Annotated in this window: 48 protein-coding genes, 6 tRNA genes, 1 other RNA gene, 1 CRISPR repeat array and 1 riboswitch (1 of these 57 only partly in view); of the genes, 20 read left to right on the top strand and 35 right to left on the bottom strand. The window is 35.5% G+C overall.

The features are described 5' to 3' along the window. Window positions 1-17: 17 nt before the first annotated feature. Window positions 18-818: a YdgH/BhsA/McbA-like domain containing protein gene (locus tag A9G09_RS08190; protein ID WP_065634370.1), complete on the top strand. Its 801-nt coding sequence runs from the start codon at window positions 18-20 to the stop codon at window positions 816-818. 969 nt (window positions 819-1,787) lie between these two features. On the opposite strand, the gene A9G09_RS08185 is transcribed toward A9G09_RS08190, so the two are convergent. The 7 genes from A9G09_RS08185 to A9G09_RS08155 all read right to left on the bottom strand — a co-directional run bounded on the left by A9G09_RS08185 (window position 1,788) and on the right by A9G09_RS08155 (window position 4,173). Beyond that, window positions 1,788-1,862: transfer RNA gene (locus tag A9G09_RS08185), tRNA-Gln, on the bottom strand. A 22-nt stretch (window positions 1,863-1,884) separates the two neighbouring features. Next, window positions 1,885-1,969 (bottom strand) — tRNA-Leu (locus A9G09_RS08180). Between the two features lie 77 nt (window positions 1,970-2,046). After that, window positions 2,047-2,121, bottom strand: a tRNA-Gln gene (locus A9G09_RS08175). A 26-nt stretch (window positions 2,122-2,147) separates the two neighbouring features. Further along, a tRNA-Leu gene (locus A9G09_RS08170) sits at window positions 2,148-2,232 on the bottom strand. Between the two features lie 37 nt (window positions 2,233-2,269). Continuing rightward, a tRNA-Met gene (locus tag A9G09_RS08165) sits at window positions 2,270-2,346 on the bottom strand. 117 nt (window positions 2,347-2,463) lie between these two features. Continuing rightward, on the bottom strand, window positions 2,464-3,561 hold the full coding sequence (locus A9G09_RS08160; RefSeq protein ID WP_065634369.1) for a multifunctional CCA addition/repair protein: 1,098 nt from the start codon (window positions 3,559-3,561) through the stop codon (window positions 2,464-2,466). Further along, window positions 3,562-4,173 carry a TIGR04211 family SH3 domain-containing protein gene (locus A9G09_RS08155; RefSeq protein ID WP_065634368.1) on the bottom strand — a complete coding sequence of 204 codons (612 nt, stop codon included), beginning with the start codon at window positions 4,171-4,173 and terminating at the stop codon, window positions 3,562-3,564. Window positions 4,174-4,402: 229 nt separating this feature from the next. Here A9G09_RS08155 and A9G09_RS08150 point away from each other — a divergent pair, with 229 nt between their 5' ends. Both A9G09_RS08150 and A9G09_RS08145 read left to right on the top strand, forming a co-directional pair. Next, a complete protein-coding gene (locus A9G09_RS08150) occupies window positions 4,403-6,520 on the top strand; it encodes an alpha-galactosidase (RefSeq protein ID WP_065634367.1) in 2,118 nt (705 codons plus the stop codon). A 331-nt stretch (window positions 6,521-6,851) separates the two neighbouring features. Further along, the gene (locus A9G09_RS08145; RefSeq protein WP_065634366.1) at window positions 6,852-7,856 is read left to right on the top strand and encodes a substrate-binding domain-containing protein; all 1,005 of its coding nucleotides are present in this window, start codon (window positions 6,852-6,854) and stop codon (window positions 7,854-7,856) included. A gap of 154 nt (window positions 7,857-8,010) precedes the next feature. Here A9G09_RS08145 and A9G09_RS08140 read toward each other — a convergent pair whose 3' ends face one another. Further along, window positions 8,011-9,750 carry a carbohydrate porin gene (locus tag A9G09_RS08140; protein ID WP_081297520.1) on the bottom strand — a complete coding sequence of 580 codons (1,740 nt, stop codon included), beginning with the start codon at window positions 9,748-9,750 and terminating at the stop codon, window positions 8,011-8,013. 436 nt (window positions 9,751-10,186) lie between these two features. On the opposite strand from A9G09_RS08140, the gene A9G09_RS08135 reads away from it, so the two are divergent. After that, a complete protein-coding gene (locus A9G09_RS08135) occupies window positions 10,187-13,270 on the top strand; it encodes a beta-galactosidase (RefSeq protein ID WP_065634365.1) in 3,084 nt (1,027 codons plus the stop codon). Between the two features lie 148 nt (window positions 13,271-13,418). Here A9G09_RS08135 and recB read toward each other — a convergent pair whose 3' ends face one another. Genes recB through A9G09_RS08120 form a run of 3 tightly spaced genes read right to left on the bottom strand, consistent with a single transcriptional unit; the run spans window position 13,419 to window position 17,632 of the window. Beyond that, window positions 13,419-16,889: an exodeoxyribonuclease V subunit beta gene (recB, locus tag A9G09_RS08130; RefSeq protein WP_065634364.1), complete on the bottom strand. Its 3,471-nt coding sequence runs from the start codon at window positions 16,887-16,889 to the stop codon at window positions 13,419-13,421. After that, window positions 16,868-17,326, bottom strand: a complete 459-nt coding sequence (gene sixA / locus A9G09_RS08125; RefSeq protein WP_065634363.1) for a phosphohistidine phosphatase SixA — start codon at window positions 17,324-17,326, stop codon at window positions 16,868-16,870. Before sixA ends, recB begins: the two co-directional genes overlap by 22 nt. Before the next feature lie 9 nt (window positions 17,327-17,335). Further along, window positions 17,336-17,632, bottom strand: a complete 297-nt coding sequence (locus A9G09_RS08120) for a YfcZ/YiiS family protein (RefSeq protein WP_065634362.1) — start codon at window positions 17,630-17,632, stop codon at window positions 17,336-17,338. 246 nt (window positions 17,633-17,878) lie between these two features. Here A9G09_RS08120 and A9G09_RS08115 point away from each other — a divergent pair, with 246 nt between their 5' ends. Next, entirely contained in the window at window positions 17,879-19,273 is a 1,395-nt protein-coding gene (locus A9G09_RS08115) for an MFS transporter (RefSeq protein ID WP_065634361.1), read from the top strand. A gap of 39 nt (window positions 19,274-19,312) precedes the next feature. Here A9G09_RS08115 and A9G09_RS08110 read toward each other — a convergent pair whose 3' ends face one another. The 14 genes from A9G09_RS08110 to A9G09_RS08050 all read right to left on the bottom strand — a co-directional run bounded on the left by A9G09_RS08110 (window position 19,313) and on the right by A9G09_RS08050 (window position 34,760). Continuing rightward, window positions 19,313-21,082: a DEAD/DEAH family ATP-dependent RNA helicase gene (locus A9G09_RS08110; RefSeq protein ID WP_081297519.1), complete on the bottom strand. Its 1,770-nt coding sequence runs from the start codon at window positions 21,080-21,082 to the stop codon at window positions 19,313-19,315. Window positions 21,083-21,426: 344 nt separating this feature from the next. Beyond that, window positions 21,427-22,284, bottom strand: a complete 858-nt coding sequence (nlpI, locus tag A9G09_RS08105; protein WP_065634360.1) for a lipoprotein NlpI — start codon at window positions 22,282-22,284, stop codon at window positions 21,427-21,429. A 23-nt stretch (window positions 22,285-22,307) separates the two neighbouring features. Beyond that, window positions 22,308-24,422 (bottom strand): polyribonucleotide nucleotidyltransferase, encoded by a 2,115-nt coding sequence (gene pnp / locus A9G09_RS08100; RefSeq protein ID WP_065634376.1) that lies wholly within the window; start codon window positions 24,420-24,422, stop codon window positions 22,308-22,310. A gap of 275 nt (window positions 24,423-24,697) precedes the next feature. Beyond that, window positions 24,698-24,967, bottom strand: coding sequence for a 30S ribosomal protein S15 (gene rpsO, locus A9G09_RS08095; RefSeq protein WP_065634359.1), 270 nt, complete (start codon window positions 24,965-24,967; stop codon window positions 24,698-24,700). 149 nt (window positions 24,968-25,116) lie between these two features. Next, window positions 25,117-26,040, bottom strand: coding sequence for a LysR family transcriptional regulator (locus A9G09_RS08090; RefSeq protein ID WP_065634358.1), 924 nt, complete (start codon window positions 26,038-26,040; stop codon window positions 25,117-25,119). Between the two features lie 322 nt (window positions 26,041-26,362). Beyond that, window positions 26,363-27,100, bottom strand: coding sequence for an MBL fold metallo-hydrolase (locus A9G09_RS08085; protein ID WP_065634357.1), 738 nt, complete (start codon window positions 27,098-27,100; stop codon window positions 26,363-26,365). Window positions 27,101-27,708: 608 nt separating this feature from the next. Continuing rightward, a CRISPR array of direct repeats spans window positions 27,709-27,916; the repeat unit is 28 nt; unit sequence TTTCTAAACTACCTACACGGTATTGAGC. A gap of 614 nt (window positions 27,917-28,530) precedes the next feature. After that, on the bottom strand, window positions 28,531-29,283 hold the full coding sequence (locus A9G09_RS08080) for a TSUP family transporter (RefSeq protein ID WP_065634356.1): 753 nt from the start codon (window positions 29,281-29,283) through the stop codon (window positions 28,531-28,533). Continuing rightward, window positions 29,280-30,353, bottom strand: a complete 1,074-nt coding sequence (gene aroC / locus A9G09_RS08075; protein WP_065634355.1) for a chorismate synthase — start codon at window positions 30,351-30,353, stop codon at window positions 29,280-29,282. The genes A9G09_RS08080 and aroC overlap by 4 nt, the downstream gene beginning before the upstream one ends. A 29-nt stretch (window positions 30,354-30,382) precedes the next feature. Next, window positions 30,383-31,276, bottom strand: coding sequence for a 50S ribosomal protein L3 N(5)-glutamine methyltransferase (gene prmB, locus A9G09_RS08070; RefSeq protein WP_065634354.1), 894 nt, complete (start codon window positions 31,274-31,276; stop codon window positions 30,383-30,385). A 153-nt stretch (window positions 31,277-31,429) separates the two neighbouring features. Continuing rightward, window positions 31,430-31,517: transfer RNA gene (locus A9G09_RS08065), tRNA-Ser, on the bottom strand. A 70-nt stretch (window positions 31,518-31,587) separates the two neighbouring features. Beyond that, entirely contained in the window at window positions 31,588-31,677 is a 90-nt protein-coding gene (locus A9G09_RS13255) for a YnhF family membrane protein (RefSeq protein WP_141671550.1), read from the bottom strand. Window positions 31,678-31,715: 38 nt separating this feature from the next. Continuing rightward, window positions 31,716-33,788 carry a carboxy terminal-processing peptidase gene (gene prc, locus A9G09_RS08060; protein ID WP_065634353.1) on the bottom strand — a complete coding sequence of 691 codons (2,073 nt, stop codon included), beginning with the start codon at window positions 33,786-33,788 and terminating at the stop codon, window positions 31,716-31,718. Between the two features lie 9 nt (window positions 33,789-33,797). Next, on the bottom strand, window positions 33,798-34,334 hold the full coding sequence (gene proQ / locus A9G09_RS08055) for an RNA chaperone ProQ (protein WP_065634352.1): 537 nt from the start codon (window positions 34,332-34,334) through the stop codon (window positions 33,798-33,800). A gap of 69 nt (window positions 34,335-34,403) precedes the next feature. Further along, entirely contained in the window at window positions 34,404-34,760 is a 357-nt protein-coding gene (locus A9G09_RS08050) for a DNA-binding protein (RefSeq protein WP_065634351.1), read from the bottom strand. A 177-nt stretch (window positions 34,761-34,937) separates the two neighbouring features. Here A9G09_RS08050 and A9G09_RS08045 point away from each other — a divergent pair, with 177 nt between their 5' ends. The 3 genes from A9G09_RS08045 to rnpB all read left to right on the top strand — a co-directional run bounded on the left by A9G09_RS08045 (window position 34,938) and on the right by rnpB (window position 36,377). Continuing rightward, window positions 34,938-35,201, top strand: a complete 264-nt coding sequence (locus A9G09_RS08045) for a helix-turn-helix transcriptional regulator (RefSeq protein WP_065634350.1) — start codon at window positions 34,938-34,940, stop codon at window positions 35,199-35,201. A gap of 215 nt (window positions 35,202-35,416) precedes the next feature. Continuing rightward, a complete protein-coding gene (gene bamE / locus A9G09_RS08040; protein WP_065634349.1) occupies window positions 35,417-35,779 on the top strand; it encodes an outer membrane protein assembly factor BamE in 363 nt (120 codons plus the stop codon). Window positions 35,780-35,985: 206 nt separating this feature from the next. Beyond that, window positions 35,986-36,377, top strand: an RNA gene (rnpB, locus tag A9G09_RS08035) — RNase P RNA component class A. A 1-nt stretch (window position 36,378) separates the two neighbouring features. Here the strand turns inward: rnpB and A9G09_RS08030 are convergent. From A9G09_RS08030 to A9G09_RS08005, 6 genes are all read right to left on the bottom strand, one after another. Then, the gene (locus A9G09_RS08030) at window positions 36,379-37,065 is read right to left on the bottom strand and encodes a DedA family protein (protein ID WP_065634348.1); all 687 of its coding nucleotides are present in this window, start codon (window positions 37,063-37,065) and stop codon (window positions 36,379-36,381) included. Between the two features lie 31 nt (window positions 37,066-37,096). Further along, window positions 37,097-38,551 (bottom strand): metalloprotease TldD, encoded by a 1,455-nt coding sequence (gene tldD, locus A9G09_RS08025; protein WP_065634347.1) that lies wholly within the window; start codon window positions 38,549-38,551, stop codon window positions 37,097-37,099. Between the two features lie 148 nt (window positions 38,552-38,699). Beyond that, a complete protein-coding gene (gene rng / locus A9G09_RS08020; RefSeq protein ID WP_065634346.1) occupies window positions 38,700-40,175 on the bottom strand; it encodes a ribonuclease G in 1,476 nt (491 codons plus the stop codon). Window positions 40,176-40,189: 14 nt separating this feature from the next. Next, window positions 40,190-40,675, bottom strand: a complete 486-nt coding sequence (gene mreD / locus A9G09_RS08015) for a rod shape-determining protein MreD (protein ID WP_065634345.1) — start codon at window positions 40,673-40,675, stop codon at window positions 40,190-40,192. After that, window positions 40,662-41,504, bottom strand: coding sequence for a rod shape-determining protein MreC (gene mreC / locus A9G09_RS08010; RefSeq protein WP_065634344.1), 843 nt, complete (start codon window positions 41,502-41,504; stop codon window positions 40,662-40,664). Before mreC ends, mreD begins: the two co-directional genes overlap by 14 nt. 138 nt (window positions 41,505-41,642) lie before the next feature. Continuing rightward, window positions 41,643-42,689, bottom strand: coding sequence for a rod shape-determining protein (locus A9G09_RS08005; protein WP_065634343.1), 1,047 nt, complete (start codon window positions 42,687-42,689; stop codon window positions 41,643-41,645). A gap of 368 nt (window positions 42,690-43,057) precedes the next feature. On the opposite strand from A9G09_RS08005, the gene accB reads away from it, so the two are divergent. From accB to A9G09_RS07990, 3 genes are all read left to right on the top strand, one after another. After that, the gene (gene accB / locus A9G09_RS08000; RefSeq protein ID WP_065634342.1) at window positions 43,058-43,519 is read left to right on the top strand and encodes an acetyl-CoA carboxylase biotin carboxyl carrier protein; all 462 of its coding nucleotides are present in this window, start codon (window positions 43,058-43,060) and stop codon (window positions 43,517-43,519) included. 29 nt (window positions 43,520-43,548) lie between these two features. Continuing rightward, window positions 43,549-44,895, top strand: coding sequence for an acetyl-CoA carboxylase biotin carboxylase subunit (gene accC, locus A9G09_RS07995; RefSeq protein ID WP_065634341.1), 1,347 nt, complete (start codon window positions 43,549-43,551; stop codon window positions 44,893-44,895). 69 nt (window positions 44,896-44,964) lie between these two features. Then, entirely contained in the window at window positions 44,965-45,603 is a 639-nt protein-coding gene (locus tag A9G09_RS07990; protein WP_065634340.1) for a bifunctional 4-hydroxy-2-oxoglutarate aldolase/2-dehydro-3-deoxy-phosphogluconate aldolase, read from the top strand. A 50-nt stretch (window positions 45,604-45,653) separates the two neighbouring features. Here A9G09_RS07990 and A9G09_RS07985 read toward each other — a convergent pair whose 3' ends face one another. Together A9G09_RS07985 and A9G09_RS07980 are read right to left on the bottom strand one after the other, a co-directional pair. Next, window positions 45,654-46,424 (bottom strand): ABC transporter permease, encoded by a 771-nt coding sequence (locus A9G09_RS07985; RefSeq protein ID WP_065634339.1) that lies wholly within the window; start codon window positions 46,422-46,424, stop codon window positions 45,654-45,656. 11 nt (window positions 46,425-46,435) lie between these two features. After that, complete coding sequence (locus tag A9G09_RS07980) at window positions 46,436-47,362, bottom strand: ABC transporter ATP-binding protein (RefSeq protein ID WP_065634338.1); 927 nt, start codon at window positions 47,360-47,362, stop codon at window positions 46,436-46,438. A gap of 206 nt (window positions 47,363-47,568) precedes the next feature. Here A9G09_RS07980 and mog point away from each other — a divergent pair, with 206 nt between their 5' ends. The 4 genes from mog to A9G09_RS07960 all read left to right on the top strand — a co-directional run bounded on the left by mog (window position 47,569) and on the right by A9G09_RS07960 (window position 51,135). Beyond that, window positions 47,569-48,147, top strand: coding sequence for a molybdopterin adenylyltransferase (mog, locus tag A9G09_RS07975; protein ID WP_065634337.1), 579 nt, complete (start codon window positions 47,569-47,571; stop codon window positions 48,145-48,147). A 202-nt stretch (window positions 48,148-48,349) separates the two neighbouring features. Then, window positions 48,350-48,808, top strand: coding sequence for a transcriptional regulator ArgR (argR, locus tag A9G09_RS07970; RefSeq protein ID WP_065634336.1), 459 nt, complete (start codon window positions 48,350-48,352; stop codon window positions 48,806-48,808). A gap of 103 nt (window positions 48,809-48,911) precedes the next feature. Next, window positions 48,912-49,086, top strand: a riboswitch (Lysine riboswitch). A gap of 81 nt (window positions 49,087-49,167) precedes the next feature. Then, window positions 49,168-50,529, top strand: a complete 1,362-nt coding sequence (lysC, locus tag A9G09_RS07965; RefSeq protein ID WP_065634335.1) for a lysine-sensitive aspartokinase 3 — start codon at window positions 49,168-49,170, stop codon at window positions 50,527-50,529. A 363-nt stretch (window positions 50,530-50,892) separates the two neighbouring features. Further along, the gene (locus A9G09_RS07960; protein ID WP_065634334.1) at window positions 50,893-51,135 is read left to right on the top strand and encodes a GlsB/YeaQ/YmgE family stress response membrane protein; all 243 of its coding nucleotides are present in this window, start codon (window positions 50,893-50,895) and stop codon (window positions 51,133-51,135) included. Between the two features lie 79 nt (window positions 51,136-51,214). On the opposite strand, the gene A9G09_RS07955 is transcribed toward A9G09_RS07960, so the two are convergent. Then, window positions 51,215-51,562, bottom strand: coding sequence for a hypothetical protein (locus A9G09_RS07955; RefSeq protein WP_065634333.1), 348 nt, complete (start codon window positions 51,560-51,562; stop codon window positions 51,215-51,217). A 111-nt stretch (window positions 51,563-51,673) separates the two neighbouring features. On the opposite strand from A9G09_RS07955, the gene cysS reads away from it, so the two are divergent. After that, a complete protein-coding gene (gene cysS / locus A9G09_RS07950; RefSeq protein ID WP_065634332.1) occupies window positions 51,674-53,068 on the top strand; it encodes a cysteine--tRNA ligase in 1,395 nt (464 codons plus the stop codon). Window positions 53,069-53,123: 55 nt separating this feature from the next. On the opposite strand, the gene trmJ is transcribed toward cysS, so the two are convergent. Beyond that, complete coding sequence (gene trmJ, locus A9G09_RS07945) at window positions 53,124-53,852, bottom strand: tRNA (cytosine(32)/uridine(32)-2'-O)-methyltransferase TrmJ (RefSeq protein ID WP_065634375.1); 729 nt, start codon at window positions 53,850-53,852, stop codon at window positions 53,124-53,126. A gap of 256 nt (window positions 53,853-54,108) precedes the next feature. On the opposite strand from trmJ, the gene raiA reads away from it, so the two are divergent. The 4 genes from raiA to A9G09_RS07925 all read left to right on the top strand — a co-directional run. Continuing rightward, window positions 54,109-54,441, top strand: coding sequence for a ribosome-associated translation inhibitor RaiA (gene raiA, locus A9G09_RS07940; protein WP_065634331.1), 333 nt, complete (start codon window positions 54,109-54,111; stop codon window positions 54,439-54,441). 99 nt (window positions 54,442-54,540) lie between these two features. Continuing rightward, the gene (gene pheA, locus A9G09_RS07935; RefSeq protein WP_065634330.1) at window positions 54,541-55,692 is read left to right on the top strand and encodes a bifunctional chorismate mutase/prephenate dehydratase; all 1,152 of its coding nucleotides are present in this window, start codon (window positions 54,541-54,543) and stop codon (window positions 55,690-55,692) included. Window positions 55,693-55,701: 9 nt separating this feature from the next. Further along, the gene (gene mutY, locus A9G09_RS07930; protein WP_065634329.1) at window positions 55,702-56,739 is read left to right on the top strand and encodes an A/G-specific adenine glycosylase; all 1,038 of its coding nucleotides are present in this window, start codon (window positions 55,702-55,704) and stop codon (window positions 56,737-56,739) included. Between the two features lie 69 nt (window positions 56,740-56,808). Beyond that, window positions 56,809-57,671, top strand: partial view of an MFS transporter gene (locus A9G09_RS07925; protein WP_065634328.1) — the 5' portion only. Its footprint extends 313 nt past the window's final position; the window shows 863 of its 1,176 coding nt (coding positions 1-863); its start codon is at window positions 56,809-56,811; its stop codon lies off the right edge, out of view.

Genomic DNA, 57,671 nt, shown 5'->3' with positions numbered 1-57,671 from the left:
AAATGAAGGAAATTATCATGAAACGTTTAAAAAAATCATCTGTTGCATTAGCATTATTGCTATCATTACCAGTTGCAAGCTTGTATGCAGCAGAACCACTAACAGCTAAAGAAAGTAGTAATTTAATTCCACTTAAAGAAATCTCAGTAACAGGTAAATATTTACAAGCAGATAATGCGGCTAGTGATATTTCTCGTGCAGCTGATGAAGCAGGCGCTAAATACTATCATATTAAATCAATTGAAAGTGCTACAACTAGTGATTCAGCTGATCAAGCAATCGTTTATGCTGATATTTATCAATCAAAAGAACCTGTTGCAGTTAAAAAAGAAGAAGTGACTCAAAATGGTGTTGTTGTTTATCCTCGTGCGAAAGCGCTTTACTACTTACCATTTGAAGTGATTAAATTTAAAGGTAATTACAACAACACTTCAGATATTATGAATGCAGCAAGTAAATTAGCAGCAGAAAAAAATGCATATGCTTTCTATGTGTATTCAATTGCACCTGCTGATGTAAAAAATCAAGCACAAGATATTGATGTTGCATTATACAAAAAAGATGCTGTAGCAAGAGATTTCATCGTGACCAAAGCAATTGAAGGTGAAGACGCTTACGAAATCAGCAGCGATGCATTCAAAAAAATGAAACCATATGACACTATTAGTTTCCACGGTTCATTCAACAATACAGCTGAAATCAGTGCTGCAGCTCAAAAACAAGCAATTGCTAATGGTGCACATTTCTATTATGTGAAAGAAGTATCAGCAAATGCAAAAGGCACTTCACAAACTGTATATGTAAACTTATATAAATAATAAGTTATAGTCCATACGTTTTCCACATGCTATATAAATTATGCATGTGGGATACGTCTAACACAAAAAATAACTATCAAAATTTCAATATCTTTATATTCTAACAAATCGAAAACTTATTTTTTATCAACAGATTTTATTCCCACTTTATTGCACAGTCTAAATATTCAATTGATTTAAGCGTATTACACAATCTCTTATTTAGCTTTTTAAATTAAAGATAAGACAATACAGTTAAATTCATAGGTTAATTTATATATTGTTTAATTTCATTTAAACTTTAGATGTTCAAACAAACCATTTATTTAACGAGATACGCCCTACTTTTACCACTCTTGAACCACGCTAATTTAATACAGGACTCAACCATAATAAAAGAAACTTTATTTATTTTGATACACCTTGATAATAAATCAATATTATCAATTATTAAAAATTCAATCGAAAGAATAACTATGTTAATTTTGTTTGAACGTCATCCAACCGTTTATCCTAATAAACAATTGATAATTAAAATTTCACTGCAACTTATCCAAGCTATGCTCCAGCAATTTGCTTAGAAACTCTAATTAGACAGAAAATTGTTGTCGGCAACCATAAGAACTTTAATGGATGACCGATTTACTATTGATTAACCTTACCGAGTAACCAATCAAGCTTGCAACAGTTAGCCAATAAATAACATTCTTAATGATTAAACAAGATAGAAAATAAAATTAAGACATTCAAATATCAAGCTCTATAGCCTAGTATAAACGATACTATAACCAATTTATAAAAATGCACCCCAGACTAACTACAACTTATTAAGTTACACAGTTAACTTTCGGCTTAAACTGACAATTCGCACATACTGCGCAAATTTTTATCTATAACGACAATGTCATTAGATAAAAGATATAGAGATTAATTTACTGGGGATAACAACCGATATTATGTTGATTGTGAACACTTCAAATGATTATTTAGTGGCTGGGGTACAAGGATTCGAACCTTGGAATGGCGGAATCAGAATCCGCTGCCTTACCGCTTGGCTATACCCCACTATAATGTGAAAAATTATATCTGGTACGGGTAGTGAGATTTGAACTCGCACACCTTTCGGAACTAGAACCTGAATCTAGCGCGTCTACCAATTCCGCCATACCCGCATATGAATAATTTAGCAATCGATATGATTAACAATAAAATATAAAAGAGTGAGATATCAAAAATATGCAGATTGGAATGGCTGGGGTACCAGGATTCGAACCTGGGAGTGGCGGGATCAAAACCCGCTGCCTTACCGCTTGGCTATACCCCAATAAAGGATAGATACTAAGATTAAAATGGTGCGGGTGGAGAGACTTGAACTCACACACCTTGCGGCGCCAGAACCTAAATCTGGTGCGTCTACCAATTTCGCCACACCCGCACTGTATACTTCCGGTAAAAGTACAACTTAATCTTAATGGTGGCTACGACGGGATTCGAACCTGTGACCCCATCATTATGAGTGATGTGCTCTAACCAACTGAGCTACGTAGCCATCTCATTCGCAACGTCATAACCAACACTGCGAGGCGCATTATGCTTGTCTTAAGCCAAATCGTCAACCCTTTTTTTTAGATATTTTGAAAAAAAATGACGATTGATTAAGATGCAATCAAAAGCAGTCTAATAACGCTTCAATTCGCCTTTTTTGTAATTCATTATTAATAGCTTTACCGGTAAAACCATCTGCAATAATATTTTGCACATTAACACTATTGGCAACGTTATAAGCTTCATTTAAGTATTGAGCTTGCAAAAATGGCTCTTTTGAACAATATGCATGGCTTGCAATAATTAATTGTTCAAGATGTTGTGGATTACGCCATACGTCAATACTGTTTAGTAAATGAATAATCTGCTCTGCCGTCAACTGCTTTATATCTTCAACAACTTTACCATATTGCTGAACCATAACAGCTATCTTCAAAAAACTTGTGGGGGATTTTATTTTTTGACATAACAACTCAACACTTTGCTTCGTTGGCATCTGAGCACATAATATTGCAAAGCGAACCGTTAATAGCTCAGTTAATTCAACAGATCTAGCTAATGCATCAATAACATTTTGTGACAATATTAATTGCGGAAATAATACAGCAAGCGCACCACATTGGTTGAGTACTTGAAAATAGACTTGTGGATGCTGTGTCGATAATGCTTTTTCTGTCTCTTTCCAAATGCGTTCAGGCGTTAAATATGACACCTCACCAGCAGCCACCATTTCTTTCATCAAAATTAACGTTTCGGGTGCTATTTTAAATCCTAAATGGTGATAGCGAGCAGCAAAGCGAGCAATGCGTAATATCCTTAATGGATCTTCCCTAAAAGCCAAAGACACATGACGTAGTATTTTATTATGAAGATCACTCACACCATTATAGGGATCGACAATATGTCCTTGCTCATCCATTGCTATCGCATTGATTGTCAAGTCGCGACGAATAAGATCTTGCTCTAAGGTGATATTTGCCCCAAAATCACAAATAAAACCAGTATAACCGTTACCTGACTTACGTTCAGTACGCGCTAGTGCATATTCTTCTTTAGTTGTGGGATGTAAAAATACAGGAAAATCTTTACCAACTTGTTGGTAACCTAAAGCAAGGAGCTGATCGGGTGTTGCACCAACAACAACCCAATCATGGTCGACTACAGGTAATCCTAATAATCTATCCCGAACACTGCCGCCAACAAGATAGATCTTAGACATTTAACGCATCCAACGGTCTTTTCTACGGCGTGGCATAATTAACGGTAAAATTAAACCTAAAATTAAACCACCACCAGCCACAAGACCGCCATAGGTGAACCAAGTAATAATCAGATCACGGCGTTTGTCATCCACTTGATTGAGCATTGACTCAAGTTGACTATTTTGCTGTTTAAGTTTGTTTTCAAGCTCAGTATTTTTATTTTGTAAAGACTCAATTAATGTATTTGCATCTTGCAATTTTTGCACATATTGATTAGCCACATCTTGTTGGGACTGATCGGCATTATCAGCTTTACTTTTGTACTGAGCAAGTTCAGATTCTAGAGATGGCAGTCGCTCTTTGCAACTCGGTTGATCATTAAGTTTACTTGTTTCAATCCATGCAACACTACCATTGCTGACTTGAATCTTGGTATATTTACCATCACTATTTTTTTCAAGTTCAATGACTTTTTCGCCCGCTTTTGCTGAATTTGAATAAGCATATTGCGCTCCCGGTCCTCGACGTAAGTAAACATCAACATCATCAGTGACATATTTGTCTACACCATAAGCGTTGAAAATACAACTTAAGAAAGAAACTACAGCAATAATATTATGTTTTTTCATGATATTTAATCTATTCACCCACAATTAGTTCATAATAGCATAAAAAATGAATTTTTCGCATAATCATTTCATAATATATCTTACTTACGCGGAGTCAATAATTTTCAAAAAATGAAAACGATTACATTTTATGAGATCTTAATCACAAAATAAAAAATTAATGATATCCTTCTAGTTAAATTATCATTACTGTATAAGAATTATTTTAGTAATTAATATTGGAGAACACATGAATTACCATCTTGGCAACAGCAAATTAGATATAATTTTACGCACGCAACCTTATGCTGAAATCTGTTATTTTGGAAAACGATTACAAACTTTAAATATCGACTCTATCGATATGCTTAACCCTGCTGTGCCTAATTCACGTCTAGATATTAATGTACCATTCACACTTTGTCCTGAAGAGGGTTTAGGCAACTTCAGCACGCCGGGCCTTGAAGGTCATCGAAATGGCAAAGATTGGTCTCCAGTATTTATCACTAAAGAAGTCAAAAAAGACACTAACAATATCACTATTATTAGTGAAGATGAGATTGCCAAGCTCCGTTTAACTAGCCAACTCATATTAGATGAAAGTGGTGTTTTGCAATGTCAAAATAGCCTGACCAATTTAGCAGAGCAACCTTATCAAGTTAATCGTTTGTCAGTAACCTTACCTATACCTGAACGCGCGCAAGAGTTAATGGCATTTAATGGTCGTTGGATTAAAGAATTTTTTCCACATCGAACTAAAATTGAACATTGCGGATACTTACAAGAAAATCGCCGAGGAAGAACTTCACATGAATATTTTCCTGGAATGATTGTAGGTACAAGCGGTTTTAAGGAACAAACAGGAGAAGTATGGGGAATCCATTTAGGTTGGAGCGGAAACCACCGCATACAAGTAGCCGTCAAAAGTAATGGAAAACGTTTTATTCAAGCCGAAGCACTTTACCTTGCGGGTGAAATATCTTTAGCTAAAGGAGAAACAGTAAGTACACCATGGTTATATGCAACCTATAGTGATCAAGGTTTAAATAAAATGAGTCAGCACTTTCATCAGTTTTTAAGGACTACTATTATTAAGTTCCCTGCTCATAAACCACGCCCTGTTCATCTTAATACTTGGGAAGGCATCTTTTTTGATCATAATCCCGATTATATTATGAAAATGGCGACACAAGCTGCTCAAATTGGTGTTGAACGATTTATTATTGATGATGGCTGGTTTGGCCATCGCGATGATGACTATCAAGGCTTAGGGGATTGGTATCTTGATGAGCGCAAATATCCAAATGGTTTAGAACCAATAATTAAACATGTTAAAGGCCTTGGTATGGAATTTGGTATCTGGGTTGAACCTGAAATGATTAACAAAAACTCTAATCTATATCGTGCCCATCCTGACTGGCTATTAGAACTACAAGGTTATCAACAACCTGAAGGTCGTCATCAATATGTACTAGACTTACAAAATCCAAATGTTTTTGACTATTTGCTCGAAAGATTAACCTGGTTACTTGTAAGTTACGATATAGACTATATAAAATGGGATATGAATAGAGAAATCGTACAAGCTGGTCATAATGGTCATCCAGCTATAGTTGGCCAAACTAAAGCTGTTTATCGATTACTCGATATTTTGCAAAAAAAATTCCCGAATGTCGAAATTGAATCTTGCTCATCTGGCGGTGGTCGCATTGATTATGAAATCTTAAAACGTACACAACGTTTTTGGGCATCGGATTCCAACGATGCTTTAGATAGACAAATCATTCAACGCGGCATGAGTTATTTTTTCCCACCTGAAGTAATGGGAGCCCATATTGGTGGAGCACTATGCCATACCACATATAGGCAAATTAATATGAATTTACGTGGTTTAACTGCACTATTTGGTCATATGGGGGTAGAACTCGATCCGGTAAAAGAATCACAACAAGAAAAACTATCATTTGCTAATTACATAAAATTACATAAACAATTACGTCCATTGCTCCATTCAGGCAATTTTATTCGTTTAGATGTTGATGATAGTCAAGCCATGCAGAGTTATGGTGTTGTTAGCCAAGACCAAACTGAGGCCGCTTTTATAGTCGCACAACTTATTTTACCGACTTATGCTTTGAGTGGTAATTTACGTTTAGAGGGTTTATTACCAGATAAGGATTATCAGATTGAAATTCTCGACATGCCCAATAATATTGATCCTAAAGTGAATGGACATGTCATGAAAGCCCTACCTAATTGGATGGTAAAAAGCACAACGTTATCGGGTGATTGGTTAATGAATATTGGGTTACCCCTACCAGTACTAGATCCCGCAACTGCAATGCTGATCAAGATCACATCGGTATAAATTGTTTAGCAAAGAGACTGAATTTTTTAGCGACTCAGGAGGGATTTCAACAGCATAAATCCCTCTTAGTTAATATATTTAAACTGAATCGATTCGACAAACCAGAGAGCAATTGGCAAAAGCAAAATTTTCTCGTATTATAATGCGTTGGCTCATATATTCAGAGTATTACATACTGAATTCACTTAAAGATTTTAAGTACAGGATTCCTCCCAAACTGCGAGCCCTTTTGCTTGAATCATTGGTAATCTTACAAAACTCTATATGGACAAACATAAAGTATCAAATATGGATATAAATAATTAGTAGTAATCAATTAAAAGGTAGTTTTATGGCGACAATAAAAGATGTTGCACGATTAGCCAAAGTTTCAGTGGCAACAGTATCTCGTGTTATTAATAATGCAAACAATGTTAGCGAAAATACACGTGAAATTGTAAAAAAAGCTATGGAAAAATTAAATTACTATCCTGATGCCAATGCTCGCGCGTTATCCCAACAAAATTCAAATACCATAGGCATTGTTGTTGCCGATGTTTCCGACCCTTTTTTTGGTGAGATGGTAAGTACCGTTGACAAAGTAGCTCATCGAACAGGCAATTTTTTATTAATCGGAAATGGCTATCATCAACATGATCAAGAATATAATGCAATAACCCAACTCATCGAACATCGCTGCTCATCATTAGTTGTTCATGCTAAGGTTTTGCCCGACAGTATATTAAAAAAATTAATGCAACAAGTACCAGGAATGGTATTAATCAATCGCGTAGTTAGCGGCTTTGAAAAACGGTGTATTGCACTCGACGATCGTTATGGCTCCTACTTAGCGGTGAAACATTTAATTCAACATGGACATCTTAAAATTGGTTATTTATGTTCAAACCATGATATCTCAGATGCATCTGACCGTTTGCAAGGCTATAAAGATGCTTTAGCTGAATATAATATAGAGCTTGATGAAAAACTTATAGCTTTTGCCTCACCTAACGAAATCGGCGGCGAACAAGCAATGATGACATTACTCGAACGCAATCGTCAAATTACCGCAATAGCTTGTTATAATGACTCTATGGCGGCTGGTGCAATGTCAGTGTTATATGATAATGATATAAAAATTCCAACCGACATTTCTATTATAGGTTTTGATGATTTACTTCTTGCTCGGTACTTACACCCTAAATTAACAACTATACGTTATCCATTACAAACTATGGCAGAACAAGCTGCTGAACTAGCATTAAAACTAGCTAAAGGTGAAGCGCCACCCGCTAATTTAGTTAATATATTTATACCTACGCTAACTAAACGTTATTCTGTCAATTTAATCAAATAACATGATTATTAACAACCAATAACATCTTTGTTTATTAAAACTATCAAAAATAGAGGATAATCACTACTTATCTGAGCTTAATTAATGATTTTTAATGCATAATATTAGCTCAGATAATCGTATTGTATTATCCCTCTAGATTAAAAGATATTAGCTAAAACCACACCTCTGTTTGTACCCCAAAACTAATTTGGTGATTCTTACCATTAAAATCAAACTTACTAATATCATTTTGCAATGATTCAATATATGAAACATAGAAACGAATATCAGGTCTAGAAGATAAAATACTTTGTCCGACTTTGAAAGAATGATAAAGCGTTGTTTTATAACCTTCCTCAACATAAGTTTTACTATTGGTTTTATTTTTCTGTCTAAAATAGCCTAGCTCAACACCACTCTGATTATAGGTATCCCATATATATGCAGGTCTTACCGCTGATTTAAAACTAGAAAAATCAGTATGAGCACGATGGAGATCATAAGAATAAACATCATTACCCGTAGTTAGCGCCAATGCATGGGCAACAATAACATTATCAGCTAAATAAGCTTCACCTTCAGAAACCAAGCGATAAGCTTTACCACCAGTATGTTCACCAATATAATCATTATCAGCATTAGCTGCAAACTCTGGATTATTAGTATTAATGTTGGCTAATTGTGAAGCAACTGAATTTGTCGCTGCTTGTAGTGTAAACTGATTAAATCCACCAAAAAATTCATTCTGACGTAAGACAAAACTACCAAGCCATGCATTTTTGACTTCTACATTGTCTTGAATTTTGGATTTATTCGGTGCTGAATAACGTGCATTTATGCCAAACAGAGCATCTTTCCACAATGGAATGTTATGATAACGTAATTCGATTTCATTAAGATCAACGTCCTCTTTTTTATGTCGGGTAATCTGATTACCATTTTCATCAACACCAACCACATCAGCTTTTTTACTTTTTACATTCACATCAGCTCGAACTAAAGCTAAATCAAGCACACCAACACCAACGGCAAGATTTTCAATCCCTACCCCACCACCAGCAGGTGTTTTTTGCGTTTTCCAGTCAAGCATCTGAATTTCGTTGTAAGGTAATGAGTGCTTACCAATCCATAATGTTGCATCAGGGAAACGAGGTACAAATCCTTTAGTAGCTAAATAAATATCAGAGAATTGCATAATATTATCATCTTGGATATTAAATAAACCCGCAGCCTTATTGGTTGCCACATTCCCATCAATCATGACAATAGCATCGACTCTACGCCCATCTTGATCATAAACTTTTTGTTTAAAAATAAGATCATACCAACCGCCATATTCATTACCGAATCGACCTAACGCACCTTCAGCATAATTTTTAGGTTTACCATTATTTGATGTTGACCATCCACCACGGAAATAACCGTTATAAGAAAACCCAATTTCATCTTTAATATAATCTTTAAATTCAGATAGGGTAAAAGATTTTTTTGCAGAACTACCTTCGTCTGATGAGGAAGAAGTTTTAGCATCATTAACTAACACGATTTGATTATCACTTACGTTATTATTTGTATTAATTTGTGGTGAACTAGCCGATTTTTTAGAATTGGTGAGTGAGGCTGTCTGATTTTTTAATTGTCTTTGTTGATTGTTAATAACGACTTGTTGTTTTTGAATATTATTATTTAATTGAGCAATTTGCTTGTTTGACTCAACAACTTGCTTTTTTAAATCCGCTGAGTCTTTACTGATCTCCAGTAACTTCTGCTCTAAAATTGTTATCCTTGCTTCTAACTCTTCTGACGTTGCGGCCATAACATTTGGCAAATAACATAAACTTAACATCGCAATTAACGCAATTCGTTTTAGTTTGGATATGACTTTTACAACCTTATTTGTTAAATATTTCATTTTTACCTACTCATTATTTTATAAAACATAATGAAGCCTCGTAAATTCGAGGCAAAAAAAAACCTAAAGAATAGCTTTTTATGGCTATTCTTTAGGTTTTGCCCGTTATACAGCGGTAACAATCCTTTGAAGAATAATTATCGTTTTTTAATATAACAAATAAAAATAATGATAAATAAATTAAATGTCTAAGCTGTGACCTATATCACAGTAATATTCATCTATTTATATGCAAAAGGGGATGTAATCGAAAATCACAAACAAAAAATACACACAAATCTATCCATTTAAAAAAAAGATGTATTCGGTTACATGAATGTTACCTAGATCACTGTTTTAAATCACCTGTTACTTATAATCTATAACAATTAATGCTCATGCCATTAACTACGATCAATAAAAAATAGTGGTTAACAGAACAGTAAATGGAGAATATATGACCCCTTCTTTCAATGAAATAATTAACCGCCATGATTGGAATAACTTATCTGTGTTAAGTATGAATAGACTCGATACGCATGCTAAATTTCACAGTTGGCGAGATAAACAGAGCGCTAAAAACAATCTGAAATCAGACACCATTATGTCACTAAATGGCGATTGGTTTTTTAGCTATTACAATAGCCCAGATCAAGTACCAGAATCATGGTTAAAAAATGAGTTAGCCAAAACAACTATTGCTGTTCCATCTAATTGGCAATTGCAGGGTTATGATAAACCGGTTTATACCAATATACGCTATCCCTTTCCTTATAATCCACCTTTTGTACCTGAGCAAAATCCCACAGGCTGTTATTCTCGCTATGTCAATATTACTCAACAATGGCTGGCGCAAGGAAATACCAGAATTATATTCGATGGTGTCAGCTCAGCGTTTCATCTTTGGTGTAATGGTCAATGGGTTGGTTACTCTCAAGATAGTCGTATTGCGGCAGAATTTGATTTAACCCCTTTTTTAAAGGCCGGTGAAAATCGCATTGCTGTATTAGTATTAAAGTGGTGCGATGGTAGTTATCTTGAAGATCAAGATATGTGGCGATTGAGCGGTATCTTTCGCCAAGTCTGGTTATTAAATAAACCGAAATCACATTTACGTGACATAAAAATTCAAACCCAACTCGATGCACTTTATCAAAATGCCACGCTTTCACTACAGATTGATGTCAATCTTGATGGTGACACAGATTTATTCAATGTTGATATTGAATTATGGCAACAAAATAAATTAATGACTAAGCATTCTCAAAGCATTGGTACTGATGCTGTTGACGAAAAAGGCGGATATCACGATCGCTTAGACTGCCATATACCAGTCACCAGCCCCAAATTATGGAGCGCGGAAACGCCGAATCTTTATCGTGTGGTTATCAGTTTATATCATAAACAAACAGGGTTGATAGAATCAGAAGCCTACAATGTCGGTTTTCGGACAGTCGAAATCAAACATGGTCAGCTTTGCTTAAATGGTAAAGCTCTACTCATAAAAGGGACGAACCGGCATGAATTTTATCCTGATATGGGGTATGCCGTAACAGAACAAGCGATGTTGCATGATATAAAACTCATCAAACAACACAATTTTAATGCAGTTAGATGTAGTCATTATCCTAATGATCCAAGATGGTATGAACTTTGTGACCAATATGGGCTGTATTTAGTGGATGAAGCCAATATTGAGTCACATGGTATGTTTCCTATGTCCCGTTTATCGGATGATCCTCGTTGGTTTGCAGCGTATAGCGAACGCGTCACGCGCATGGTACAACGTGATCGAAATCATCCCTCAATTATAATCTGGTCATTAGGAAATGAATCCGGTCATGGTGCTAATCATGATGCACTTTATGCTTGGATTAAAAGCAATGATCCAACGCGACCTGTACAATACGAAGGTGGTGGTGCTAATACAGCTGCTACCGATATCATTTGCCCTATGTATGCACGTGTTGAACAAGATCAACCGCATCCAACAGTCCCTAAATGGGCAATAACAAAATGGATTTCAATGCCTGATGAACACAGGCCACTGATTTTATGTGAATATGCTCATGCCATGGGTAATAGTTTAGGTGCGTTTTATAAGTATTGGCAAGCATTTAGGCAATACCCTCGTTTGCAAGGTGGATTTATTTGGGAATGGGCAGATCATGGTATTCGCTGTCAAACTCAAACGGGTGAAAGTTATTGGGCCTATGGTGGAGATTTTGGTGAAGCATATCATGATAGACAATTTTGCTTAGATGGATTAGTGTTTCCCGACCGCAAACCTCATCCTAGTTTAATCGAAGCTAAAAAATTACAGCAACCCTATCAATTTAAATTAATCAGTCAAAAACCATTAGTGATTGAGATAACCAGCGAGTATTTATTTCATCATACCAATCATGAGGTTTTACAATGGGAGTTATTAGTCGAGGGTAAAAAAAGGAAATACAGCAAAACCAAACTGGACATTAAAGCCAATAGCACAATAAAAATGGTTTTGTGTGATGATGTCGGTAATGATTTTAACTGTGAAGATTTGCATTTATTAGTCAAAATTATTCAAAGCAAAGCTACGCCATGGTCCGCTGCCGGACATCTTGTCGCATGGGAACAGTGGAAGTTAACCAACGCTTTTATTCCATCACTGACTTTTAATCAAGATAAAAGTTCGCTTAAATTAACCGAAAATCAGAATAATTATCTCATAAATTATAAAAATCAACGTTGGCAATTAACTAAAGCAACGGGTCGATTAGAACAATGGTTTAAAGGCAATAAGCCATTATTAGAATCGGCTTTTGCTGATCAATTTATTCGTGCACCAATTGATAATGATATTGGTATTAGTAGTGGTCTTGACAATAACCCTTATGCTTGGGTAGAAAAATGGAGGTCAGCTGGTTACTACGATTTAACGCATCAATGCTTAGGCATTGAGGTGAGCCAATCAATTAATAAAATTATCATCGAAGTTTTACATGGTTATTTTGTCAACAACCAAAAAGTGATTCAAAGTAAATGGTTATACCAATTTGATCAGCAAGGACAACTAACATTATCTGTACAAATTGATATTGCGAATAATATGCCACCGCCTGCACGTATAGGGTTAACATTTCAATTAAAACAGATACCAAAAAAGGTAAAATGGTTGGGTTTAGGCCCACACGAAAATTATCCAGATCGTAAAACGTCGGCAATCTTTAGTGACTGGTGTTTACCTTTCTCCCAACTTTACACGCCATATATTTTTCCTTGTGAAAATGGTTTACGTTGCGATGTAAAAAAATTACAACTCAATCAATTAACCGTTACTGGTCATGAATTTAAATTTAATATTAATCAATATGGTACAAAACAGTTAATGGAAAAATCACATCGGCATTTATTGCAACCAGAAAACAGCGCTTATGTCAGCATTGATGCATTTCATATGGGAATTGGTGGTGATGATTCTTGGACCCCAAATGTCCATAAAGAATTTTTACTGACCAAAAAGCATTACAGTTATCAATTGGTTTTTAAATGTTTATAAAATTTAACTGTTACCAACCAATAAGTCATACAGAAGGTATTATTCGATACTTTCTGTATTTCGTTTAGATATCCACATGTCAACATAAAAATCTGTCAAATTCTAAGGGAAAAAATAGTTTAAACCATCAAGTGCTAAGATTAACAGATTAAATTTTGAGATTATTATCACCGTCAAATAACTCATCAAGTTGCTCTATGAACTGCTTTGCTGGTTGGCAATAAAAAATCCCGTGTTCGGGCATACCCCGTAAGAAAAGATAATAAACACCACCAAAATGGTCTTGATATTGATAATTGGCTAAACGACTTTTTAAAAATCGATGTAATGCTAAACAATAGAGTTGATATTGTAATTCATAACGATGTTCACACATTACCTGCTCTAATGCAGGCTTTTGATAATAAGCGGCAGAATCACCTAACCAATTCGATTTATAATCAACAATATAATATTTACCTTCAAATTCAAACACTAAATCAATAAAACCTTTCAACATACCTTGTACTGTTTCAAAATCTAATTCTGGGCATTGTTTAGATAAAGGGTCATATTGTTTACATAAAGAGTCCAATTGCAAGCTAGACACCGCTTGACGAATAGGTAAATAAAATTGAAGCTCGTGAATACATTTTCCACTTAATAGTTGCGCTAATGTAAGCCCTTGCTGATTAAGTTTTGTGCTAAGCACGTGTTGCATCCAATTACTTACAACATCGGTCCAGACTGCCTCTAAATTGAGTTTTTTTATCATCTCATCACATAATTGAGCAATATTATTCGCTGCAACATTTTCCATCATTTTATGCATAAGCGTACCCACATAAGCACCTTTTGGAAAATGATGAATATCATATAATTGCTCTAACTGTTGCTCTTGATTATTTGATTGAGATTCATCCCAATCATCGAAGATATCATAATTAAATATTGAACTACCATTATGCTTTTGAAGTTCAGTATAACTTGTAACACGCCAACAATTCGAAAGCTTACGCTTAAATACATTCGCAGACAACGTGCTGTTTGCTGTTTTTGGTGAAATATACTGTTCACCGACGATAGGTAATTCAACCTCAATTAAGTTTGAAAATTTGGCTATCGACCTTAAATCATCATTTAAAAGATAATTAATCGCTGATTGATTTTTTTTCAAAGAAGCTAAACCAATACTACAGTGATAAACGGAGCGAGTCATTGCCACATACAGCAAACGTAAATCTTCTGCCAGATGTTCATCTTCAATTTGTTGCTTGATTTCATCGGTTAATAACCACGCATAGCTTGGCTGATAATCATTATTTTTATCGTGATAAAATTGGCTATTAGCAAGGCGATATTTAGCCGCAAATGGCAACCAAACTATTGGAAACTCTAACCCTTTAGATTTATGTATTGTGATAATTTTGACTAAATTTTCATCGCTTTCTAAACGTTGTTCATGATTTTCTAAATTTAAATCAGGATTGACTATTTGCTTAGTCAACCAACGAACTAAAGCTGGTAAACTATCTAACTCATCAGCAGCGGCTTGTAATAATTCCCCTAAATGCATGAAGTTAGTTAATATTCGTTCTCCATTCTGGCAAGCTAAAAGATTTTCAGCTAAGTGTCGCCGTTTCATCAAACGACGTAACATCACTAATACCCCATAGTGTTGCCAAATAATCTGATATTGTTTAAATTCCTCTACTAAATTTTCCCACTGATCTTGATCATCAATCAATTGCTCAAGTTCTGTCATGGTTTGACCTAATAACCTAGTCATTAACGCTAAACGTAATGCGGCCTCATTTTCTGGCATGAGTACAGCTTGCAATAGAGAAAGTACATCCTGTGCTTCGTTTGACGAAAATACGCTATTTCGATTGGATAAATAAACGCTTTTAACCCCATAAATCGCCAGTTTTTGTTGAATTATTTCAGCCTCTTGTCCAGTGCGCACTAAAATTGCAATATCGCTAGTAGTCACAGGGCGTTTGCCATCTTTATCACAGATGAATATTGAACTATCCGTTAACCATGAAACAATTTCTTTGGCACAACAATTCGCCATATGTTCTTGATAATCTGTAATTGTTGTTATAGTTTCAGGTAATAAATAAGTCGTTAAAGCATTTGCCTCTTGATCATTGATTATCAACGTTTTTTGATTATTTCTTGTTGCACTTTCCATAGGTAAAAAGGGAATGCGATCAAAAATAAAAGGATGTTGACGATTAGCGAATAACTGATTTACAGCCTTTACCATTTCAGAAGAAGATCGATGATTAACATACATGGTAAAATTGTTTTCGCCTGCGGATTGTTTTGCTTTTAAATAAGTAAATATATCAGCGCCACGAAAGCTATAAATTGCTTGTTTGGGATCACCAATAAACAATAAACCTGTATCTACTCGCTGTTTATTATAAATACGATCAAAAATTTGATATTGTGCTGGATCGGTGTCTTGAAATTCATCGATTAAAGCAACACAATATTTTTTTGCAATACTTTGTGCTAATCGATGACCATTTTTAGCTTGCAAGGCCCGATTAAGTTGCCAGATAAGATCATTAAAACTCATCTCGGCACGTTTAATCTTTTGATAATAAATTCCTTTTTGTATAATTTTAACAATGTGCATCAAAATTTCATTGCGTAAATCCAGTTGGCTTGTATAAAGTTCTGCTATTTGCTCAAAAACTAAATGTCGAGGGGCCGTTTTATCGGCTTTTGTTTTTTCAATCAATACAACTTGACTAAACTTTTCAAGTTCAGCTGGTAACTTAAACGTCGTTGTTGGTGTTTGGCACCAAGCAGAAACTTTGGCAATCCAATTAGGTAAATAACGATTACTATAAGATTGTTTACTGACGCCTGACTGAATAATAATATCGGTTAATTCATTTACTGATTCTAACCAAGCCTTTTTTAACATTTCGATGTTGTGAAAATTTTGCTGATAAAAATCATTAATAATATTCACAAGATCGATATTGTCATCTGTATTTTGGCTAAAATCAAAACCCAAATAAGGTTTAATACTAGCTAATAAGGCGTCTGGATCTTGCCAAGTTGCAAAAACTATCTGAGCAAGCGGTTTATTTAAAGGAATAAAATAATGACGCCAAAAATCTTGAGTAACTTGTAAGTGTAATTGCTGCTCATCAGTAATTAATTTTTGTTCAAAAAGTACACCTGATTCAAACGCATGACTAGTCAAGATCCGTTGACAGAAACTATGAATAGTATAAATAGCAGCATCATCCATTGATTGTTGGGCTTCAGTCAATTTTTGAATCGCAGCCTGAGGATCATCAATTAATTCAATCAATTGTTGATATATCGGATCTGAATGTTTACCTTGCAGTAATCCTATTCTTAATTCTTGTATAGTTGCTCTAATACGTGAACGCAGCTCTTGCGTTGCCGCTTTAGTAAAAGTGACAACTAAAATTTGATTAATACTAAGTGGCTTGGGATAACTGTTTTTTCCTATGCCTAATAACAATCGCAAATAGATAAAGGCAAGTGAATAGGTTTTACCTGTTCCGGCCGAGGCTTCAATTAAGGTACGTCCGGTTAACGGTAAATCAAAAAGATTAAGTTTTTTTACTCCGCTTGATGAAACCATTCAAGATTTCCTGCGTTGCCAATTGAGTAGTTAATACATGCAATTGCAGCTGTTGGAAACATCGGTGGCGAAATATGAGGACAAAGCTCATTGACTAAATAGCCGACTAATGGAAGGTGTGAAACTATAATCACTTGCTTAACATCTTGTGATATGAGTGTCATTAAAAAATCAGCGATAGAAGCAGCACTTCCACCTGGTACCAAAAGCTTTTCTGTTTTTACTTTTAAAATAGGGATATGAGAGGATAGTTGGGCAAAAGTTTGTTCTGCTCGTAAATAAGGACTCACTAAACCTAAGTCAAATTTAAAGTGTTGCTGTTGAAGCCATTGACCTACTTGATTCGCTTGTTCGATGCCATAAGCAGTAAGCGGTCGACTTGCATCAGATGAAGCAGAATACCCTGCTTCACCATGTCTCATAATACAAATTTTCATTAATGACAATTAACGTAATTTTAATTGGAAAATTAAGCACTCAGCGCCACAACAAAAAGTAAATTTGGCAGTTAATTTGAAACCATTTGCAACTTTGTCGATACTGCTATTAATTTCACATGGCTCAGTTGCTGCATCTTTTGCAGCTTGTGTTAATGATACTAATTTAGCTTGAGCTTCTGATTCTGTCGCAAAAACGTGTTCGTATTCTGCTGTGCAATCCTCATTATCGATAATTGTTCCAACATCAACACAACAACATGCTGGCGTTTCATTTGCTTTACATTTATTTAGTGAATCTGTCATCCTGTACCTCTATTAATCATTTAGTTTTGACATAGTATACTCTCAATCAAACTTAAGGGCAAAGTTCTAACATTTTTTTAACAACCTAATAACTAACGTAAAAAAACGTTTTTTATCAATCAAAAATAGAAGTTTATTTAAAATAACCTTTGTAATTAATGGTTATTTATCAGAATAATTATTGTGTTAGCATTTCCTCTTTGTAATATATAATATTTGCAGTATTTATTTTTATTGGTGTTTTTTATGCAGCAAAGTAATAAAGTCCAGAAAATGGCAATTTTAGTCGCCGCGACATTTTTTATGGAAAATTTAGACGCGACAGTTATTACTACCGCTATTCCGAATATCGCAAAATCATTTTCAGTTAATCCTCAAGATATCTCAGTTGGAATTAGTGCCTACATGTTAGCCCTTACTATAGGTTTACCTGCAAGCGGTTGGTTGGCTAATCGTTTTACTGCGCATCGAATTTTTTCAATGTCGATTGTTTTGTTTATGTTAGCATCTTTACTATGTGCACTTTCAACTAATCTAACCATGTTTACTCTGGCAAGATTATGCCAAGGATTGGCAGGATCGTTAATGGTGCCTGTTGGCCGCACGGTAGTACTTAGCCGGACCGAAAAACAAAATTTAGTCAATACTATATCAATACTGGTATGGCCAGGATTAATCGCTCCGGTCATGGGACCTGTGATTGGCGGATTTTTTGCGCAATATCTAACATGGCATTGGATTTTCGTTTTGAATATTCCACTTGGATTTATTGCCCTTTTTTATGCATTCAAACTTTTACCAAAAGAACTACCGCAAATACGTGCATTTGATGGCATTGGTTTTGTTTTGTGTGGATTAGGTTTATTGCTCTTTGTTTATGGACTTGAAATGATTTCACATTCACAAAAGAGTATATGGATAAGCCTTTCAATTGTTTTGCTTGGCTGCGTAATTTTAACAATGGCATGTTATCACTTAACTCACATCACAAATCCTCTTATTAGCTTACAGGCGTTTTCTAAACGTACATTTAGAACCATGTTTTTTGGGGGATCCTTAATCCGAATCGCCTTAAGCAGTGCCCCATTTCTTTTACCTTTGATGTTTCAAGTTGGATTTGGATACTCACCATTAACGGCAGGCGCTTTATTGCTGGCGCTATTTGTTGGTAATATTCTGTTTAAATTGATTAATACACCGTTAATTCAACGATTTGGTTTCCGAAATATACTCATTATTAACGGAATAATTTTATCAGCGAGTTTTATTTTATGTGCATTTTTTACAGAGCAAACCTCGATTATTACTATGATTATCGTTCTTTTCCTATCAGGAGGAGCACGATCAATCCAATTTACTACCTTAAATACGCTAGGTTTTTCTGAAATCGAAAAAAGTGAAGTTCAAAGTGCCAATATTTTATCTACTTTAGCACAGCAACTTAATAATGTTCTTGGAATTGTACTAGGGGCATTATTCTTATTTATTGCATCTTGTTACCATGATCATAATAAAACAGTGTTAAGTGTTGAAGACTTTCAATTTGCTTTATTGATGGTTGCAGGGCTGACAATCATTGCTATGATTGATTTTATTACACTACCTAAAAATGCTGGTGATAATGTGCGAGGAATAAAATAACCAAGAAAAGCCTCTGCCTTAAGGCAGAGGTTGATTTAATTAAAATTTTGGTGCTGACGAACGGCCTCGTTTTTTCGAAAATCCTTTATCATTCGACTCAGATTTACTATTTCTACGTCCACCACGTCTATTATCAGATGAAGCATTACTTACTAAACTCATTTTCATCGGTTGATTAAGCACTCTTACCTTTTCGAAGTGTTTAAGAATGTCTTGAGGCATACCTTTAGGTAATTCAACAGTTGAATAAGTTTCGTAAAGTTTGATATTACCAATATAACGACTACTTATATCAGCTTCATTAGCAATAGCACCAACAATATGTCGAACTTCAACGCCATTCTCTTTACCAATTTCGATTCGATACATATCCATATCGCCAACATCACGGCGTTCTCGACGTTTTGGTGTTTCACGGTTATCGCCACGTAAACGGCGCTCGCCACTGCGATTATCACGATCGCGACTGTCACGAGATGGTTTTATCACTGGATCAGGTGGTAATATTAACGAGCGCTCGCCTTGAGCCATTTTTAAAATCGCAGTAGCAATCGTTTCTAAATCTGTATCACAGCTAGCTTGAATTTGTGATAAAAGTGCTTGATATTGGTTAAGATCTGAACTTTCTAACTGCTTTTGTACTTGCTCAGTAAATTTTGCTAAACGACGTTTTTCAATCAATTCTTTTGAAGGTAATGCGACTTCTGGAATTGGTTTTTTAATCGTTTGTTCAATGTTTTTAAGTAAACGGCGCTCACGGCTATCGACAAATAAAATCGCCCGTCCAGCACGACCTGCTCGACCGGTTCGCCCTATTCGGTGAACATAAGATTCAGAATCTAGCGTAATATCATAGTTAATTACTAAACTAATACGTTCAACATCTAAACCACGTGCTGCAACATCGGTTGCAATAAGAATATCTAAACGACCATTTCTTAAACGATCAAGAGTTTGCTCTCGTAATTGCTGTGTCATATCACCATTTAATGCTGCGCAGCTATAACCATGTTTTTCAAGAACGTCGGCAACATCTAACGTCGCTGTTTTGGTTCTAACAAAAATGATTGCAGCATCAAAATCTTCAGCTTCTAGAAAACGAATGATTGCTTCGTTTTTACGCATACCTCTGACTAACCAATAACTCTGATCAATATCAGGTGCGGTTTGATTAGTACCTTTAATTTGCACTTCTTTAGGATTTTGCATAAAACGTTTAGTAATGCGACGAATAGGTGCTGGCATTGTTGCTGAAAATAGTGCTGTTTGATGATTTTCAGGTATCGTTGCCATAATACTTTCAACATCATCAATAAAGCCCATTCTTAACATTTCGTCAGCTTCATCAAGCACTAAACCTTTAAGGTTAGACAGATCCAACGTTTTACGGTTTAAATGATCAAGTAATCGACCTGGTGTTCCAACTACAATTTGCGGGCCTTGTTTTAAAGCGCGTAATTGTACATCGTAACGTTGTCCACCATATAATGCTAAAACTTTTACGCCTTTCATATATTTTGCATATTCAGCACATGCATCGGCAACTTGAATAGCCAACTCGCGGGTTGGTGCTAAAACCAACAGTTGTGGTGCTTTTAAATTAGCATCAATATTCATTAAAAATGGGATAGAGAACGCTGCGGTTTTACCACTGCCTGTTTGTGCCATTCCTAATACATCGTTACCTGCTAACAATAAAGGAATACATTCAGCTTGAATCGGTGATGGTTTGCTAAAACCAAGATCATTTAATGCATTAAGGATATCCTCGGATAAACCAAGGTCAATAAAAGAAACTTCTTTTGTCATGTAAACTCGCTTATAAATTTTAGTATATCTAAACAGGTTGTTTGCACTGTTAACAATATTAAGCACAACTTAATATCGGCAATGTGCCATGGCTAATTTAATAAAACCAAGAATAGATAAATTTATGCCAGCTCACTAAATTGAAAATTTACAACTCACCCCAATAACTAACTGCCAATATTAATACTATCGATAATTAATCAGCAAAATTTAAAGATGATTAGTGCTTTATCATAAAATAGATAAAGCAAAATAATCAAATCATTAAAATTCAGGAGTATATTATTGGCAAATCAGAACTACGCTATAACAATATTTTCACTTTTAAACTGGCATGACCCTTGTTACTTTTCTTTTTCTTCAAGTAACTTCATTTCATAGAGTGCCTGTTGATGTTCAACAAAGTTATAAATATTATTCGCTAAAGCATATTTAAATAACATTTTGGCACGCTCATTATCACCTTTACTTTGATAATATTTACCTAAGTAAAAGTAGGCTTCACATAGGCGCTCAGCTAATTGCCGATTACTTTCTACACCTTGTTGAAGATTTTGCATTAATTTAGATTCATTAATTTTACCTAAATAAAATGCAACAATATCGCTACTATAAATCGTTTTATCGTTGAGTAGATCATAACGTTTTTGTAGCTCATGCTGTGCAACTTTATTATCGATTTCTTTTTCGATCAAATAAAGCCACAAAATTCGAATTGGTTCATTCACATCATATTGATAAAATTGCAACGCATCACGATCTGCTGATTCATAATGCCCAGTACGGTACAACGTAATTGCACGATTTAAGTAGGCAAAAGCATAAGCTGGATCGAGCTCTAAGGTAGTATTAAACGATGCTAAAGCCGAATCGAAGTCACCATCGCGAAGTGCATAATTACCTAAAAAATTATACAAATCTGGAATTTCAGGATTAAAGCTTAACAAATGTGTAAAATCACTGTATGCAAAAGCTTTAAAACCTAATGAATCGTAGACAATACCTCGCTCAAAAATGAGCTGCATACGCGTAATGGTATCAATATCATTTTGTGATAACTGTTGACTGAGCTGAGCAATTTTCAATTCATCTTCATAAGAAACTTGCTCAGGAACAGCCAGTACAGGTAAAGAGTTAGAACAACCTGATAAAAGAATAACAGCTAGCAAAAAGCAGATAATTCTCAGGTTGTATAGTCTCATTTTAACTCCTAGTGAATGATATTTTATTCAGTAACTGGTGCTACATCAGCAGCAGGCTCAACAGCATCTTTCATGCTTAAACGAATTCTACCCTGACGATCTATTTCTAATACTTTAACATTCACTTCTTGTCCAACTTTCAAGTAATCAGAAACTTTCTCAACGCGATGATCAGCAATTTGAGAAACATGCACAAGACCTTCTTTACCACCGATGATTGATACAAAAGCACCAAAATCAACAATTCGTGTCACTTTGCCAGTATAAATTTTACCCAATTCAACATCAGCAACTAAATTATTGATACGATTCATTGCATCTTTAGCTTTATTACCATCAGAAGCGGCAATTTTTACAGTACCATCATCAGCGATTTCAATTGTAGTACCCGTTTCTTCGGTTAAGGCACGAATTGTTGCTCCACCTTTACCAATGATATCGCGAATTTTATCTGGATTGACATTCATGGTATAAATACGAGGTGCAAATTCAGAAATCTCTTGACGAGGTTTATTAATTGCTTGTTCCATCACACCTAAAATATGTAAACGTGCACCTTTAGCTTGATTGAGTGCAATTTGCATAATTTCTTTAGTAATACCCTCAATTTTGATATCCATTTGCAGCGCACTTACACCTTCACGTGTACCTGCAACTTTAAAATCCATATCGCCAAGATGATCTTCATCACCTAAAATATCCGAAAGAACAACAAAATTATCGCTTTCTTTCACGAGTCCCATCGCGATACCAGCGACTGAGGATTTAATTGGCACACCAGCATCCATTAATGCAAGTGAAGCACCACACACTGAAGCCATTGAAGATGAACCATTAGATTCAGTAATTTCAGACACTACGCGCACAGTATATGGAAACTCTTCTTTACTTGGCATTACAGCTGCAACGCCACGCTTAGCTAAGCGCCCATGACCAATTTCACGACGTTTTGGTGAACCGACCATACCTGTTTCACCAACTGAATATGGCGGGAAGTTATAATGGAGTAAAAAACGTTCTGTATATTCACCTGTTAACTCATCGATAATCTGCGCATCACGCTCTGTTCCTAATGTTGCAGTAACGAGTGCTTGCGTTTCACCACGAGTAAACAATGCACTACCATGGGTTCTTGGTAACACATTAGTACGAATATCTAGCGCACGGATCATATCTTTTTCACGACCATCAATACGCGGTTCACCAGCAATAACACGTTGGCGAACAATTTGACTTTCTAAGTCAACAATAATGTTAATAACTTGGTTTTCATCAAGCTCTTCATTTTGTGCTTTTAAGGTTGCCAACACATCGTCTTTAATTAGATCAATTTGTGCATAACGTGCTTGCTTTTCAGTAATTCGATAAGCTTCACCTAAACGATCTTTAGCCAATTCGACAACAGCATTATATAGAGCTTCGTTCTTAGCTGGCGCAACCCAATCCCATTTTTCACAATTTGCTTTAGCAACAAATTCATTAATATTATCAATGACAACTTGTTGTTGATCATGACCAAATACCACAGCTGCTAGCATCTGATCTTCTGAAAGAAGATCCGCTTCAGACTCAACCATTAATACTGCGCTTTTTGTCCCAGCTACTACTAGGTCTAAACGGCTATGTGCCAATTCTTTAACTGATGGATTAAGAACAAACTCATCATTGATAAAACCAACTCGAGCCGCACCAATAGGACCATGAAATGGCACGCCAGATAAACAAAGTGCAGCTGAAGCACCAATCATGGCAACTAAATCAGGACTCACGTCAGGATTCACAGAAACAACTGTTGCGATAATTTGAATTTCGTTAACAAATCCTTCAGGAAATAGTGGACGAAGTGGTCGGTCAATTAAACGAGCAATGAGTGTTTCACCTTCGCTAGGTCGACCTTCACGTTTAAAAAAACCACCAGGAATACGACCCGCTGCATAACTACGCTCTTGATAATTAACAGTTAAAGGAAAAAAGTCTTGACCTTCTTTCACTTTTTTATCAGCAACAACGGTAACAAAAACAGCCGTATCATCCATATTAACCATTACTGCAGCTGTTGCTTGGCGAGCCATTATACCTGTTTCTAAAGTTACGGTATGACGACCATATTGAAATTTTTGATGTGTCGGATTAAACAAAACAATTTCCTCTTGTATTTTGTGTGTTGAAGTTTGAATTTGAACAAAAAGTAACATAACACGAATTACGCTACTCACTTCAACAGTGTGGGGATATCAAACAAAAGATTATTTCACTGTCACGACTAATGACAAATCTATAAACTATAGAGCTCTCATTAGTCGCGCGAAACATGAGATACAATCTTTTATTTTTCCGAGCTCGATATTATATCAGAGTCCTAATTTTTCACAACGAAAAAGAGGCCTAAGCCTCTTTCCAAGTAGATAAGTTATTAGCGACGTAAGCCTAATTTTTGAATTAATTGGTTGTAACGTTCGATATCTTTACGACGTAAATAATCTAATAATTTACGACGGCTAGAAACCATACGTAATAAACCACGACGGCTGTGGTGATCTTTTTTATGCGCTGAAAAATGACCTTGTAAGTCATTAATACGTGCAGTTAAAAGAGCAACTTGAACTTCAGTTGAACCTGTGTCATTAGTACCACGACCATATTCGGCAACAATTTTCGCTTTCGCTTCTACAGTTAGAGACATAATAAACCTCTTAAAATTAATATTAATGATGGAATGACCGATCTCTAATTCAGACACTCCTCGATATTCATATAATCAATATATGAATTGTGCGCAATTATACTCAAATTTATCAAAATAGCAATTTGAATTATGGTAATAATCCCCTGCTATTTAAGCTTAAAACCATATTCTTCTTGTATCAGTTTTTTTAGTGCTTCTATATAGTTTTGTGCCGACATACTCAATTGCACTTTTTGAGAGGTGATCCAACCAATCAATATTTTTTCATTAACATTAAGGGGAATTGATAAAATATCAGAACCATTCAAATCGGTACTTAAAACCCCTGTGCTAATTGTGTAACCATTTAACCCATGCAATAAATTAAATAGCGTTGCCCTATCACTCACATGAATGCTTTTTTTATGATAGACCGTACTTAAAATCTCTTCAGAAAAATAAAACGAATTATATTCACCTTGCTCAAATGATAAATACGGATAATCTTCCAGATCATGTAAGGTTAAGGATTTCATCGCAGCTAAAGGATGATGGGTACTAATAAACACATGCGGATCAGCTTCAAACAGAGGATTAAACGTTAAACGATGCTCTTTAAGTAACCGCAATATGACTTTTTGATTAAAATCAGTTAAATAGAGTATACCCACTTCACTACGTAAATTAGCCACATCGGTAATAATGTCGTAAGTTCGCGTTTCACGTAAGGTAAATTCATATTCGTCAGTATGATTCTTCTTGATTAAATTAACAAATGCATTCACAGCAAACGCATAGTGTTGGGTCGAAATGCTACATAGTTGCTTTGATGGCGCCTTTTTAGCATAGTGCTGTTCTAATAACTCAGCTTGATCCAATACTTGTTTGGCATACCCCAAGAACTCTACACCATCGGTTGATAAAGATACTCCCTTTGAAGTACGTACAAAAATTTCAATGCCAAATTCGGCCTCTAACTCTTTAACCGCTGTCGACAAGCTAGGTTGGGTAATATATAAATTTTTAGCCGCTTCATTAATAGAGCCTGATCGAGCAATTTCTAAAATATAGCGTAATTGTTGTAATTTCATAACGTGAATTAATTAAGTTTTTTCAGCAAATCATTTGCCCTTATATGATTTAGAATATAACAGATATTAATGATTATAAGATAGACAAACTTAAAAAATTAAATCAGATAATTATTAGTTCATTTTTATCTAAAATGTTCTTTAAACATCATCCTACTAATGAAAAACACGCAATAAATTACCTACCATTAATTTTTTCATCCACATAATGCATAGCAGACTTTGGCAACTCATCATTCACATTTTAATTAAAAAGTACTAGCTAACACCGCGTATTTTATATTTAGAATCTAGGTATCAATATTAAACATTATGCTTGTGTTTATGAATTTTCGATTAACTCATTGTCTAAAATCAGTATATCTTGCCAGTTACCTTTATAACTGCCCCCATGATAACAAATCATCTCATCAATCTCATAATTCATTAGATTTTTTATAGAACTTTGGGCTTGAGCTAAATCATAAGCAAACTCTGGAAAAGGTATAACTAATTTACCATTAGCCAGAACAAGTGCATCACCCGCTATCAGGGTTTTATTTTCCTTTATATATAATGATATGTGACCTTGGGTATGCCCAGGCGTAAAAATAACCTCTACCCCTTTACCAATAGGTAAAACTTGATGGTTGTGCAAAATATCATCTACCTCAACACCTTCTATATTTTCTAATATTTTATGGAAGATCAGTGCTTGTTGCTTATCATTATCCGACAAGAAAGGATATCTTTTTTCTGCTTGCTCTAAACGCAATGGTTTTTTATGCTTTTCTATATAGGCTTTTTCTATACTTGATGACAATATTTGAATATGAGGAAATCTTTTCTTAAATTCTGCTAACGAACCTATATGATCAAAATCATGGTGCGTAATGATAATATAAGATAACTTATTTAAATCAAGATCACTCTTTTTTGCTGCTGCTTCAAATAACTCAAACTGACAAGGATACCCCGCATCAATTAATATCATATGACTATCATCTTGTATAATTACAGGATTAATTATCTGCTCAATACCGTTATATTCAAACTTTATAGCAAGTACAATTATTTTCATTTTATGCTCACCTTATTCGATACTTATATCCGTAAGTTAATTAGCCTGTATTGGTATTATTGAACCACGCTATGTATCACTATAGCTTACTGACAATATAACATATGGTTAATCAATTAACTGTTGATTTTTATCATTCAACTACCTAAGACATTTTAGCAATACTTAACAAACAGACAAAAATTTTACCTTCATTGTTAATAAAGCTTAATCTTTCTTGTTTTTATAAATTGTAAAAATAAGCTGTGGTAAAGGTATTTAATAATCAGTCTAAACAGAATTTTTGAGCAGATATTTTGCTATATTGAACTTAACAAGATTGAGTTGTCTGAATACAAAAAAAGAATATATGCCGCGAATGTTAAGGGCCTATGTATTAATTGTGTGTTGCTTAAAGCACATCAAAATGTCTGTTTATGTGTGGCTATTAGCTGAAACAAGCTAGGTGATAGTTGATATAAAGTTGAAATAAAGGCACATAATTACAATTTCATACTTAACCCATTTATCTTAATGAAATACTTTAGGGCATTTTTATATGCTTAAACTAAAGGCTTCCTGCGGATAGGCTATTAAACCGTAAAAATCTACTTCCTCAAATTTTTGCTTTTTTTGACTACCTACACGGTATTGAGCAACTTAATTAAATACAAAGAATTTAAATTGGCTTTCTAAACTACCTACACGGTATTGAGCCAATAAAGACATCAATAATTGGCATGACGTAATTTCTAAACTACCTACACGGTATTGAGCTAATTAAATTGGCTGATAATGCTAACGATAAATTTCTAAACTACCTACACGGTATTGAGCTAGAACAGCACATACTATAATCGCCTTTGGCATAAAGGTAAATATTGTTTTATTACTTAAAAACCCTTTTTTTTAACTGTTTTGTAATACATTGATTTTATTAATCTTTAAATCTAGCGAAAAAAAAGGGTAAAAACGATGGTGTAATTATTGATAATGTTTCAATGATATTGACTTGAAACAGTCTGTTTGAAATCTAATGCGAACAAATTACAATTTATAATTACTCTGCTCGACAATTTATTTAACAATATTAAAAATACATCAATTGCTTTTTATTCAAAACAGTAACAACTACCATTGATAAACAAAAATATATTTTAAATCGCAACGTTAAGGGAGTGTGTCAAATATTCTTGTTAGCTTTGAGTTTATATGGATAGCTGCACATTATGACCATTACATTGAAACAGTGCATTAGGTATATTAAGATCGCTTACTGCAAAAGTATTGAAATTGTTGAAGTCGTTCTATTAGTTTAGCTTAAATATATTTATGTTATAACGATTAAAAATTCTGAATCTTTTGTGTCCCACGTTTTATTAGCTAAATATATTAAAACAAAATTTATCATCAATTACGGTTAGCTAACAATCAAAAGCAAAATCTAATCATCAGAAGAAGTTCTCATAAATCAACTTAATGCTCATAACTGTAGAAACAATAATCAACATTGGTCTTATTAATTTTCTTCCTTTCGCAATAACCATTTTAGCGCCTAATCTTGCGCCGATGAATTGTCCGACTAACATGACTAAACCTATCGACCAGACCACTTGTCCGCCCATAATAAAAAATAACAATCCCGCTAAGTTTGAGGTAAAGTTTAGGACTTTGGTATGAGCAGTTGCTTTTGTCAGATTAAATCCGGCAAGGGTAATATAGGCTAGAGCATAGAAGGAACCGGCACCGGGTCCAAAAAAGCCGTCATAAAAACCAATTGCTAACGCCGGAATAAGGGCAAATTGTAGGGTGGTCAGGCGGCTTTTGCGGTCTTGTTCTCCGATTGTTGGTGAGAGTAGGAAATACAACCCAACACTGATCGTTAATATCGGTAATAATAGTCTTAGAAAATCGGCTTGGATATGCATCACCGAAACAGTACCAACTGCGGAGCCGATAAAGGCGAAGATAATTGCGATTTTTTGTTCTCTAAGATTAACCATGCGCTCACGGATAAAGTAGAGACTAGCCGAGAATGATCCACCACAACTTTGTAACTTATTAGTCGCTAAGGCACTAGCCGGCGGTAAACCGACTGCCAATAGTGCCGGCACGGTAAGTAACCCTCCTCCACCGGCAATTGAGTCGATAAATCCCGCTAAAACTGCTATGGCAAATAGCAGAATAAGAAGTTCGTAATTCATCGCGGATCCACATCACTGCATTGAGCACGATAACGAAGGTAGTGATCCATTAAAACAATAGCAACCATTGCTTCAGCGATGGGAACTGCTCTTATACCCACGCATGGATCATGCCGACCATGCGTCGATACTTCAACGGCTTCACCTTGTACATTGATCGATCGACCTGCAATTTCAATGCTTGGGGTAGGTTTTAAGGCAATGTTGGCTAAAATGGTTTGACCCGAGCTGATACCACCTAAGATGCCACCGGCGTGGTTGGATAAAAATCCTTGTGGGCTGATCTCGTCGCGATTTTCGCTACCACGTTTAGTAATAACAGCAAAGCCATCACCTATTTCGACCCCTTTAACTGCATTAATACTCATTAATGCATGGGCCAATTCAGCATCTAACTTATCAAAAACTGGTTCACCCAGCCCAACCGGTACATTTTCAGCGACAACAGTGACTTTCGCACCAATTGAATCACCCTCTTTTTTTAATTTTCTTAATAATTCATCAAGTTGCTCAAGTTTACTTTCATCAGCACAAAAAAAGGAATTTTGTTCAACTTGTTGCCAATCTCTTAATTGACATTCTATATCACCCATTTGAGCTAAATAACCACGAATAGTAATACCCAGTTTTTCGTTTAAATATTTTTTTGCTATAGCACCTGCCGCAACACGCATTGCCGTTTCACGCGCCGATGATCGACCGCCACCTCGGTAATCACGTATGCCATATTTTTTTTGGTAAGTGTAGTCAGCATGACTAGGGCGGAAGATATCTTTAATTTTGCTATAATCTTGTGAACGTTGATCGGTATTTTCAATCAACAAACCGATACTGGTGCCGGTTGTGACACCATCAAAAACACCTGATAATATTTTAACTTGATCTGCTTCGCGGCGCTGCGTGGTATAACGAGAAGAACCAGGACGGCGTCGATCAAGATCGTGCTGCATATCTGATTCAGTTAAAGCAAGTCCCGGCGGTACGCCATCTACAACACATCCTAATGCTATGCCATGTGATTCGCCAAAAGTGGTGACTTTGAATAACTTACCGATCGAGTTTCCAGACATAAATTTTATTTCCAATGATTAATAACACATTATTTAAAATAGTGATGAAATTCTATTAAGGTTTGACACGATATTGAAAACACGCCAAGTCCACCATGTTCGAACGTTATCCAATTGAATGGAATATCAGGATATTGTTCTTGCAAACTGATCCAACTATTTCCTACTTCACATATTAAAACACCATTTGGTGTTAGATAATTGACGGCATCACGTAAAATTCTTTTAACCAAATCTAAGCCATCAACGCCCGCTTCTAATGCCAATTTAGGTTCATATAAAAACTCATCAGGGAGATCACCCATGTCTTCGTCATCAACATAAGGAGGATTTGAGACAATAACATCATATTTTTTAACCGGCAGATTATCAAATAAATCCGATAATATCGGCGTTACTTGAAATTGCATCTCATGTAATTCAATATTCGTTTGTGCAACATCTAACGCTTCTAATGATATGTCAGAAATATCAACTTGCGCATCAGGAAATGCATAAGCACAGGCAATACCAATACAACCGCTACCTGTACACATATCTAATATTGAGTTTGGCTCAGTTGTTAACAAGTTGGAAAAGTGATTATCAATTAATTCACCAATTGGTGAGCGCGGTATTAACACCCGCTCATCAACGTAAAATTGGTGACCACAAAACCAAGCTTGATTAGTTAAATAAGGCGTTGGAACACGATCTTCAATCCGTTTTTGAATCAGTTCAAGTAACTGTTGTTTTTCAGACTCAGTAAGACTGCTGGCATAAAATTCTGGCGGAATAAATAATGATAAACCTAATGTCGTTAAAATAAGCTGCTTGGCTTCATCAATCGGGTTATCAGTTCCATGACCTAAATAGATTTCAGACTGGCTAAATTGGGAGGTTGTCCAGCGTATAAAGTCCTGAACAGTGCGTAAGTTTTCCATAATGGCTCCAAATATTCTAGGAGGAGGAAGGTTTTACTCGTCACTTTCGGTCTTGTTAACGTGAATGCATATTGTCAAAGTAACATTGAAAGTCACTCCTGACAGTTAAAACCTGACGGCTTTTATCCTTCAATGACTAAATAATAAAATTTATGGCGGTGAGGAAGGGATTCGAACCCTTGATACGTTGCCGTATACACACTTTCCAGGCGTGCTCCTTCAACCACTCGGACACCTCACCAAAATTTCTCAACCCGCTAATTAAAGCAGGTTGCATACTATAATGATCACAAGCTAATTAATCAAGCTTTTTAGTTCATTATAACAATGGTACCAAATGTGGCTAAAACAGCTAATATTGCTACAACAGTAACTAAAGCAAATTTTAAATTTGTACACATTTTTTATTATCTCCAATTATTTTCTTTCAAATTCAGCTTTATTTAATTGATTCATTTAATGAAATAACCTTACTAATGCTTTGGCTAGCATCAATTTTTGGATACTTAGGGGCTAAATCCAATAGAATTTCAACCGCTTCATTTAAATAAGCATCGGGTATTTTATAGTCTTTTGGTAAATCTTCTAATTTAACTATAGCTGGTTTTCCTTCACGAGCTAAACGTTCATTCATTCTTTTTAAATCACGCTCATCATTAACTTTTCGCTCTGCTTCACGCGATTTTTTGTTTAATGAAACAATGTACTGACGATCCTTTTTGTTATTAAAATCACTGATATCTTGTTCAAGATAGATAAATTCAGGATTTTTAGCTATTCGGGTTAAATGCTTAGCTGTTAAATCAGGTAAAAGCGGTTTAACATTAGCAACAGTCAAATATTCAGACGAAGGAATTTTATCCCATGGCATAGCATTATCTAAGAAACGCTCACCTGTTTCGTCCATATATTTGGTTTTACTCATTTCAATGTCAGGCTCAACCCCTTTGAGTTGGGTACTACCACCGTTTATACGGTAAAATTTTTGTACAGTATATTGCACACCACCAAGTTCAGGCCAATTTGGATGTAATCTTGAATCAGAAGGATAAGCAATATTACGAGAAGTCTGTACCGTGCCTTTACCATAAGTTGTTTCACCAACAATTACAGCGCGTCCATAATCTTGCATTGCCGCGGCAAAAATTTCAGAAGCCGAAGCACTATATCGATTAACCATTACAACGATAGGGCCTGCATAGTCAACGCCTTTATTTTTATCGTCGTAAACGGCAACTTTTTGTAAATTATCACGAACTTGTACTACAGGTCCATTGTCAATAAATAATCCGGTTAGGGTAATAACTTCAGCTAATGAACCACCGCCATTATCACGTAAATCAATAACTAACCCTTGCAATTGTTCGTTTTTAGCTTGCAATAATAGATCGTGAACTTTATCAGTTAATCCCATATAAAAGCTTGGTATTTCAAGAACACCTACTTTGCCTCGTTCATTATTGATGATTTTTAATTTGGCTTCGCGATCTTCAAAATGAATTTTATCTCGGGTTAGTTCAATAATTTTAGATTTGCTATTGTTACCGGCTGGTAAAATTTCTAATCTAACTACTGTACCTTTTGGACCCCGGATTTTATCGACAATATCGTCTAAGCGCCAGCCGATAACATCTTCGATAGCTGAATTCTTTTGACCAACACCGATAATTTTATCACCAACAGCGAGCAACTTACTTTTTTCAGCAGGCCCACCGGTGACAAAAGACATGATGACCGTATAATCATCTTGTTGGCTGAGCGTTGCTCCAATACCTTCAAAAGATAAACTCATTTCAGAATCAAAATCACGTTTTGAACGCGGTGCTAGATAACTGGTATGAGGATCAATTTCACGCGCAAATGCATTCATAAACACTTGAAATGCATCTTCATTATTGGATTGTAAAATGGTTTTTATCACACGATTATATCGTTTGGTTAGTGCTTCACGGATTTGTGTTTCATTTTTACCAGATAAAGATAAACTGAGTTCGTCATATTTAACACGTTTATCCCAATAGGCATCAAGTTCTTTTTCAGAAGTTGGCCAGGCAATATCTTCACGTTTAAAATCAATTTCGTCATTATTGGTGAAATCCATTGGGCGCTGCAAAACCTCAAGAGCATATTTATAACGGTCATAACGCTTTTGCAAAGCGAGATTATAAATATCGTAAGCAGTTTTCAAATTACCATCTAATAATTCTTGTCCAAGCGAATCTTGCCTATTTCGAAAACTATCCACATCACTTTGAATAAATATTGCTTTGCTACCATCAAGCATTTTGAAATAGCGATCAAAAATTTTAGCTGAAAAAGCACCATCTAAAGCAAAATTACGATAATGCGATTGAGTGAAATAGTTAGTAACTCTTCTCGCCACAACTTGATGTATATCATCTTGTTTAAGAGCAGGTATTTGCTCGTTATTAACCTGCTTAGCCTGCGTACTTTGGCTAACGATACATAAAACAAGGCTTAATTTGATAACAACTTTGAGTAATTTATTCATGCAAATTCTCTATTTGGTAATAATATGCTCAGGTTTAACAGTTAATTCCATGCCAGAGCCGACATTCACCTTAATATGTTCTTTTTCAATATTAATGATTTGAACTCTTAATGGTTTATTGCCTAATAATACTTTAACAAAGTCACCCACTTTTAAAGCCTTCGGTTTTTTGATTGGTGGGCGAGAATTTTTACGTTTTTCTTTTGCTCTTTCTTTGGCTTTTTGTTTACTTTCTTTTAGCTGTTGTTGGGCGTATTGTTCTTGTTCTTTATTAATAGTATCATCAGGATTTCCATCTAAATCAACTCGATTAGCCCCCTCTTTAATACTATATAAATAACGCCAGCTCATCGTGTAAGCACGCAGTGCCACACGAAGTTTGGTTTTACTAAGAACGTCACTTTCGCTCAAACGAGAAAGGATATCTTGAAATATCCCAATTTTGAGTGGCTTAGCTTCGCCTTCAAGCGTAAAACAATTAGGGAATTGTTCGACTAAATATGCAATAATCTCTTTACTATTTGTTAATTGAAACTGACTTTCCATTGGTAATTCCATTCGCAACTAAATTGAATTTTACTAGCGTTAAAGTATATCTCAGCTTAAACAATAACACTAATTATCTTTTTTCTGTTTATTAATAAAAGTAATAAAATCTTTAATACCATTACGCATCAACCAAGATGCAACGATAGATTTTTCATCATCCGATAATTGTTCAAATGCAATCATCCATAGTTGAAAAGGTTCGATAGGTGATACGACGTAGCTTGCACTTTCTTCTTCTGCATATAGTGCTTTTTTGACAACTAACGGTAAACTGGCAATATGATACTCTAGCGCTTTACCACGAACACCCGTTCTTTTTCGTGAAGTCCATTTTTCAGCTCTAGCTTTTCGATTGACGCCTTGTATCGTTGATGGCATCCCTGCAATGCTTGATAGCTCTTTTGACGAGAACCATTCTTTCATTTTCACTATCCTATTTTAGCACAATAAGAAAAAATTACAGAAATTAAAGAAACTTTGATACAATAAATTAAGAAACATAATTATTAATAACTAAAGTTCAATTATAAACTTACTTGTTTTAGTAACATCAAAGCATAACATAGATGCACAAGGTTATAAACTAAGAGGAAATAAAAAATGAAAATAAAGTCTAGTGATTGGCACCCTGCAGACATTATTGCCGCCTTAAAAAAACAAGGAACGACCCTGGCAAATCTATCCCGACAATCGGGTTTGAGTTCATCAACATTGAGTAATGCGTTAGTTAGACCCTGGACTAAAGGCGAAGTTATTATAGCTCAAGCTCTCAATTTACAACCTCATGAGATCTGGCCTAGTCGTTATATTAATTCAAATACAAACCAACCAATAAAACGCGTCCTAAGACAAAATAAAGACTAAAAATAATAATTATTGTACATTAATAACAAATACGCAGAAAATATGGAAACAGTTAAACACATATAGTTTCCATATTTACATAAAATCGACCAATTTCTTTGATTAATGATAATTTGATTTTTTCAAAATTAAAAAATGCGCTCATCTTGAACGTTGACGAGCATGTGTTATTATTGACACCTCAAAAATTATGTTAGTTGTCAGGTAACAATACCATGAAAAATATAAGTAAATTCATTATCGCACTATTTTCAATTATTATCCTTTCAAGCTGTAGTCAAAAGAATTTTGTCGAACAAGGCACACCATTAAGTAAAGAAAAAGTCAGTCACATCGTTGAAGGTGCAACCACCGAATCACAGATAATTTCATTATTTGGCGAACCAACGAGTAGAAAGGTAATTAATGCTAATGAGACTCAGTGGACGTATAAATATACTAAAAAAAGCTCTACCAGTCATATGCTCATTGGCGAAACCCAATATAATATTCTTGAAGGAACACTTGATGTGCTAATTTCTAACGGTGTTGTAAGTTGGTTTAATTACGACGAAAATGAAAGACAGAAAAAATGGTAATTAATTTACCTTTATACAAAAACTAGTGCATCTTTTTGATGTGCTAGTAATTCCAATATTCCACACGCTATCTTCTATTGATTAACGCCTTGTTATTAGGCCTGTTGATTCGTTAATCATTTTTAAATGCCTAAACATTCAACATCTATTTAATCAAGTCCAAGACAGAGCTGGACAAAATTATGCATTAGGCTATACTCATGGACGAAATTAACCAGACAATCGCTGCTTTGTTGTAGTCCTTTTTAAAGGAGACAAACAGAGGGGAGGAAAGTCCGGGCTCCATAGGGCAGAGTGCCAGGTAACACCTGGGGGATGTTGGCGAGAGCGAACATTCACGACTAGTGCAACAGAGAGTATACCGCCGATGGCTTATTGTTTAAATAAGATCAGGTAAGGGTGAAAGGGTGTGGTAAGAGCACACCGCGCAACTGGTAACAGTTGTGGCACGGTAAACTCCACTCGGAGCAAGGTCAAATAGGGATTCATTGGCGCGGCCCGCGTTGAATCCGGGTAGACTGCTTGAGCTAATGCGTGAGTATTAGCCTAGAGGAATGATTGTCCACGACAGAACCCGGCTTATCGGTTAATTTCAACTTTTATTTTTTGCAGTCTTGCTTTGCTTGTTTTTTATTGCTTAACCAACGTTTTACCGCTAACCAAATCGAAAAGACTAAACCAAGCACCAATAAAAATACTGGTATTAGCATTAATAAAGACATGATCTGCTTTTCATAGGTTTTAAAAATTGGTGATAATCCAAATAAATAACCTAATGTGACAATCAAAAATATCCATAATGTTGCACTAATCCAATTGTAGATATGGAATTTACGGCTATGTAAACCCGATAAACCAGCCATCATTGGTAATAGTGTTCGAACAAAAGCAATAAATCGACCGATAAATAAAGCTTGTAAACCATATTTATGGAATAGTACTTCTGATTTATGGTGATATTTTTCTGGCAAATGCGCCATCCAATTTTGCACAATTTTGGTATTACCCAACCAACGTCCTTGTGCATAACCAAGCCATGTGCCAAAAGCGGCGCCAGCAATCAAAATTAAATTTATAAGACCAAAATGAAAAACATCAAGACTTATCAATACACCGGTTAAAAACAGTAAACTATCACCCGGTAAAAATGCCGCGGGTAAAACACCGTTTTCTAATAAGATGATGACAAACAGCATGCCATATAATATCCATAACACGTTGGGATTTGAAAGTGTTGCAATGTCCATATGAACAAATGCTTGATAAAGTGTAATGATTGTTTCCATCTATTTTTATATCTCACTGATTTAGTTATGACTAATTTATAGTACCACCAACCGTTAAATTATCCACTTTTAAAGTGGGTTGTCCAACACCGACAGGTACGCTTTGCCCAGCTTTACCACAAACGCCAACACCGGAATCAAGTGATAAATCATTACCTACCATTGAAATTTGCTGCATGGTTTCAATGCCTGATCCAATTAGTGTCGCGCCTTTAACTGGATGCGTAATTTTGCCTTTTTCAATGAGGTATGCTTCTGATGCTGAAAATACAAATTTGCCTGATGTAATATCAACCTGTCCACCAGCAAAGTTAGGTGCATAAAGCCCATAATCTACACTACTGATGATTTCATCAAATGTTGAATTACCCGCTAGCATGTAAGTATTAGTCATTCTTGGCATAGGTAAGCAAGCATAATTTTCACGGCGACCGTTGCCGGTAGAATGGCATCCCATTAACTTAGCATTTAGTTTATCAAACATATAACCTTTCAAAACACCATTTTCAATTAAAACCGTTTTTTGAGTTGGTGTACCTTCATCATCAATCGAAAGTGAACCACGTCGGTTTTCGATTGTACCATCGTCAACAATCGTACAAAGTTCTGAAGTGACCTGCTCACCTATCTTACCAGAAAACACGGAGCTATTTTTACGATTAAAGTCACCTTCTAAACCATGCCCTACCGCTTCATGTAGCAACACGCCAGGCCAACCGGCACCTAAAATAACAGGCATTGTACCTGCTGGCGCAGCTTTCGCCGAAAGCGACACTAACGCAAGTCTAACAGCTTCGCGAGTGTAGCTATCGGTAATACTTTCACCGGTTTGAGGATTGGTTGTTAAAAAATATTCATAACCAAAACGCCCTCCACCACCACTGCTGCCATGCTCTCGTTTACCATCTTTTTCAACTATTACTGAAACAGATAAACGCACTAACGGCCGAACATCAGCGCACAACGATCCATCTGTTGCTGCAATTAAAATATCTTCATAACTACCAATTAGACTCGCGGAAACTTCAATAACCCTTGGATCGATTGAACGTGCTAATGCATCAATTTGCTTTAATAGCGCTATTTTTTGTTCTTGTGAAAAGGAGTTAATTGGGTTAATAGCTGGGTAGATCGCAACGGTTTCTGCTTGTTTAAACGGCGTTACAACAATTGGAGTCTGCTGTTTAGTGATTGAATTAGCGGCTAAAGCACTTTGCTCTAGGCGGTTTAAAGAGAGTTGATCTGTATAAGCAAATCCAGTTTTTTCACCTACGATTGCACGAACGCCGACTCCCTGGTCGCGATGAAAAGAAGCATTTTTAATAATTCGATCTTCAAGCGACCAACTTTCATAGTAACCAGACAAAAAATATAAATCACCAAAATCAATTTGTCTTGAACTTAATATATCAAGCAAATTCAAAAGATCTTGGTGGCTTAGGTTATTGGGATTGAGTAACCGTTCACTCACTTGAGTAATTATCATAAATTCCTTTATCTGTACTTTATCACATTAGTTATTTAGCTAATTGTTTTTCATCTTTGTTTATAATGGGGCTATTATTGCACATTTCAAATCTTTATCGTAAAACACAAGAATGATGACTGTTAGTATTTTGATAAAATATCAATTATTACATCAATACCACATCATACTGCTCTTGAATATAAAGCGGTTCAACTTTAACTTCCACTCGCTTACCGACAAATATTTCAACTTCGGCTAGAGCATGTGATTCATCTGTAGTTAAAGCATTCGCGACAGCCGATGATGCATAAACCAAAAAGTATTCAGAACGATGAGCTTTATAGACACGAACAATTTCACGTAAAATTTCATTGCAGACGGTTTCAACAGACTTGACCATGCCTCTGCCTTTACATGCTGGACACTCCTCACATAAAATGTGACCGATGCTTTCACGAGTCCGTTTACGTGTCATCTCAACCAAACCCAATGCCGAAAACGAATTAATTGTTGTTCTTGCCCTGTCTTTCGATAAAAAATCTTGTAAAGATTGTAATACACGCTCACGGTGCAAGTCTTCTTGCATATCAATAAAATCAATGATAATAATTCCGCCTAAATTACGTAAGCGTAACTGTCGAGCTATGGCAATAGTTGCTTCAATATTAGTATTAAAAATCGTTTCTTCTAAATTACGATGACCAACAAATGCACCTGTATTGATATCAATGGTTGTCATGGCTTCAGTTTGGTCAATAATTAAATAACCACCCGATTTTAATTTAACTTTGCGATCTAATGCTCGTTGTATTTCGTTTTCAGTATCATAAAGATCGAAAATCGGAATACTGCCACGATAGTGAGATAATTTATCTGTCACTTCGGGCATAAACTCCTGAGTAAACTCAATAAGTAAATCATAGGTTTGCTTTGAATCGACCAATATTCGCTCTATTGGATCGCCGACAAAATCACGCAATACCCGTTGTGATAGTTCAAGTTCACCATACACTAAATTTTTACTAATCGGGCGAGCCATTCGTTCTTGAATTTTTTTCCACAACCGTTTTAGAAAATTAGCATCTTGTTCTAGTTCATGTGCGTTAGCGCCTTCAGCTGCTGTGCGAACAATAAAGCCCCCTTCTGGCGTAACATATTGTTCTACAATATGCTTAAGTCTTTCTCGCTCTGTTTCACTTTCAATACGCTGTGAAGTGGCAACATGCGCTGAATTTTGCCCCGGCATTAATACCAAATAACGCGAAGGTAATGTAATATCAGTTGTCAGTCTTGCCCCTTTTGTACCTAACGGGTCTTTGACGACTTGTACCATTAAGTCTTGACCTTGGCGAACCAGCTCAGAAATATCCTTAACTTGAAATTGTTCTTGCTCAGAATAAGAAACACATTCAGTATGCGGCATAATATCTGAAGCATGTAGAAAAGCAGCTTTTTCTAAACCAATATCAACAAATGCAGCTTGCATACCTGGCAAAATTCGAATGACTTTACCTTTATATATATTACCGACAATACCACGGCGTGATTCACGATCGACATGAATTTCTTGCAAAACACCATCTTCAATATAAGCTACACGAGTTTCTGACGGTGTCACATTCATTAATAATTCAACAGACATAAAGAGAGTTTCCTTTAATTAATTGCAAAGTTCCGTGCTATTCGTCGTAAGAGTAGATATATCCATATCCATAAAAAGCCATCCACACAACTCGATAATAAGATATAAGGTGACATAGAAATTATATGATAAATACTGACTTGAAATATAAACACTAATCCATTATAGCAAACAGAAACCGCAATTATTATAAAGGATTGTTGCCACAATGCTAAATTACGAAGTAACTGATATTTAAAAACAAGCAAATAAGCTATAAATGAATAAATAAACGCGTGTACACCTAAAAAAGTACCCGAACATAAATCTATCATTAGACCAAATAAAAAAGCGGTGCCAATACCGACTTGGTAAGGTTGTGCAATTAACCAATAAGCTAAAATTAACATAAACCAATGGGGTTTGAACATGTTGTATGCTGGTGGCCATGGTATAATTTGTAAACATAATCCAATAAATAATGTTAGCCAAATAAATAATATGCCATTATGACCCCTCATGCTTTACTCCTTGATCTCCCCATAATAATAGTAGGTAACGTAATCGTTTTAAATCCGCTGTTGGTGTTGCCGAAATAATTGGCGTTGAATCATTAATATCGAGTTTAACAGAACTCACCACAGCCACGGGATATCCCTCAGGAAAGCGACCGTCAAGTCCTGACGTGACAAGTACATCGCCAACTTTAATATCAACATTGTTAGGTAAAAAATCGAGCGTTAGATCATTGCTACAACCATTACCTACCGCCACCATAGATATATCGTTTCTTAATACTTGTACCGGAATGGCATGTTGATAATCACACACTAAAATCGCTCGGCTAGTCGTCTGCGCGGTCTGATAAATTTGACCAACAATCCCTTTTTCATCAACTACCGGTTGACCTACATAAACCCCATCATTTTGACCTTTATTTACAACGACTTGATAAACATATGGATCTGTGTCTGCTAATAAAACTTGTGCCGCCATTTTATGTTCATCATGTCTGAGCGGAGATCCCAGTAATTCTCTCAGTCGATTATTTTCATGTCTTAGATGATCAAGTAATAATAAATCTGCCTTTTTTTCAAGCAACAAATTATTCAGTTTTACATTTTCTGCTTCTAATGTTTCTCGTGTTTTTGACATTTCATAAAACCCATCAAGCGTAGCTTGGGGTGCATTTGAAATGTAATATAAAGGGGAGATAATTGTATCTAAATAATAACGAACTTCTTTAAAAGGACGATAATTTATATCCAATGCAATTAAAGCTAACGACATAGCCAAAGACATAAATAATTGTACACTAAGAGGCGAACGTTTAGAAAAAAGCAATTTCATTGTTCAGTACTTACCTGTAATAGACTCAAAATCTAATTATTTTAATATATGACTCCGCCGACAATGTCGGCGGAAAAATGAGAGGTATATTTACTAATCATTTCATTAGTTAAGAGTGAGTTAACATTGTTTGAACTTTTACTCTTCACTAAATAGATCACCACCATGCATATCAACCATATCTAATGCTTTACCACCACCTCGCGCAACGCATGTTAGTGGGTCTTCAGCCACAACAACATGAATGCCTGTTTCAGCTGATAATAGTTTATCGATATTACGTAATAATGCACCACCACCGGTTAATACCATACCGTGCTCAGAAATATCAGACGCTAGTTCTGGAGGACATTGCTCTAAGGCAACTTTAACCGCGCTAACAATGCCACTCAATGGTTCTTGTAGTGCTTCTAAAATCTCATTAGAATTTAATGTAAAGCTACGCGGCACCCCTTCAGCAAGATTACGGCCACGAACTTCAATTTCAAGCACTTCATCACCTGGATAAGCACTACCAATAACATGTTTAATACGTTCAGCAGTTGCTTCACCAATTAGTGCACCATAATTACGTCGAACATAATTAATGATTGCTTCATCAAAGCGGTCACCACCAATTCGTGCAGATGCAGAATAAACAACGCCATTTAATGAAATAACCGCAACTTCAGTTGTACCACCACCGATATCAACCACCATTGAACCGGTTGGTGCAGAAACTGGTAAATCAGCACCTATTGCTGCTGCCATTGGCTCTTCAATTAAATAGACTTCACGCGCACCTGCGCCTAAAGCTGATTCACGAATAGCACGACGTTCAACTTGCGTTGCGCCAACTGGAACACAAACAAGCACGCGCGGGCTTGGTCGTAAGAAACTATGGCTATGCACTTGGCGAATAAAATACTGTAACATTTTTTCAGTCACAGAAAAGTCTGCAATTACGCCATCTTTCATTGGTCTAATCGCTGCTATATTGCCAGGCGTACGTCCTAACATTTGTTTCGCAGCATGCCCAACAGCAGCAACACTTTTAGGTGTGCCAGTACGATGATCTTGGCGAATAGCAACAACTGAAGGCTCGTTTAATACAATACCTTGACCTTTTACATAAATAAGAGTATTAGCTGTACCTAAATCGATCGATAGATCATTTGAAAACATGCCGCGAACTTTTTTGAACATAATGAAAACTCTTCCTAGAATTAATCGTGTTTAAATGTTAGTGAGTATTTGAAGCAACGCATTGTATAAATTATATATTTTTAAAGCAACATTAGGCTAAATAATATACTATTTGATGCTTTTAAAACACCACCAGCTTCAATAATAATTAAGTGTTACTATTGTATCGCAATTATAAAATAATACCTAGAAAATAGTATAACAACAGATCGTAAAGGAGATATATAATGACAAAATCGGTTTTACAGTGTATGCTTCCGCGTTAATGTTGAGTTACTGCCTTATTATCGACTTAAAAGATCTCTTTTAAGATATTAAGGATGCATTAAAATAATTGTTACTTATATCAAATAAACACGGTGTAATTCATGGATATACGCAAAATTAAAAAATTAATTGAATTAGTTGAAGAATCAGGTATTTCAGAGCTTGAAATTTCTGAAGGTGAAGAGTCAGTACGAATTAGTCGTTCTGTTCCCGCTACAAACTATTCTGCGCCAATACAAAATATTCAAATTCCTCAAGCAGCTCCAGTTGTTGTTGCTCCTAGTGCAGCAGCCGATGTTGTTACTGAAGCTGATCCTATTACTCCTACTGGCACGACTATAAAATCGCCAATGGTAGGCACTTTTTATCGCACACCAAGCCCAGAATCGAAAGCGTTTGTTGAAGTGGGTCAAACTGTAAATGTTGGTGATGTACTTTGTATTGTTGAAGCGATGAAAATGATGAACCAAATTGAATCAGAAAAAGCAGGCACAATTAAAGCTATTTTAGTTGAAAACGGTCAACCAGTTGAATTTGATCAGCCACTATTCATCATTGAATAATATTCATTAAAAAAATTAAGAGATTGAATATGCTTGATAAAATTCTTATAGCTAATCGTGGCGAAATCGCTCTACGTATCTTAAGAGCCTGTAAAGAGCTGGGCATTAAAACTGTTGCAGTTCACTCGTCAGCAGATAAAGATTTAAAACATGTTTTGCTTGCAGACGAAACCGTTTGCATTGGTCCTGCAGCTTCTGCTAAAAGCTATCTTAACATTCCAGCATTGATTTCTGCCGCTGAAGTAACGGGTGCGGCAGCTATCCATCCTGGATATGGTTTTTTATCAGAAAATGCCGACTTTGCTGAACAAGTTGAGCGTTCAGGCTTTATTTTTATAGGACCTAAAGCTGATACCATTCGTTTAATGGGTGATAAAGTGTCGGCAATTCATGCTATGAAAAAAGCAGGTGTACCTTGTGTGCCAGGTTCTGATGGACCACTAGGTAATGATATGAATACCAATAAACAAATTGCTAAAAAAATTGGTTATCCTGTCATTATTAAAGCATCAGGTGGCGGCGGTGGTCGTGGTATGCGCATTGTTAGAGAAGAGAAAGATCTTGAACAATCAATTAAAATGACCAAATTAGAAGCAAAAACAGCTTTTAATAACGATATGGTTTATATGGAAAAATTCCTAGAAAATCCACGCCATATTGAAATACAAGTGCTATCTGATGGTCAAGGTAACGCGGTTTACTTGGGTGAACGAGATTGTTCAATGCAAAGACGTCATCAAAAAGTTGTTGAAGAAGCGCCAGCTGTAGGTATTACGCCTAAAATGCGCAAATTCATTGGTGAACGTTGCGTTAATGCCTGTATTGAAATTGGCTATCGTGGTGCGGGTACATTTGAGTTTTTATTTGAAAATGGTGAATTCTATTTCATTGAAATGAACACCCGTATTCAAGTTGAACATCCTGTTACCGAAATGGTTACGGGTATAGATTTGATTAAAGAGCAAATTTCAATTGCAGCAGGTCAGCCACTATCATTAAAACAGAGTGATATTCATATTACTGGTCATGCCATTGAATGCCGTATCAATGCTGAAGATCCAAAAACCTTTATGCCTTCACCAGGTAAAATTACGCGTTTTCATGCACCGGGTGGTTTTGGTATTCGTTGGGAATCTCATATTTACGCTGGCTACACTGTTCCACCTTATTATGACTCAATGATCGGTAAATTAATTGCTTATGGTGAAACGCGTGAAGTTGCAATTGCACGTATGAAAAACGCCTTAGCTGAATTAGTTATTGATGGCATAAAAACCAATATTGATTTGCATATCGAAATTATGAATGATAAAGGCTTCTTGAAAGGTGGCACTAATATTCATTATTTAGAAAAAAAATTAGGTATTTATGAGTAGTAAACACTAATCGCTAACTTCTTAGCGATTAGTGTCATATTTTATATTGATAAAGAATTGGTGAAGTAAATGAAAAACTGGAAAAAAAGCGCCGAAGATATTTTAACACTCGGTCCGGTTGTACCTGTTATTGTTATCGAGCGCTTAGAAGATGCGGTACCACTAGCCAAAGCATTAATTGCCGGTGGGGTAAAAGTGCTTGAGGTAACATTAAGAACGGCTTGTGCTCTTGATGCGATTAAGAAAATAATCAAAGAAGTACCCGAAGCGGTCGTTGGTGCAGGTACGGTTACAACAGTTGAACAACTCAAACAAGTTACCGATGCAGGTGTTGAGTTTGTCATTACACCCGGTATTACCGAGGCTATTTTAAAAGCCGCAGTCGAAGGACCAATTCCAGTTATTCCAGGTATTGCAACCATTTCTGAACTACTGACTGCTCAAGAGTATGGATTAACTGCATTGAAGTTTTTCCCAGCTGAAATCAATGGCGGCGTAGCGGCATTAAAAGCTTTTGCTGGACCTTGTGGATATATGAAGTTTTGTCCAACCGGTGGCGTTAATCCGAAAAATTATCGTGATTATTTAGCCCTTGATAATGTACTGTGTGTTGGTGGAACATGGTTTATTCCAACCGATGCAATAGCAAAAGGTGAATTTGCTAAAATTACTGAAATGGCACAACAAGCAGTTGCTGGCGCACAATAAGATACTAATCCGCCGACAATTGTCGGCGGTTAATTAATAAAGACAACAAACTAACTCCGTAATCCTTTTCCTTTTTCAATCAAATTCCATACCATGATATAAAGTACTGTTACAAATAAGATTAGCATTGAAAAAGTGATCCATAATGATACATCTGTCACCCCTAAAAAGCCGTAGCGAAAACCATTAATCATATAAACAATAGGATTCAGTTTTGATACCCATTGCCAAAAAATAGGTAGCATGCTGATTGAGTAAAATACGCCGCCAAGATAAGTTAATGGTGTTAACACAAAAGTAGGAATAATACTAATATCATCGAAGGTTTTTGCATACACGGCATTTAATAGTCCTGCAAGTGAAAATAAAATTGACGTTAACAGCAACGTACATACAACAAAAAGCCAAGAATGAACTTGATAGCGAACAAAAAATAACGATACGATTGTCACTAATATGCCAGTTAAAATTCCACGCATAACGCCTCCACCAACGTATCCCCAAATTAAAATATGGGTGGGCACAGGGGCAACTAATAACTCTTCGATATTTCGTTGAAATTTGGCACTGAAAAATGACGAGCAGACATTAGTATATGAATTAGTAATGACAGACATCATAATAAGTCCGGGCACAATAAATGCCATATAATTAAATCCGCCCATATCACCAACACGCGAACCAATTAAATTACCAAAAATAATAAAATAAAGCGACATTGTAATAACCGGCGGAATTAAAGTTTGAACCCATATTCTTAAAAACCGAGTGACTTCTTTACGCCAAATACTTTTTAATGCAATCCAATATAAATGATTCATTTAACTTTCCCCTATCCCTGCTCACTATGATGCAAAAGATCGACAAATAACTCTTCTAATCGATTTGCTTTATTTCGCACACTTATCACCTTGATGTGTTGTTGATTAAGCTGTTCAAATAATTGATTTAAACCAAGCTGTTTATTAACTTTTACTTCTAACATGCCTGATTCAATATTTGAAAATTGATAACCCTCTAAGGTAATTGGTTCTTTGGTTGGAATATAATCAATAATAATTGTTTCAGATTGACTATTAGCGAGCAAATCCCGCATAGAAGAGTTGGCAATCAATTGACCATGTTGAATAATACCGATATGCCGACATAGCATTTCCGCTTCTTCTAGGTAGTGAGTGGTCAAAATAATTGTAATACCTTGGCGATTAATCTCGCGTAAAAAATCCCACATTGAACGTCTTAATTCAATATCAACGCCGGCGGTGGGTTCATCTAAAATTAAAAGTTTAGGTTCGTGCACTAATGCTCTAGCTATCATCAATCGCCTTTTCATTCCGCCTGATAACATGCAAGCGCGGCTATGGCGTTTATCCCACAAATCTAAAATCCGTAAATATTTTTCAGCACGTTCTAATGCCAATTTACGCGGCAATCCATAATAACCACCTTGGTTAGTTATTATTTGTAGCACTTCTTCAAATTGATTAAAATTAAACTCTTGGGGTACTAGCCCCAATTGTCTTTTTGCATTAACGATATCATTATCTAAGTCATAACCAAATATTTTAACTTGGCCCGATGTCTTAGTGACCAGTGAGCTAATGATGCCTATAGTAGTTGACTTACCCGCACCATTAGGACCGAGTAATGCATAAAAATCACCGGCTTGTACTGTCAAATTAATGCCTTTTAACGCTTGCACACCATTTTTATAAATCTTTTTAAGTTCAATTAACTCTAGTGCAGGTATTGATGACATGAAAATATCCTAAATAAATAGATTATTATTTACATTATGCTATTGCATTTATTAGAGGGGAAATATTGACAATTTAATCTTTAGTTGTAAAGGTCTTTTTAGTATTATTTAGGATATAACAAAGAACAAATGACACCAGATCTAACGCAAGTTGCTTAAATACTAAGATTTGATAGGTGAGTTTTAAATTTGAAGGAATAAAGAATATGATTAAAATTGGACTGGTTTCAGTATCAGATCGGGCATCGCAAGGTATTTATGCAGATGAAGGGATACCGGCTTTGTTATCATGGCTCAAAACCGCACTGATAACCCCGTTTGAAACTGAAACACGCGTTATTCCTGATGAACAACCTTTGATTGAAAGCACATTATGTGATTTAGTTGATAATTTTCGTTGTCACTTAATTTTAACCACTGGCGGTACTGGTCCGGCTTTAAGGGATGTCACGCCGGATGCAACATTAGCCATTGCCGATCGCATCATGCCGGGCTTTGGTGAACAAATGCGTCAAATTAGTTTGCATTTTGTGCCAACAGCGATTTTATCAAGACAAGTCGGCGTTATTCGTAAAAAATGCTTAATATTAAATCTGCCCGGTAGACCAAAATCCATCCAAGAAACACTACAAGGCGTTAAAGATAGTGATGGCAATAGCCTAGTTGATGGAATTTTTGCCAGTGTTCCTTACTGTATAGATCTTCTTGAAGGGCCTTATATTGAAACGCATGAACACATCGTCAAATCGTTTAGACCCAAAAGCGGCATAAAATCAGATAATTGATTTTATGCAAATATTATGCATAATTATGAACAATATGCTTTACACTCATTGAATATGAGGTGCTGAAACAACCTTTGATATAACGGTTTTCAACATATTTACCAATAAGTTTATGTGAATATTGTTAAAATAAAAGCAGCACAAAAACATTACCGTTATTTTCAATAAAACAACCGTCATAAATGAATTCCTAAGGAGAATTATGAAACAAGACGATCTGACTAAAACTTTTAAAGAAATGCTGCTGCAAGAAAAATTTAGTTCTCAAATTAGTATTGTGCAAGCGTTGCAAGAACAAGGATTTGATAATATTAACCAATCCAAAGTTTCCAGAATGTTAACCAAATTTGGCGCAGTTAGAACTCGTAATGCCAAATCCGAAATGGTTTATTGTCTACCTGCTGAAATGAGCGTTCCAACAACCAGCAGTCCTTTAAAAAATTTAGTCGTTGATATTGATTATAATAGTTCGATGGTGGTGATTCGTACCAGCCCTGGAGCCGCTCAACTTATTGCCAGATTACTTGATTCCATTGGCAAGTCAGAAGGCATTTTAGGTTCAATAGCTGGTGATGATACTATCTTTAGTACACCAACTAAATCTTGTTCTGTTAAACATTTATATCAAACTATTATTCAACTATTTGAACAAGAATTATAATCAATGATTGAACATTACTGCATTAATATTTCGCACTTAACCTATTGACAGATATGACAGAATCGTTAATTCTATATAGCGACACTATTGTAACTCGAGTTACATATAAAGAAGAGGCGCATTACTCAGGTAAATTATTTTAGGTTCTGGAACCTGTTATAAATAATGGAGGGGATGTAATGCCGAGGTTTGGTTAAGCTTCCAGAAATTAACCAGATCGACTACAAGGGCTGAATCCCTTGGGTTGTCACCTAAGCAGGTGGAGCGCTTCCAGGTCTGTACTTTTTCAACGAGAATGTAAATAGCACATACCCTCGCTCTATCTCTGTTAAAAATTAAATTTTTAATATGAGGAATTCATGGAAACATCATTTGTCATTGCCAAATTTGGTGGTACTAGTGTTGCTGATTATTCAGCAATGGTAAATAGCGCTAACATTGTTATTGCTAACCCTAATGTAAAAGTTGTTGTGTTATCAGCATCGGCTGGAATTACAAACTTACTGGTCGCTTTAGCCGAAGGTCGTGATGCAGAAGTTAGAGCACAGCACATTGCAAAAATCCAATCTATTCAATATAACATTTTAGAAAATCTACCCGAAAACCAAACCTTAAGAGCTGAAATAGATCAAATCATCGCAAATATTGCCTCTTTATCAGAAGCAGCTAGCCTTGCAACCTCAGCGGCTTTAACCGACGAACTAGTCAGTCATGGCGAAATTATGTCGTCAAAATTATTTGTCGAAATATTACGAGAAAAACAAAAAAATGCCATGTGGTTTGATGTTCGCAAAGTTATGCGCACTGATGATAATTTTGGTAAAGCTCAACCTAAAATTGACGAAATTAAGCAACTTTGTTGCGCTCATCTTAAATCCTTAAATGGTAATGCATTGATTGTCACACAAGGTTTTATTGGTAGTGAAGCTAGCGGTAAAACAACGACATTAGGACGAGGAGGAAGTGATTATACAGCAGCGTTACTTGGTGAAGCATTAAATGCGAGTCAAATTGATATTTGGACGGATGTTGCCGGCATTTATACAACAGATCCACGAATTACACCAACAGCCAAACGTATTGATGAAATATCGTTTGCCGAAGCTGCTGAAATGGCAACCTTTGGTGCCAAAGTTTTGCATCCAGCAACATTAGTACCGGCTGTTAGAAGTAATATTCCGGTATTTGTTGGTTCGAGTAAAGCACCAGAAGAAGGGGGAACTATTGTTTACAATACCCATAGCATCGAATCAAATCTACCTTCCTTTAGAGCATTAGCACTTCGTCGAAAACAAACCCTTGTAACATTAACAAGTTTAAATATGTTACATGCTCAAGGTTTTTTGGCTAACGTCTTTACTATTTTAGCTAAACACAATATTTCGGTTGATTTAGTCACAACGTCTGAAGTAAGTATTGCCTTAACGATTGATACTACCGGCACCAACACTAACGGTGGCAGTTTATTAACTAAAGAGTTGTTTGATGAACTTTCTGGTTTATGTCATGTAGATGTTGAAGAAGATTTAGCGCTTATTGCAATTATTGGTAATCAATTAACCTCAACCAAAGGGATAGCTAAAGAAGTCTTTGGTGCTTTAGATGACTATATTATTCGACTGTGTTGTTATGGTGCAAGTACACATAATTTATGTCTTTTAGCCAGAAGTCACGATGCTGAATCCATCATAAAAATTTTACATAAAACAATTTTTGAATAGATACCGCTAGCAAGGGAAGGTTAATAGCCTTCCTTGTTTCTATTAACCTGCTCCAAACCTATCACATCGATAAAATAGCTCATAAAACAAACGGTATAAAAACCTAGTATCTAACTAAAAATAATTGTAAACTATATTACAAATGATTAGATGAATATCCCTCTTCAATATAACGACTTATTTAATCATTTGTTACTAATGTATCTACTTGCTATTTCTTTTATCTACATATTCTTACTATTAATAAGATGTTAAGTTCAATCAATTAAATTAATTTATTAAATTACAAACATTATTTATTAATTTTTTTATACACTGATAGTCATCATACATTTACACTTAATCAAACAAAGGAAATTCATTATGGGTCTATTAAGTTGGATTATTTTAGGATTACTTGCTGGTTGGATCGCCAAATTTTTTATGCCACTAGGTAAAGTGGGTGTCATTAAAACGATTATTCTGGGTATTGCAGGTGCGCTAGTTGGCGGATACATCAGTACTTTCTTCGGTCTAGGAAGCGTCAATGGTTTTAACTTCTATAGTCTGTTAATTTCAGTATTAGGGGCAATATTGCTTATTTATATTTATCGTTTACTGAAATAATATTCTTACTTAAATCTAAATTGGCGAGTTAACTCGCCAATTTTCACTTATCTATCCAACTAAAGTTCTTTCATTTATATTAATGTTTAAAACCTATTAATTTTAGTAGCTTTTTAAGTACCCAAATTAATATATATACACATAAGATAATGCTTAGTAAAGCACCCAAAGCCCCTAAAAGGCATACTAAAAAAATAACAAAAAGTGCAATAAACTTATAAAATCCTATATCGCCAAAGCCACCTAACCTCCTGTTAACAGCCTCCACAAATAATAATATTGCTAAAAAAATCCACGCAAGCCAAAATAGTAATTTTTTAAAGCGATTATTAAATTCAATTTCCATTACAAAACTAATAACTTCAATAGCCATTAATATTACAATAAAACTATACAAAAAAGTTATTCCCCAAATTTGTGATATCATCAATTAATTCCATTTAATTTATTTAATGAGATAATAAGAAATAATTTCGCCACTTCTAGTTTTTTGTTATATTAAACACTAAAATTTATCAAATTTATTCTGCAGGATCAAATGCTCAAAATATTTAATACATTATCTCGTGAGAAAGAAATATTTAAACCAATTACACCAAATAAAGTTGGGCTATATGTTTGTGGTGTTACTATCTATGATCTATGCCATATTGGTCATGGTCGTACTTTTGTCGCGTTTGATGTGGTCACCCGTTATTTACGTTTTTTAGGTTATGATTTAACTTATGTTCGTAATATTACCGACGTTGATGATAAAATTATAAAACGAGCACTCGAAAATGGCGAAACCTGTGATCAGCTAACTGAACGAATGTTGAAAGAAATGTACGCCGATTTTGATGCACTTAATATTAAACGTCCTGATGTTGAACCTCGCGCTACTCATCATATGCCACAAATTATCGATTTAGTGCAAGAGCTAATTAAAAAAGATCATGCTTATATTGCTGATAATGGTGATGTTATGTTCTCGGTCGAAAGTGATGCTAATTATGGTATTTTATCACGTCAAAATCTTGAACAATTACAAGCTGGTGCTCGAGTAGATGTTGTTGATGTCAAACGAAATCCAATGGATTTTGTACTTTGGAAAATGTCCAAACCTAACGAACCTAGTTGGGATTCCCCTTGGGGTAAAGGCCGCCCAGGTTGGCACATTGAATGTTCAGCAATGAATAGTTATCAATTAGGTCATCATTTTGATATCCATGGTGGCGGTTCTGATTTAATGTTCCCACACCATGAAAATGAGATTGCTCAATCAACTTGTGCACACAATGGTGAATATGTTAATTACTGGATGCATTCCGGTATGGTGATGATCGACCAAGAAAAAATGTCAAAATCACTTAATAACTTTTTTACCATTCGTGATGTTTTAAAGCATTATGATCCGGAAACTGTACGTTATTTTCTACTTTCAGGTCACTATCGTAGCCAGCTAAACTATAGCGAAGAAAATTTAAAACAAGCAAGAATGGCTTTAGAGCGATTATATACAGCTTTACGCGATACTGATATCAATTATCCTTATACATTATCAACAGATAGCCAATATTATGGTCAATTTTGCGATGCCATGAATGATGATTTTAATACGCCAGAAGCTTATTCAACTTTATTTGATTTAGCTCGCGAAATTAATAAAGCTAAGGCTGAAAATGATACGACATTGGCTAATCAATTAGCAGCTCAATTGCGTTATTTAGCCAAAGTACTTGGTTTGTTAGAACAAGATCCAATAAAATTTTTACAAGGCGATAATCAAGACGCAGTAGATGTTGAATTAATTGAATCGTTAATTAAACAACGTAATGAAGCCCGTGCCACTAAAAATTGGGCTCTAGCCGACGAAGCCCGAGATAAGCTAAATGCCATGAATATTGTGCTCGAAGATGGCGCCACAGGAACCACTTGGCGTAAAAAGAGTTAAATAATGTAGTTCATCTAAAGATACCCCATATCCTTGTATGAGGTATCTTTAGGCTTTATAACTTTTTATCAATGGAAGTTAAAATTCCCCTCAAAATATTCAACTCTGATTGCTCAATTCGCGCACGAGTAAATAATCGACGCAAACGCCCCATAATTTGCCCAGGATGATTTGCATTAATAAAACCTGTTTGTAATAAAGTTTGTTCTAAGTGCTGATAAAACCGTTCAATATCTTCATCCTTTGGGAATTGTATAATTGAATCATCACTTTGGTTAGTTAAATCCGTTTGGCTATTTAACAGCGACATGCGAATCTCATAACATAACACTTGCACTGACATTGCTAAGTTTAATGAACTGTAATCGGGATTGGCAGGAATACCAACATGATAATGACATTTTTGCAGTTCATCATTGGTCAATCCAACACGCTCACGTCCAAAAACTAATGCGACATCTGCATTCTCGGTTGCTTCTTGAATTATTTTATCGCCACACTCTTTAGGCGTTAAATTGGGCCACTGTAAGCTACGTGGACGGGCACTCGTACCAATAACTAAACGACAATCGGCTATCGCTTGCTCAAGTGATGTAAAAATTTGCGCATTTTTAATAATATCGCTAGCACCAGCCGCTAACGAAATTGATTGCGAATCGGGTTTTATCACTGGATTGACTAAACAAAGATTCGATAGTCCCATGGTTTTCATTGCTCTAGCCGCAGATCCCATATTACCGGTATGAGAAGTTTCGACTAGCACAATTTTTACTTTATCTAAAATGTTCACATCATCCTCGTAAAAAATAAAACTATTGTTAGATCATATTAACAATTAGTATATAGTAAAAATGTTACAAATTGCAGTTTGACTATTGTTTGATTTGATACAAATATAAGATTTTTCTGGACAATAATCACAAAAAGTTGTTTTGAGTACAAATAACCTATTGACGAAATAAAAATAATTTGCCAATGTAGATAAATAAACACATAGTAGTGTTTGCTCAATTTGTAAGTAATCAAAGTGGAGGTCAATCATGACTTTAAGTATTACCAGTAAGCAAATGGACATTACTCCAGCAATTCGTAGCTATCTTGAAGATAAGTTTTCGAAATTAGATAAATGGAGAGCACTGTTAATCAACCCTCATTTTATTTTATCGAAAGAACCCGATGGATTTATAATTGATGCAACTATTGCAACTAAAGGTTCCCCTTTAGTTGCTTCGGCAAAACATAGCGATATGTATGCAGCAATTAATGCCCTTATTGAAAAACTTGAAAAACAACTTAATAAAATTCAACATAAAAGTGAATCTAGACGTGCTTGTGATAGTATAAAAGGCGCTGTTATTGAAGAAGAGTTGTAATTAATTATTTATTGAAATATAAGAAAAAGGCACTTTGATAGTGCCTTTATTTTTTTGCTTGTTATAATATAACTAACTTTTTTTATATAATGAATAAATATGACTGTAAATCCTTTGTTGCCTTTACGTGACCAAATTAACGAAATTGATCGAAACCTTCTTGAACTCATTGCTAAACGACGCGAACTTTCAACCAACGTTATTCAAACTAAAATTGCAGCGAATATTCCAGTACGTGATTTAGAACGTGAACGTTCGCTAGTAAAAGCGTTGATAAATCAAGGAAAAAACCATAACCTTGATGATTTACTGATCAGGCGTTTATACCAAATCATTATTGAAGATTCAGTTTTACTGCAACAAAAAATCTTACAAGAGAATCTAAACCAAAATTGTGTTACTAGTGCAAAAGTGGCTTTTTTAGGACCTAAAGGTTCCTATTCGCATTCCGCTGCTCGTCGTTATGCTAGCGCTAATTTAGAGCAGATGGTTGAATCAAGTTGCTCAACGTTTAAAGATGTCTTTGAAAAAATTGAACATAATTTGGTAGATTATGGCATACTTCCGATTGAAAACTCGAGTTCAGGATCAATAAATGAAGTTTATGATCTACTGCAAAAAACACATTTACATATTATTGCAGAATTGTCATTACCTATAGATCACTGCATCCTTGCTATACCAAATACTGAGCTTGATAAAATTGATACCATATACAGCCATCCACAACCTTTTCAACAATGCAGTAATTTTCTAGAAAATTATCCGCATTGGAAAATCGTTTACTGTGATAGTACGTCATCAGCAATGGAAACCGTTGCTAAATTAAATAAGCCTAATGTTGCAGCGATAGGCAATAAAGATGGTGGAGAGTTATATGGACTTAAAATGCTTGAACATAATTTTGCCAACCAAAAGCAAAATATCACTCGCTTTATTGTACTTGCACGAGAACCGATTGACGTATCCGATCAAATTCCGGCTAAAACGACAATTTTAATGAAGACTGGTCAACAAGCAGGGGCGTTAGTTGATGCACTATTAGTACTACGTAATCATAATATTGTGATGACTAAACTTGAGTCACGACCTATTCATGGTACCCCATGGGAAGAGATGTTTTACATCGATTTACAAGGCAACATCCATTCAGATGAAATGCAAACAGCACTAAAAGAGTTAGCATCCATAACACTCTATACTAAAGTATTAGGTTGCTACCCAAGTGACTCGGTTGCGGCTATAGTCTAACTAGTGAAAATGATGCAACATTTTTCTCAAGCGGTCATTCGCTGGTATGAGCAATTTGGTAGAAAGACGCTGCCATGGCAAATAGAAAAAAGCCCCTATCATGTCTGGTTGTCGGAAGTTATGTTGCAACAAACCCAAGTTGCCACAGTTATTCCCTACTTTAAACGATTCATTGCGCATTTTCCTAAGATTTCTGATCTTGCTCATGCACCTATTGACGATGTTCTACATCTTTGGACTGGACTTGGTTATTATGCTCGTGCGCGTAATTTGCATAAAGCCGCACAAATTGTAAATGACAAATTTAAAGGTATATTTCCAACTCGTTTTGATGATGTTGTAGCATTACCAGGAGTCGGGCGCTCTACTGCCGGTGCTATTTTGTCATTATCACAAAATCAACGTTTTGCTATCTTAGATGGTAATGTTAAACGAGTACTGACTCGTTATTTTGCTGTAGATGGCTGGCCTGGCAACAAAACTATCGAAAATAGGCTATGGCAGTTGAGTGAACAAGTTACGCCAAAACACGATGTGGCAAAATTTAATCAAGCTATGATGGATATAGGCGCGACAGTTTGTACGCGTTCTAAACCAAAGTGTAGCTTATGTCCACTCAATGATGGGTGTATAGCTTACAAAACCGAAAGTTGGCAACATTTTCCAACTAAAAAACCAAAATCAACGCTTCCTGAAAAAACCGCTTATTTTTTGATACTAGAATATCAACACGCAATATGGTTAGAAAAAAGACCGCCATCAGGAATTTGGGGAGGCTTATATTGCTTACCCGAATTTGCAAATCAACAAGCATTACAAGATTGGTTAATCCAAAGGGGAATTGAAACCACGCCGCTAGAGCAATTAGTTTCGTTTCGACATACTTTTAGCCATTTTCACTTAGATATTATACCGATGAAATGTATTATCACTAATCATAAAAAGTGTTTAGATGAGAGCAATGGTTATTGGTATAATTTAAAAACTGAGAATGCAAAAATTGGCTTGGCAACGCCAATTTATAATTTACTAAAACAATTCGTTTAATTTCAAGCCAAGTTTTTCTACCTATATTTTTCGTATATAATTGCCGATTATTTTTATTTAAAATAGCTAATGAACAATACACAAAATCAAGCTTTGTCTAAATGGTTAATCTTTTTAATGGCATTTGCAATAGGTATTACTATTGCTAGTAATTACTATGCACAACCTCTGTTACACTCTATTACCAATGATTTAAACATTGCAGTTGAACACTCAGGGGCGATCATTATGACTGCACAGTTTAGTTATGCTGTCGGCTTATTATTTATTACGCCGCTAGGTGATAAACTCGAACGTAAAAAATTGATACTAATTTTAATGATCTTATCAACATGTGGTCTTATTATTAGCGCTTTATCGATTAATTTATGGATGCTAATACTAGGAACCGCTTTGACAGGACTCTTTTCAACTGTCGCCCAGGTATTAATTCCATTCGCTGCGACCTTATCAAAACCTGAGCATCGAGGAAAGGTGGTTGGTACATTAATGAGCGGTATGTTATTAGGTATATTATTAGGTCGAACTTTTGCAGGGGCTATTTCGTCAAATGCCGACTGGCATTATGTCTATTGGATTGCGGCAACTATTATGATCACTGTCACTGTGTTACTTGGTTTTTATTTACCTACCTATCGCAATACCATTAATATTAATTATTTCAAACTATTATTATCAATCGGCACACTCTATAAGCAAGAACCAATACTAAGAATTCGTTCGCTACTGGCAATTATTTCTTTTGCCCTATTTTCACTATTATGGACGCCACTTGCGTTTTTATTGACTGACGCGCCCTACCATTATTCTGATTTTATTATTGGCCTGTTTGGCTTAGCAGGAGCAGCTGGTGCTCTTGGCTCACCCATTGTCGGAAAATTATCCGATATAGGTAAAGGCACACTAGCGACAACCATTGGTTTATGTTTATT

This window comes from Gilliamella sp. wkB292, from assembly GCF_001690235.1.
GTDB classification, from domain to species: Bacteria; Pseudomonadota; Gammaproteobacteria; order Enterobacterales; family Orbaceae; genus Gilliamella; species Gilliamella apicola_F.
The sequence above is the reverse complement of the archived record's forward strand: the minus strand, read 5'-3'. Positions and strand labels throughout refer to the sequence as shown.

Excerpts from the sequence above, each read along its gene's own strand:
- A9G09_RS08190 (WP_065634370.1), top strand. The coding sequence starts at position 18 with ATGAAACGTTTAAAAAAATCATCTGTTGCATTAGCATTATTGCTATCA.
- A9G09_RS08160 (WP_065634369.1), bottom strand. The coding sequence starts at position 3,561 with ATGTCTAAGATCTATCTTGTTGGCGGCAGTGTTCGGGATAGATTATTA.
- A9G09_RS08155 (WP_065634368.1), bottom strand. The coding sequence starts at position 4,173 with ATGAAAAAACATAATATTATTGCTGTAGTTTCTTTCTTAAGTTGTATT.
- A9G09_RS08150 (WP_065634367.1), top strand. The coding sequence starts at position 4,403 with ATGAATTACCATCTTGGCAACAGCAAATTAGATATAATTTTACGCACG.
- A9G09_RS08145 (WP_065634366.1), top strand. The coding sequence starts at position 6,852 with ATGGCGACAATAAAAGATGTTGCACGATTAGCCAAAGTTTCAGTGGCA.
- A9G09_RS08140 (WP_081297520.1), bottom strand. The coding sequence starts at position 9,750 with ATGAAATATTTAACAAATAAGGTTGTAAAAGTCATATCCAAACTAAAA.
- A9G09_RS08135 (WP_065634365.1), top strand. The coding sequence starts at position 10,187 with ATGACCCCTTCTTTCAATGAAATAATTAACCGCCATGATTGGAATAAC.
- recB (WP_065634364.1), bottom strand. The coding sequence starts at position 16,889 with ATGGTTTCATCAAGCGGAGTAAAAAAACTTAATCTTTTTGATTTACCG.
- sixA (WP_065634363.1), bottom strand. The coding sequence starts at position 17,326 with ATGAAAATTTGTATTATGAGACATGGTGAAGCAGGGTATTCTGCTTCA.
- A9G09_RS08120 (WP_065634362.1), bottom strand. The coding sequence starts at position 17,632 with ATGACAGATTCACTAAATAAATGTAAAGCAAATGAAACGCCAGCATGT.
- A9G09_RS08115 (WP_065634361.1), top strand. The coding sequence starts at position 17,879 with ATGCAGCAAAGTAATAAAGTCCAGAAAATGGCAATTTTAGTCGCCGCG.
- A9G09_RS08110 (WP_081297519.1), bottom strand. The coding sequence starts at position 21,082 with ATGACAAAAGAAGTTTCTTTTATTGACCTTGGTTTATCCGAGGATATC.
- nlpI (WP_065634360.1), bottom strand. The coding sequence starts at position 22,284 with ATGAGACTATACAACCTGAGAATTATCTGCTTTTTGCTAGCTGTTATT.
- rpsO (WP_065634359.1), bottom strand. The coding sequence starts at position 24,967 with ATGTCTCTAACTGTAGAAGCGAAAGCGAAAATTGTTGCCGAATATGGT.
- A9G09_RS08090 (WP_065634358.1), bottom strand. The coding sequence starts at position 26,040 with ATGAAATTACAACAATTACGCTATATTTTAGAAATTGCTCGATCAGGC.
- A9G09_RS08085 (WP_065634357.1), bottom strand. The coding sequence starts at position 27,100 with ATGAAAATAATTGTACTTGCTATAAAGTTTGAATATAACGGTATTGAG.
- A9G09_RS08080 (WP_065634356.1), bottom strand. The coding sequence starts at position 29,283 with ATGAATTACGAACTTCTTATTCTGCTATTTGCCATAGCAGTTTTAGCG.
- aroC (WP_065634355.1), bottom strand. The coding sequence starts at position 30,353 with ATGTCTGGAAACTCGATCGGTAAGTTATTCAAAGTCACCACTTTTGGC.
- prmB (WP_065634354.1), bottom strand. The coding sequence starts at position 31,276 with ATGGAAAACTTACGCACTGTTCAGGACTTTATACGCTGGACAACCTCC.
- A9G09_RS13255 (WP_141671550.1), bottom strand. The coding sequence starts at position 31,677 with ATGTGTACAAATTTAAAATTTGCTTTAGTTACTGTTGTAGCAATATTA.
- prc (WP_065634353.1), bottom strand. The coding sequence starts at position 33,788 with ATGAATAAATTACTCAAAGTTGTTATCAAATTAAGCCTTGTTTTATGT.
- proQ (WP_065634352.1), bottom strand. The coding sequence starts at position 34,334 with ATGGAAAGTCAGTTTCAATTAACAAATAGTAAAGAGATTATTGCATAT.
- A9G09_RS08050 (WP_065634351.1), bottom strand. The coding sequence starts at position 34,760 with ATGAAAGAATGGTTCTCGTCAAAAGAGCTATCAAGCATTGCAGGGATG.
- A9G09_RS08045 (WP_065634350.1), top strand. The coding sequence starts at position 34,938 with ATGAAAATAAAGTCTAGTGATTGGCACCCTGCAGACATTATTGCCGCC.
- bamE (WP_065634349.1), top strand. The coding sequence starts at position 35,417 with ATGAAAAATATAAGTAAATTCATTATCGCACTATTTTCAATTATTATC.
- A9G09_RS08030 (WP_065634348.1), bottom strand. The coding sequence starts at position 37,065 with ATGGAAACAATCATTACACTTTATCAAGCATTTGTTCATATGGACATT.
- tldD (WP_065634347.1), bottom strand. The coding sequence starts at position 38,551 with ATGATAATTACTCAAGTGAGTGAACGGTTACTCAATCCCAATAACCTA.
- rng (WP_065634346.1), bottom strand. The coding sequence starts at position 40,175 with ATGTCTGTTGAATTATTAATGAATGTGACACCGTCAGAAACTCGTGTA.
- mreD (WP_065634345.1), bottom strand. The coding sequence starts at position 40,675 with ATGAGGGGTCATAATGGCATATTATTTATTTGGCTAACATTATTTATT.
- mreC (WP_065634344.1), bottom strand. The coding sequence starts at position 41,504 with ATGAAATTGCTTTTTTCTAAACGTTCGCCTCTTAGTGTACAATTATTT.
- A9G09_RS08005 (WP_065634343.1), bottom strand. The coding sequence starts at position 42,689 with ATGTTCAAAAAAGTTCGCGGCATGTTTTCAAATGATCTATCGATCGAT.
- accB (WP_065634342.1), top strand. The coding sequence starts at position 43,058 with ATGGATATACGCAAAATTAAAAAATTAATTGAATTAGTTGAAGAATCA.
- accC (WP_065634341.1), top strand. The coding sequence starts at position 43,549 with ATGCTTGATAAAATTCTTATAGCTAATCGTGGCGAAATCGCTCTACGT.
- A9G09_RS07990 (WP_065634340.1), top strand. The coding sequence starts at position 44,965 with ATGAAAAACTGGAAAAAAAGCGCCGAAGATATTTTAACACTCGGTCCG.
- A9G09_RS07985 (WP_065634339.1), bottom strand. The coding sequence starts at position 46,424 with ATGAATCATTTATATTGGATTGCATTAAAAAGTATTTGGCGTAAAGAA.
- A9G09_RS07980 (WP_065634338.1), bottom strand. The coding sequence starts at position 47,362 with ATGTCATCAATACCTGCACTAGAGTTAATTGAACTTAAAAAGATTTAT.
- mog (WP_065634337.1), top strand. The coding sequence starts at position 47,569 with ATGATTAAAATTGGACTGGTTTCAGTATCAGATCGGGCATCGCAAGGT.
- argR (WP_065634336.1), top strand. The coding sequence starts at position 48,350 with ATGAAACAAGACGATCTGACTAAAACTTTTAAAGAAATGCTGCTGCAA.
- lysC (WP_065634335.1), top strand. The coding sequence starts at position 49,168 with ATGGAAACATCATTTGTCATTGCCAAATTTGGTGGTACTAGTGTTGCT.
- A9G09_RS07960 (WP_065634334.1), top strand. The coding sequence starts at position 50,893 with ATGGGTCTATTAAGTTGGATTATTTTAGGATTACTTGCTGGTTGGATC.
- A9G09_RS07955 (WP_065634333.1), bottom strand. The coding sequence starts at position 51,562 with ATGATATCACAAATTTGGGGAATAACTTTTTTGTATAGTTTTATTGTA.
- cysS (WP_065634332.1), top strand. The coding sequence starts at position 51,674 with ATGCTCAAAATATTTAATACATTATCTCGTGAGAAAGAAATATTTAAA.
- raiA (WP_065634331.1), top strand. The coding sequence starts at position 54,109 with ATGACTTTAAGTATTACCAGTAAGCAAATGGACATTACTCCAGCAATT.
- pheA (WP_065634330.1), top strand. The coding sequence starts at position 54,541 with ATGACTGTAAATCCTTTGTTGCCTTTACGTGACCAAATTAACGAAATT.
- mutY (WP_065634329.1), top strand. The coding sequence starts at position 55,702 with ATGATGCAACATTTTTCTCAAGCGGTCATTCGCTGGTATGAGCAATTT.